58 protein-coding genes, 1 pseudogene and 1 riboswitch (1 of these 60 running past the window's edge) are annotated in these 55220 nt (G+C 72.8%); of the genes and pseudogenes, 19 read left to right on the top strand and 40 right to left on the bottom strand.

What is annotated here, in order from left to right; all coding sequences use genetic code 11:
* Positions 1-1303, top strand: the 3' portion of a protein-coding gene (locus AB0C76_RS21450; RefSeq protein ID WP_359967602.1) for a helicase-associated domain-containing protein. Its footprint begins 1199 nt before the window's first position; 1303 of the gene's 2502 nt are visible here — the last part of the coding sequence; the start codon falls outside the window, past its left edge; it ends in the stop codon at positions 1301-1303.
* A 6-nt stretch (positions 1304-1309) separates the two neighbouring features.
* On the opposite strand, the gene AB0C76_RS21445 is transcribed toward AB0C76_RS21450, so the two are convergent.
* Entirely contained in the window at positions 1310-1561 is a 252-nt protein-coding gene (locus AB0C76_RS21445; protein ID WP_359967599.1) for a hypothetical protein, read from the bottom strand.
* A 107-nt stretch (positions 1562-1668) separates the two neighbouring features.
* On the opposite strand from AB0C76_RS21445, the gene AB0C76_RS21440 reads away from it, so the two are divergent.
* A complete protein-coding gene (locus tag AB0C76_RS21440) occupies positions 1669-2070 on the top strand; it encodes a hypothetical protein (RefSeq protein WP_359967597.1) in 402 nt (133 codons plus the stop codon).
* Positions 2071-2177: 107 nt separating this feature from the next.
* A complete protein-coding gene (locus tag AB0C76_RS21435; RefSeq protein WP_359967594.1) occupies positions 2178-3815 on the top strand; it encodes a DNA repair helicase XPB in 1638 nt (545 codons plus the stop codon).
* A 6-nt stretch (positions 3816-3821) separates the two neighbouring features.
* Here the strand turns inward: AB0C76_RS21435 and AB0C76_RS21430 are convergent, their stop codons facing one another.
* Positions 3822-3977, bottom strand: coding sequence for a hypothetical protein (locus tag AB0C76_RS21430; protein ID WP_359967592.1), 156 nt, complete (start codon positions 3975-3977; stop codon positions 3822-3824).
* 290 nt (positions 3978-4267) lie between these two features.
* Between AB0C76_RS21430 and AB0C76_RS21425 the strand changes: the two genes are divergently transcribed.
* Complete coding sequence (locus tag AB0C76_RS21425) at positions 4268-6319, top strand: AAA family ATPase (RefSeq protein ID WP_359967589.1); 2052 nt, start codon at positions 4268-4270, stop codon at positions 6317-6319.
* A gap of 76 nt (positions 6320-6395) precedes the next feature.
* Here the strand turns inward: AB0C76_RS21425 and AB0C76_RS21420 are convergent, their stop codons facing one another.
* The 3 genes from AB0C76_RS21420 to AB0C76_RS21410 form a co-directional block, all read right to left on the bottom strand.
* Positions 6396-7082, bottom strand: a complete 687-nt coding sequence (locus AB0C76_RS21420; RefSeq protein ID WP_359967586.1) for a copper homeostasis protein CutC — start codon at positions 7080-7082, stop codon at positions 6396-6398.
* A gap of 82 nt (positions 7083-7164) precedes the next feature.
* Positions 7165-8142: a hypothetical protein gene (locus AB0C76_RS21415; protein WP_359967583.1), complete on the bottom strand. Its 978-nt coding sequence runs from the start codon at positions 8140-8142 to the stop codon at positions 7165-7167.
* Positions 8139-8522, bottom strand: a complete 384-nt coding sequence (locus tag AB0C76_RS21410; protein WP_359967580.1) for a PadR family transcriptional regulator — start codon at positions 8520-8522, stop codon at positions 8139-8141. Before AB0C76_RS21410 ends, AB0C76_RS21415 begins: the two co-directional genes overlap by 4 nt.
* Positions 8523-8611: 89 nt before the next feature.
* Here AB0C76_RS21410 and AB0C76_RS21405 point away from each other — a divergent pair, with 89 nt between their 5' ends.
* The gene (locus AB0C76_RS21405) at positions 8612-9247 is read left to right on the top strand and encodes a hypothetical protein (RefSeq protein WP_359967577.1); all 636 of its coding nucleotides are present in this window, start codon (positions 8612-8614) and stop codon (positions 9245-9247) included.
* Here the strand turns inward: AB0C76_RS21405 and AB0C76_RS21400 are convergent.
* The 5 genes from AB0C76_RS21400 to thrC all read right to left on the bottom strand — a co-directional run bounded on the left by AB0C76_RS21400 (position 9244) and on the right by thrC (position 13944).
* Positions 9244-9594: a hypothetical protein gene (locus AB0C76_RS21400; RefSeq protein ID WP_359967574.1), complete on the bottom strand. Its 351-nt coding sequence runs from the start codon at positions 9592-9594 to the stop codon at positions 9244-9246. The genes AB0C76_RS21405 and AB0C76_RS21400 overlap by 4 nt on opposite strands.
* Before the next feature lie 90 nt (positions 9595-9684).
* Positions 9685-11304 carry a chaperonin GroEL gene (gene groL / locus AB0C76_RS21395; RefSeq protein WP_359967572.1) on the bottom strand — a complete coding sequence of 540 codons (1620 nt, stop codon included), beginning with the start codon at positions 11302-11304 and terminating at the stop codon, positions 9685-9687.
* Positions 11305-11614: 310 nt separating this feature from the next.
* Positions 11615-11815, bottom strand: coding sequence for a cold-shock protein (locus AB0C76_RS21390; protein WP_153461112.1), 201 nt, complete (start codon positions 11813-11815; stop codon positions 11615-11617).
* A gap of 545 nt (positions 11816-12360) precedes the next feature.
* Positions 12361-12639 (bottom strand): ubiquitin-like small modifier protein 1, encoded by a 279-nt coding sequence (locus AB0C76_RS21385; RefSeq protein WP_359967568.1) that lies wholly within the window; start codon positions 12637-12639, stop codon positions 12361-12363.
* 24 nt (positions 12640-12663) lie between these two features.
* Positions 12664-13944, bottom strand: a complete 1281-nt coding sequence (thrC, locus tag AB0C76_RS21380) for a threonine synthase (protein ID WP_359967565.1) — start codon at positions 13942-13944, stop codon at positions 12664-12666.
* Between the two features lie 17 nt (positions 13945-13961).
* A riboswitch (SAM riboswitch) is annotated at positions 13962-14095 on the bottom strand.
* 141 nt (positions 14096-14236) lie between these two features.
* Between thrC and AB0C76_RS21375 the strand changes: the two genes are divergently transcribed.
* Complete coding sequence (locus tag AB0C76_RS21375) at positions 14237-15274, top strand: glucosyl-3-phosphoglycerate synthase (protein WP_359967563.1); 1038 nt, start codon at positions 14237-14239, stop codon at positions 15272-15274.
* A 20-nt stretch (positions 15275-15294) separates the two neighbouring features.
* Positions 15295-16749, top strand: coding sequence for a trehalose-6-phosphate synthase (locus AB0C76_RS21370; protein ID WP_359967560.1), 1455 nt, complete (start codon positions 15295-15297; stop codon positions 16747-16749).
* On the opposite strand, the gene otsB is transcribed toward AB0C76_RS21370, so the two are convergent.
* Both otsB and AB0C76_RS21360 read right to left on the bottom strand, forming a co-directional pair.
* Positions 16736-17575, bottom strand: coding sequence for a trehalose-phosphatase (gene otsB / locus AB0C76_RS21365; RefSeq protein WP_359967557.1), 840 nt, complete (start codon positions 17573-17575; stop codon positions 16736-16738). The genes AB0C76_RS21370 and otsB overlap by 14 nt on opposite strands.
* A 74-nt stretch (positions 17576-17649) precedes the next feature.
* Positions 17650-17877 carry a DUF3263 domain-containing protein gene (locus AB0C76_RS21360; RefSeq protein ID WP_359967555.1) on the bottom strand — a complete coding sequence of 76 codons (228 nt, stop codon included), beginning with the start codon at positions 17875-17877 and terminating at the stop codon, positions 17650-17652.
* Positions 17878-17976: 99 nt separating this feature from the next.
* Here AB0C76_RS21360 and AB0C76_RS21355 point away from each other — a divergent pair, with 99 nt between their 5' ends.
* The gene (locus AB0C76_RS21355; protein WP_359967552.1) at positions 17977-18327 is read left to right on the top strand and encodes a cupin domain-containing protein; all 351 of its coding nucleotides are present in this window, start codon (positions 17977-17979) and stop codon (positions 18325-18327) included.
* A gap of 41 nt (positions 18328-18368) precedes the next feature.
* Here the strand turns inward: AB0C76_RS21355 and AB0C76_RS21350 are convergent, their stop codons facing one another.
* The gene (locus AB0C76_RS21350; protein WP_359967550.1) at positions 18369-19649 is read right to left on the bottom strand and encodes an extracellular solute-binding protein; all 1281 of its coding nucleotides are present in this window, start codon (positions 19647-19649) and stop codon (positions 18369-18371) included.
* Between the two features lie 336 nt (positions 19650-19985).
* Between AB0C76_RS21350 and AB0C76_RS21345 the strand changes: the two genes are divergently transcribed.
* A complete protein-coding gene (locus AB0C76_RS21345) occupies positions 19986-20960 on the top strand; it encodes an ROK family protein (protein WP_359967547.1) in 975 nt (324 codons plus the stop codon).
* Between the two features lie 211 nt (positions 20961-21171).
* Positions 21172-22368 (top strand): N-acetylglucosamine-6-phosphate deacetylase, encoded by a 1197-nt coding sequence (gene nagA / locus AB0C76_RS21340; RefSeq protein WP_359967544.1) that lies wholly within the window; start codon positions 21172-21174, stop codon positions 22366-22368.
* A gap of 86 nt (positions 22369-22454) precedes the next feature.
* Here the strand turns inward: nagA and AB0C76_RS21335 are convergent, their stop codons facing one another.
* On the bottom strand, positions 22455-23468 hold the full coding sequence (locus tag AB0C76_RS21335; RefSeq protein ID WP_359967541.1) for a hypothetical protein: 1014 nt from the start codon (positions 23466-23468) through the stop codon (positions 22455-22457).
* A gap of 147 nt (positions 23469-23615) precedes the next feature.
* Positions 23616-25508 (bottom strand): diguanylate cyclase, encoded by a 1893-nt coding sequence (locus AB0C76_RS21330; protein WP_359967538.1) that lies wholly within the window; start codon positions 25506-25508, stop codon positions 23616-23618.
* A gap of 373 nt (positions 25509-25881) precedes the next feature.
* Between AB0C76_RS21330 and AB0C76_RS21325 the strand changes: the two genes are divergently transcribed.
* Positions 25882-26409 (top strand): flavin reductase family protein, encoded by a 528-nt coding sequence (locus AB0C76_RS21325; protein WP_359967535.1) that lies wholly within the window; start codon positions 25882-25884, stop codon positions 26407-26409.
* 50 nt (positions 26410-26459) lie between these two features.
* On the opposite strand, the gene arfB is transcribed toward AB0C76_RS21325, so the two are convergent.
* Complete coding sequence (gene arfB, locus AB0C76_RS21320) at positions 26460-26891, bottom strand: alternative ribosome rescue aminoacyl-tRNA hydrolase ArfB (RefSeq protein WP_329932295.1); 432 nt, start codon at positions 26889-26891, stop codon at positions 26460-26462.
* Positions 26892-26967: 76 nt separating this feature from the next.
* Between arfB and AB0C76_RS21315 the strand changes: the two genes are divergently transcribed.
* Positions 26968-27456: a hypothetical protein gene (locus AB0C76_RS21315; protein WP_359967532.1), complete on the top strand. Its 489-nt coding sequence runs from the start codon at positions 26968-26970 to the stop codon at positions 27454-27456.
* 123 nt (positions 27457-27579) lie between these two features.
* Complete coding sequence (locus tag AB0C76_RS21310) at positions 27580-28155, top strand: TerD family protein (RefSeq protein WP_359967529.1); 576 nt, start codon at positions 27580-27582, stop codon at positions 28153-28155.
* A gap of 85 nt (positions 28156-28240) precedes the next feature.
* Here AB0C76_RS21310 and AB0C76_RS21305 read toward each other — a convergent pair whose 3' ends face one another.
* The 7 genes from AB0C76_RS21305 to AB0C76_RS21275 form a co-directional block, all read right to left on the bottom strand.
* Complete coding sequence (locus tag AB0C76_RS21305; protein WP_359967526.1) at positions 28241-29398, bottom strand: hypothetical protein; 1158 nt, start codon at positions 29396-29398, stop codon at positions 28241-28243.
* Positions 29399-29520: 122 nt separating this feature from the next.
* A complete protein-coding gene (locus AB0C76_RS21300) occupies positions 29521-30009 on the bottom strand; it encodes a DUF3180 domain-containing protein (protein WP_359967523.1) in 489 nt (162 codons plus the stop codon).
* A gap of 171 nt (positions 30010-30180) precedes the next feature.
* Positions 30181-30780, bottom strand: coding sequence for a 2-amino-4-hydroxy-6-hydroxymethyldihydropteridine diphosphokinase (folK, locus tag AB0C76_RS21295; RefSeq protein WP_359967521.1), 600 nt, complete (start codon positions 30778-30780; stop codon positions 30181-30183).
* Positions 30781-30898: 118 nt separating this feature from the next.
* Complete coding sequence (gene folB / locus AB0C76_RS21290; protein WP_329932371.1) at positions 30899-31258, bottom strand: dihydroneopterin aldolase; 360 nt, start codon at positions 31256-31258, stop codon at positions 30899-30901.
* Positions 31259-31506: 248 nt separating this feature from the next.
* Positions 31507-31986: a nuclear transport factor 2 family protein gene (locus tag AB0C76_RS21285; RefSeq protein ID WP_359967518.1), complete on the bottom strand. Its 480-nt coding sequence runs from the start codon at positions 31984-31986 to the stop codon at positions 31507-31509.
* 31 nt (positions 31987-32017) lie between these two features.
* The gene (gene folP / locus AB0C76_RS21280; protein WP_359967515.1) at positions 32018-32890 is read right to left on the bottom strand and encodes a dihydropteroate synthase; all 873 of its coding nucleotides are present in this window, start codon (positions 32888-32890) and stop codon (positions 32018-32020) included.
* 85 nt (positions 32891-32975) lie between these two features.
* The gene (locus AB0C76_RS21275; protein ID WP_359967512.1) at positions 32976-34814 is read right to left on the bottom strand and encodes a phosphatidylglycerol lysyltransferase domain-containing protein; all 1839 of its coding nucleotides are present in this window, start codon (positions 34812-34814) and stop codon (positions 32976-32978) included.
* A 374-nt stretch (positions 34815-35188) separates the two neighbouring features.
* On the opposite strand from AB0C76_RS21275, the gene AB0C76_RS21270 reads away from it, so the two are divergent.
* Positions 35189-36343, top strand: a complete 1155-nt coding sequence (locus AB0C76_RS21270; RefSeq protein ID WP_359967509.1) for an alpha/beta hydrolase-fold protein — start codon at positions 35189-35191, stop codon at positions 36341-36343.
* A 115-nt stretch (positions 36344-36458) separates the two neighbouring features.
* Entirely contained in the window at positions 36459-37253 is a 795-nt protein-coding gene (locus AB0C76_RS21265) for a ferritin-like domain-containing protein (RefSeq protein ID WP_359967506.1), read from the top strand.
* Between the two features lie 24 nt (positions 37254-37277).
* On the opposite strand, the gene folE is transcribed toward AB0C76_RS21265, so the two are convergent.
* From folE to dacB, 6 genes are all read right to left on the bottom strand, one after another.
* Complete coding sequence (gene folE / locus AB0C76_RS21260; RefSeq protein ID WP_359967503.1) at positions 37278-37883, bottom strand: GTP cyclohydrolase I FolE; 606 nt, start codon at positions 37881-37883, stop codon at positions 37278-37280.
* Positions 37884-38001: 118 nt separating this feature from the next.
* Positions 38002-40059, bottom strand: coding sequence for an ATP-dependent zinc metalloprotease FtsH (ftsH, locus tag AB0C76_RS21255; RefSeq protein ID WP_359967500.1), 2058 nt, complete (start codon positions 40057-40059; stop codon positions 38002-38004).
* A gap of 226 nt (positions 40060-40285) precedes the next feature.
* On the bottom strand, positions 40286-40840 hold the full coding sequence (gene hpt / locus AB0C76_RS21250; protein ID WP_030059589.1) for a hypoxanthine phosphoribosyltransferase: 555 nt from the start codon (positions 40838-40840) through the stop codon (positions 40286-40288).
* A 70-nt stretch (positions 40841-40910) separates the two neighbouring features.
* The gene (gene tilS, locus AB0C76_RS21245; protein WP_359967497.1) at positions 40911-42038 is read right to left on the bottom strand and encodes a tRNA lysidine(34) synthetase TilS; all 1128 of its coding nucleotides are present in this window, start codon (positions 42036-42038) and stop codon (positions 40911-40913) included.
* Positions 42039-42312: 274 nt separating this feature from the next.
* Positions 42313-43491, bottom strand: coding sequence for a zinc-dependent metalloprotease (locus AB0C76_RS21240; protein ID WP_359967494.1), 1179 nt, complete (start codon positions 43489-43491; stop codon positions 42313-42315).
* A gap of 262 nt (positions 43492-43753) precedes the next feature.
* Positions 43754-45388 carry a D-alanyl-D-alanine carboxypeptidase/D-alanyl-D-alanine-endopeptidase gene (gene dacB / locus AB0C76_RS21235; RefSeq protein ID WP_359967491.1) on the bottom strand — a complete coding sequence of 545 codons (1635 nt, stop codon included), beginning with the start codon at positions 45386-45388 and terminating at the stop codon, positions 43754-43756.
* A 76-nt stretch (positions 45389-45464) separates the two neighbouring features.
* Between dacB and AB0C76_RS21230 the strand changes: the two genes are divergently transcribed.
* Entirely contained in the window at positions 45465-45956 is a 492-nt protein-coding gene (locus AB0C76_RS21230) for an inorganic diphosphatase (RefSeq protein ID WP_329932372.1), read from the top strand.
* 476 nt (positions 45957-46432) lie between these two features.
* On the opposite strand, the gene AB0C76_RS21225 is transcribed toward AB0C76_RS21230, so the two are convergent.
* The 3 genes from AB0C76_RS21225 to AB0C76_RS21215 form a co-directional block, all read right to left on the bottom strand.
* On the bottom strand, positions 46433-46642 hold the full coding sequence (locus AB0C76_RS21225; protein WP_359967488.1) for a dodecin: 210 nt from the start codon (positions 46640-46642) through the stop codon (positions 46433-46435).
* A 118-nt stretch (positions 46643-46760) separates the two neighbouring features.
* The gene (locus AB0C76_RS21220) at positions 46761-47720 is read right to left on the bottom strand and encodes an asparaginase (protein ID WP_359967485.1); all 960 of its coding nucleotides are present in this window, start codon (positions 47718-47720) and stop codon (positions 46761-46763) included.
* Between the two features lie 71 nt (positions 47721-47791).
* Positions 47792-48373: an ABC transporter substrate-binding protein gene (locus AB0C76_RS21215; RefSeq protein WP_359967482.1), complete on the bottom strand. Its 582-nt coding sequence runs from the start codon at positions 48371-48373 to the stop codon at positions 47792-47794.
* Positions 48374-48854: 481 nt separating this feature from the next.
* Here AB0C76_RS21215 and dtd point away from each other — a divergent pair, with 481 nt between their 5' ends.
* A complete protein-coding gene (dtd, locus tag AB0C76_RS21210) occupies positions 48855-49295 on the top strand; it encodes a D-aminoacyl-tRNA deacylase (protein WP_359967479.1) in 441 nt (146 codons plus the stop codon).
* Positions 49296-49319: 24 nt separating this feature from the next.
* On the opposite strand, the gene AB0C76_RS21205 is transcribed toward dtd, so the two are convergent.
* The 3 genes from AB0C76_RS21205 to AB0C76_RS21195 all read right to left on the bottom strand — a co-directional run bounded on the left by AB0C76_RS21205 (position 49320) and on the right by AB0C76_RS21195 (position 51493).
* Positions 49320-50282: a folate-binding protein gene (locus tag AB0C76_RS21205; RefSeq protein WP_359967721.1), complete on the bottom strand. Its 963-nt coding sequence runs from the start codon at positions 50280-50282 to the stop codon at positions 49320-49322.
* A gap of 19 nt (positions 50283-50301) precedes the next feature.
* On the bottom strand, positions 50302-50766 hold the full coding sequence (locus tag AB0C76_RS21200; protein WP_359967476.1) for a Fur family transcriptional regulator: 465 nt from the start codon (positions 50764-50766) through the stop codon (positions 50302-50304).
* Between the two features lie 124 nt (positions 50767-50890).
* Positions 50891-51493, bottom strand: a complete 603-nt coding sequence (locus AB0C76_RS21195; protein WP_359967473.1) for an FABP family protein — start codon at positions 51491-51493, stop codon at positions 50891-50893.
* Between the two features lie 378 nt (positions 51494-51871).
* Here AB0C76_RS21195 and AB0C76_RS21190 point away from each other — a divergent pair, with 378 nt between their 5' ends.
* On the top strand, positions 51872-52234 hold the full coding sequence (locus AB0C76_RS21190; protein ID WP_329932323.1) for a DsrE family protein: 363 nt from the start codon (positions 51872-51874) through the stop codon (positions 52232-52234).
* Positions 52235-52249: 15 nt separating this feature from the next.
* Here AB0C76_RS21190 and AB0C76_RS21185 read toward each other — a convergent pair whose 3' ends face one another.
* From AB0C76_RS21185 to AB0C76_RS21165, 5 genes are all read right to left on the bottom strand, one after another.
* Positions 52250-52525 carry a DUF3099 domain-containing protein gene (locus AB0C76_RS21185; protein ID WP_359967470.1) on the bottom strand — a complete coding sequence of 92 codons (276 nt, stop codon included), beginning with the start codon at positions 52523-52525 and terminating at the stop codon, positions 52250-52252.
* Positions 52526-52605: 80 nt separating this feature from the next.
* Positions 52606-52896 carry a DUF1416 domain-containing protein gene (locus AB0C76_RS21180; RefSeq protein ID WP_030059605.1) on the bottom strand — a complete coding sequence of 97 codons (291 nt, stop codon included), beginning with the start codon at positions 52894-52896 and terminating at the stop codon, positions 52606-52608.
* Positions 52897-52933: 37 nt separating this feature from the next.
* Complete coding sequence (locus AB0C76_RS21175) at positions 52934-53770, bottom strand: sulfurtransferase (protein WP_359967467.1); 837 nt, start codon at positions 53768-53770, stop codon at positions 52934-52936.
* Between the two features lie 233 nt (positions 53771-54003).
* Complete coding sequence (locus AB0C76_RS21170) at positions 54004-54084, bottom strand: Ms5788A family Cys-rich leader peptide (protein ID WP_350517234.1); 81 nt, start codon at positions 54082-54084, stop codon at positions 54004-54006.
* A gap of 226 nt (positions 54085-54310) precedes the next feature.
* Positions 54311-55036 carry a DUF2993 domain-containing protein gene (locus AB0C76_RS21165; RefSeq protein WP_359967464.1) on the bottom strand — a complete coding sequence of 242 codons (726 nt, stop codon included), beginning with the start codon at positions 55034-55036 and terminating at the stop codon, positions 54311-54313.
* 104 nt (positions 55037-55140) lie between these two features.
* Here AB0C76_RS21165 and AB0C76_RS21160 point away from each other — a divergent pair.
* Positions 55141-55220, top strand: a pseudogene (locus AB0C76_RS21160) (glycosyl transferase); the annotation flags it as partial.

The raw sequence follows: 55220 nt of genomic DNA, 5'->3' as shown, positions 1-55220 counted from the left end.
GCAGGACACCGCCGAACGCTGGTCCGTCCTCGCCACCGCCTGGCTCGCCGCCACCCGCGTGCCCGGCCTCACCGGCACCCCGGACGGCAAGGGCAAGCCGCGCGCCGCCCTCGGCCCCGAACTCGACCGCACGCTCGCCCCGTCCGTCCGCCGCGCCGCCCTCGCCCTGCTCGCCGAACTCCCGCCCGGCACCCCCGCCACCGCCGCCGAACTGCTGCCCACCCTGCGCTGGCAGCGCCCGCTGCGCGGCGGCCCGACCGGCCCGGACGGCCACGAACTGCGCGACGACCTCGCCGGCTGGGCCCTCGCCGAGGCCGAACTCCTGGGCGTCACCGGCCGCGGCGCCCTCGCCGCCCCCGCCCGCGCGCTGCTCACCGCCGAGGCCGACCCGGCCGAGGTGCTGGCCCCGCTGCTGCCCCGGCCGCTCGACCACGTCATCCTGCAGCCCGACCTCACCGCGATCGCCCCGGGCCCGCTGCTCACCCCGCTCGCCCAGGCGCTCGCGCTCTGCGCCGACATCGAGTCCAAGGGCGGCGCCACCGTCTACCGGTTCACTCCGGCGTCCGTCCGCCGCGCCCTCGACGCCGGACGCACCGCCGCCGACCTGCGGGCCTTCCTGGAGCAGCACTCGCGCACGCCCGTCCCGCAGCCGCTGACCTACCTGATCGACGACGTCGCCCGCCGACACGGCGTCCTGCGGGTCGGCGCGGCGTCCTCGTACCTGCGCTGCGACGACACCTCGCTGCTCGGCGAGGTCCTCGCCGACCGCCGCTCCGCCGACCTGCGGCTGCGGCTGCTCGCCCCCACCGTCCTCGCCTCCCAGGCCGCCCCGGACATCCTGCTCGCGACGCTGCGCACGATGGGCTACGCCCCGGCCGCCGAGTCCGCCGAGGGCGACGTGCTGATCACCCGCCCGGACAGCCACCGCACCCCGCCGCGAGCAGCGCCGACACCCGTCCCGGACGGCCCGCCGAGCCCCGACGACACCCTGCTCGCCGCCGCCATCAAGGCCATCCGGGCCGGCGACCGCGCCGCGACCGCCAGCCGCCGCGAGCCGACCCCCGACCCGCGAAAACTGCCGCGCACCGCCGCCGCGGAGACGCTGGCCGCCCTCCAGACCGCCGTCCTGCTCGGCGAGCGGATGTGGATCGGCTACCTCAACGCGGAGGGCATCGCCAGCCAGCGGATCATCGACCCGGTCAAGGTCGAGGGCGGCTTCGTCACCGCCTTCGACCACCACGCCGACGAGCTGCGCACCTTCGCCCTGCACCGCATCACGGGCGTGGCCGAACTGGAGGACTGAACGGGCTCAGTGCCCCTGCGACTCCTTCATCTTCTCCTTGACCGCCTGGTCCGCCAGGGTGCCGATCTGCCCCTGCCCGACCGGCAGTTCGCCCCCGCTGACGGTGTCCGCCAGCAGGAACCCGGGAGCGGCGAGCAGCCCGCCCGGCCCCTCCCCGATGCCCGCGACGGCGTGCGCCGAGCCGGCGGAGGAGGCGGTGGCCGCGAAGGCCGTCCCCATGAGGGCGAGGGCGGTGAGAACACGCTTCGACTTGTTCATGCCCGGCCCAACGAGCGACGGGCAACCTGGTCACCCCACGCGGTTGCGGCCCGGGCGCACCCGGCGTAGTCCGGAGACAGGGGGCACCCGACCAGGAGGCACCCACCATGCTCGGCGATCGAATAGCGGAGTTCACCACCACGGAGAGCGGCCGACGGGTCCTCGCCACGGTCGGCAGCCCCGCGCTGGAAGTCTCTATGACCGGCACCGGCCAGCTCCTCGGCCACCCCGTCCGGGAGTTCGTCACCTACGAGTCCGAGCTGCGCCCCGACGGCTCGCTGTTCGGCGAGGGCCAGGGCATCGGCATGTCCGACAAGGGCGAGGCCTACAGCTGGCACGGCAGCGGCATCGGCCACTTCACCGAGGGCGGCGCCGTCCGCTGGCGCGGCAGCATCTACTTCGACAGCTCCGCGGACGCCTTCCTGCGCCTCAACGACCTGGTCGGCGTGTTCGAGCTCGAGAACGACCCCCAGGGCAACGGCAAGGCCGTCCTGTACGAGTGGAAGTAGCGGTCCCCGCCCACCGCAGGGGTAGCCCGTCCCCGTTCACCGCGGAATGCGCGACACTGGAGGGTCTGCGTCAATCCACCCTGTCAGCCAGTGGAGGGCTCCCCCGCGTGAACGACGGACCGCTCATCGTCCAGAGCGACAAAACTCTTCTCCTGGAGATCGACCACCCCAGGGCCGCCGACTGCCGCCGTGCCATCGCGCCGTTCGCCGAGCTGGAGCGGGCGCCCGAGCACGTGCACACGTACCGGGTGACGCCGCTCGGGCTGTGGAACGCGCGGGCCGCCGGGCACGACGCGGAGCAGGTGGTCGACGCCCTGGTGACGTACTCGCGCTACCCGGTGCCGCACGCGCTGCTGGTGGACGTGGCCGACACCATGGCCCGTTACGGGCGCCTCCAGCTCAACAAGCACCCCGTCCACGGGCTCGTGCTCACCACCACCGACCGGCCGGTGCTGGAGGAGGTGCTGCGCTCCAAGAAGATCGTCCCGTTGGTCGGTGCCCGTGTCGACCCGGACACCGTGGTCGTGCACCCCTCCGAGCGCGGCCAGATCAAGCAGGTGCTGCTCAAACTCGGCTGGCCCGCCGAGGACTTCGCCGGGTACGTGGACGGCGAGGCGCACCCCATCGACCTGGAGCAGGACGGCTGGCAGCTGCGCCCGTACCAGGCCCAGGCCGTCGAGGGCTTCTGGCACGGCGGCTCCGGCGTCGTCGTGCTGCCCTGCGGTGCCGGCAAGACGCTGGTCGGCGCCGCCGCGATGGCGGAGGCGAAGTCGACCACGCTGATCCTGGTCACCAACACCGTCTCGGCCCGGCAGTGGAAGCACGAGCTGGTCAAGCGCACCTCGCTCACCGAGGACGAGATCGGCGAGTACAGCGGCACGAAGAAGGAGATCCGCCCGGTCACCATCGCCACCTACCAGGTGATGACGACCAAGCGGAAGGGCGTCTACGCGCACCTGGAGCTGTTCGACGCCCGCAACTGGGGCCTGGTCGTCTACGACGAGGTCCACCTGCTGCCCGCGCCGGTGTTCAAGTTCACCGCCGACCTCCAGGCCCGCCGGCGCCTCGGACTGACCGCGACGCTCGTGCGCGAGGACGGCCGCGAGGGCGACGTGTTCAGCCTCATCGGCCCCAAGCGCTTCGACGCGCCGTGGAAGGAGATCGAGGCGCAGGGCTACATCGCGCCCGCCGACTGCTGCGAGGTGCGGGTCACCCTGACCGACTCCGAGCGCCTCGCCTACGCGACGGCCGAACCGGAGGAGCGCTACCGCTTCTGCGCCACGACGGCGACCAAACGGCGGGTGGTGGAGGCACTGGTCAGGAAGCACGAGAAGGACCAGACGCTGATCATCGGCCAGTACATCGACCAGCTGGACGAGCTCGGGGAGGCGCTCGACGCGCCGGTGATCAAGGGCGAGACCAGCAACGCGCAGCGCGAGAAGCTGTTCGACGCGTTCCGGAACAAGGAGATCGGCGTCCTCGTGGTCTCCAAGGTCGCGAACTTCTCGATCGACCTGCCCGAGGCCACGGTCGCCATCCAGGTCTCCGGGACCTTCGGCTCCCGCCAGGAGGAGGCCCAGCGCCTCGGCCGCGTCCTGCGCCCGAAGGCGGACGGCCACGCGGCGCACTTCTACTCGGTCGTCGCCCGGGACACCGTGGACCAGGACTTCGCCGCCCACCGGCAGCGCTTCCTGGCCGAGCAGGGCTACGCCTACCGCATCATCGACGCGGACGACGTGCTCTGACGGGGTTCAGTACCGGACACCGTCGCGCCCGAGGAAGATCACGCGCGCGGCGGTGTCCAGGGCGATCCCGACGTTGCGGATGGCGGTGGCGAGCGGGTTGCGGTGGCGGCCCGGGAGGGCGGTGGCACCGGCCGGGGCGGTGATGGGGTTCCGTGTGCTCATGTCTTCAACGGTAGGCACCCGACCGGCCGAAGGCATCACTCCAAAGGCCGCACCCGCCGGGCCGGACCTCGTCCTCCGGGTGTATGCGCACCCCTGAGAGCTGCGGGGCTGGAACCCCGAGACGGACAGGTCTAAGATCGTCCGCCTGCCCCCTCCCGAACCGTGGTACCTGCTGAAGTCCCGCAGGCAGCCGGGGGAGGCGCCGACCGCACGGCAACCGGCCGGCCGTACCCACCGTGAGCTCCATCGATCCGCTGCGCCCGCCACCGGGGCAGCCGGGAAGGTTCGCTGTGCCCGCCACCCCCACCACCGACCCCCTCCAGCGCGAACGCGACCACCTGGCCGCGTCCCGGGCCGCGCTGCGAGCGATGCGCGAGGACGTCCAGTCGCTGGACCTGCGCGACGTGACCGGCACCTGGGTGTCCGCCGCCGTCCTCCAGAACCAGATCGAGGCCAGGATCGCCGCCCTGGCCGACCTCGCCGACACCCCGCTGTTCTTCGGCCGCCTCGACTACCTGCACGCGATCAGCGAGGAGCTGTCCGAGGGCGGCGGAGGGGAGAACTTCTACATCGGCCGCCGCCACGTGCACGACGCCGACGGCGACCCGATGGTGATCGACTGGCGCGCGCCGGTCTCCCAGCCGTTCTACCGGGCCAGCCGCACCGATCCGATGGACGTCGAACGCCGCCGCCGCTTCGGCTACACCGGCGGCGAGCTCACCGCGTACGAGGACGAGCACCTCACCGACCCCGAGGAGACCGAGACCACCTCCGCCCTCCTCGCCGCCGAGATCGAGAAGCCCCGCGTCGGGCCGATGCGCGACATCGTCGCCACCATCCAGCCCGAGCAGGACGAGATCGTCCGCTCCGACGTCACGGGCACCATCTGCGTCCAGGGCGCCCCCGGCACCGGGAAGACCGCCGTCGGCCTGCACCGCGTCGCGTACCTGCTGTACGCGCACCGCGAGCGCCTCGCCCGCACCGGCACGCTGGTGATCGGCCCGAACAACGCGTTCCTCTCCTACATCGAGCAGGTCCTGCCCGCCCTCGGGGAGCTCGACGTCGCGCAGGCCACCGTCCAGCAGCTGGTCGGGCACGTCGAGGTCAGGGGCGAGGACACCCCCGAGTCGGCCCGGCTGAAGGGCGACGCCAGGATGGCCGAGGTGCTGCGCCGGGCCGTCCGCGCGGGCATCGCGCTGCCCACCGAGCCCTGCGTGGTGGTCCGCGGCTCCCGCCGCTGGCGCGTCCCGGTCCACGAACTGACGCAGATCATCGAGGAGTTGAAGGGCCGTGACATCCGCTACGGCGCCGCCGGCGAGGCGCTGCCGCAGCGCATCGCGCACACCGTGCTGCTGAAGATGGAGCAGTCCGGCGAGGCTCCGGACGACCGGGTGCAGGATGCGGTGGCCCGCAACTCCGCGGTCAAGGCCGTCGTCAAGCAGTGCTGGCCGCCGGTCGACCCGGCCAAGCTGGTGCTGCGGCTGCTCTCCGACCCGGAGTTCCTGGCCGCGTGCGCCGAGGGCGTGCTCACCGCCGAGGAGCAGCGGGCGGTGCTGTGGCCCAAGCCCGGCCGCTCGGTGAGGACGGCCCGCTGGACGGCGGCGGACGCCGTCCTGGTCGACGAGGCCGGCGACCTGGTCCAGCGCACGCCCTCGCTCGGGCACGTGGTGCTGGACGAGGCCCAGGACCTCTCCCCGATGCAGTACCGCGCGGTCGGCCGCCGCTGCACCACCGGCTCGGCGACCGTCCTCGGCGACCTCGCCCAGGGCACCACCCCGTGGGCCACGGCGAGCTGGCCGGACGCCCTGCACCACCTGGGCAAGCCGGGCGCCCACGTCGAGGAGCTCACCAAGGGCTTCCGGGTGCCGGAGGAGGTCATCGCGTACGCCTCCCGGCTGCTGCCCGCCATCGCCCCCGGCCTGGCTCCGGCGACCTCGGTGCGCGACACCCCGGGGTCGCTGGCGATCCGCCGGGTCGCGGACGGGGAGCTGACGGAGGCCGTGGTCGAGGCCTGCCGGCGGGCCCTGGAGCACGAGGGCTCGACCGGCCTGATCGCCGCCGACGCGCGCGTCCCGCTGTTCGCCGAGGCGCTGGCCGCGGCCGGCCTGCCGCACCTCGCCCCCGGCACCGAGACCAGCGCCGAGGCCCGGCTGACGCTCGTCCCGGCCTCACTGGCCAAGGGTCTGGAGTACGACTACGTGGTGCTGGACGAACCGGCCGCCGTCATCGCCGGCGAACCGGACGAGCGCACCGGCCTGCGCCGCCTGTACGTGGCGCTCACCCGCGCCGTCTCGGGCCTGACCGTCCTGCACGCGGAGCCCCTGCCCGACCAGCTCGGATAGCGGCGAGGGGCCGGCCCGGACCGGCCCCTCCCGCGCGCGACGGACACCGGTCGACCGGCTGTCGGCGCTTCCACGCTCAGCCGTCGATCAGGGCCCGCCACTCGGCGACCTTCGCCGCGTCGACCGGCGCCTGCCACCCGCCGGCGCGGACCGCGCCGCCGACGTGGAAGGCGTCGAACCCGGCCGCCCGCAGCCCCGGCACGTGCTCGGCCCGCAGGCCGCCGCCGATCAGGATCCGCTGCCCGTACCCGGGTTCGCCCTTCCTGGCCAGTTCCGCGAGGAGCGCCTCGCGCCCGGCGTCCACGCCGCCCGGCGCGCCCGAGGTGAGGAAGGTGTCCAGTCCGGGCAGCGCGCCGACGGCCGCGCGGACGGCGGCCCGGTCGGCGCTGTGGTCGATCGCCCGGTGGAAGGTCCAGCGGCAGCCGGCGACCGCGTCCGCGACCGCCGCGGTGGCGGCGAGGTCGACGGCGCCGTCCGCGTCGAGGAAGCCGAGGACGAACTCCTCGGCCCCCTCGGCGCGGAGCCCGGCGGCCCGGGTGCGCAGTTCGTCCAGGTCGCCCGGCGCGAAGCCGTCCCGGAGGCGGAGCATGACGCGCAGCGGCAGGTCGACGGCGGCCCGGATCCGGGCGAAGTCCTCGACGGACGGGGAGAGTCCGTCGGCGGCCATGTCCGTGACCAGTTCGAGCCGGTCGGCGCCGCCCGACTCGGCGGCCTGGGCGTCCTGGGGCGTCAGCGCGATGACTTCGAAAATTGGTCTAGACATATCCGATAGCCTGCCACATCCGCCCACCCCCGGCGAGCCCGCCACCCGCCTCCGGTCACCGGCCCCGGCAACCGGCTCCGGGTCATGCCGCGGCGCGCTCCTCGTCGGCCTCACCGCCGCCGGGGCCGCCCGTGCCACCCCGCCCGATCTTGCGCATCGCCACCGCGGCGATCACCATCAGCCCGATCGCCGGCAGCGCGAGCGGCAGCAGCCGGGAGATCCCGTGCGCCTCGCGCCAGATGTTGAACAGGCTCGCGAACGTCGTCAGCGACAGCACCGCGACGCCGACGGCGGCCGGCAGCTCCTTGCCGCGCAGCGCGGTGAAGGTCAGCAGCACCGGCACGAGCAGCAGCAGCGCGAACCACTGGACGTCCAGCGGGAAGGTGGTGTCGTCCCAGCGCTGGAGCCACACCAGCCCGGCGCCGCCGACCACCGAGGCCAGCACCGTCCCGCGGTTGCGCCAGCCCGGCTTCGGCAGCAGTTCCGCCGGAGCCGCGAGCAGCAGGACAGCGGCCAGCGTGGCGGGCATGGTCGCCATGCCGACGTACCCGAGCCACCACAGGTCGAGGAACACCGGCCCGGTGAACGCCTGCGCCAGGACGGCCAGTCCGAGCACCGCCTGGATCGAGGCGATGACGCGCACGGCCGTCCACCGGCCGAGCAGCGCCCCCACCGCGAGCAGCAGCGCGGTCACCGGCGGCGCGAGGACCGTGGCCCACGTGGTGTACGAGTGGTCCCAGGTGAGCTTGTAGGAGGCCCCGTCCGGGTCGGTGACCCACGGGACCAGCCCCGAGCCGGCCAGCGCGCCGGCCACCATCGGCGCGGCGAGCGCGAGCACCCGCCCGAGCTTCCCGGAACCGGTCAGCCCGAGCCGCACCCGCAGCCCGTACGCGGCCAGGTCGAAGACCTCCCGGGCGACGGCCGAGCGGTCGGCCTCGGCCGTGGCGTCGGAGAAGACCGCGGCGATCTCCTCGCCGCGCTCACGGCGGTACCGGGACGGGTACAGCTGGAGAGCGGCCCGCAGCGCGCCCGAGGGCGCTCCGATCGTGGGTGTGGTCATGCGAAACTCCCCCTCATCAAGGTCCGCAGCGCGGTCCCGGGCTTCCCCTTCAGCGCCGACCGGACGGTGGCCAGCCGGCGCTCCGCCTCGGCCGCGACCGTCCGCAGCCGCTCCGCCTCGGTGGCGAGCGCCGTCCGGCCGGAGCCGGTCAGCGCGTACGTGCGGCGGGCCCGGCCGTCCACGATCTCCTCGGCGGCGACCTCGATCAGGCCCTGCTGGAGCAGGCGGTCGAGGGCGCCGTAGAGGGTGCCGGTTCGCATCTTGACCCGGCCGTCGGAGATCTCGGAGATCTCCTGGATCAGCGCGTAACCGTGCCTGGGCGCGTCGGCCAGTGCGGTGAGCAGCAGCAGCGTCGGCTCCTGCATCGAGCGTTCTGTCATGCGTCTACATATATCGTTAACCGGCATATAGGTCCAGCGCCGGGCCCCAACGGAGACGCGTCTGTTGCACGACCAGCACAATGGCGCCCATGCCGAACACCGAGGACCTGCTCGCCGACTGGACCGCCCTGCTGCACCGCTGCGGCACCACCGCCGATCCCGAGCCGTACGGGCGGGAGCTGCTCCGGCGCTGGGCCGAGCCGCAGCGCCGCTACCACACCGCCGACCACCTGCGCGCGGTCCTGCGGCACGTCGACGGCCTCGCCGCGCACGCCGCCGACCCGGACGCCGTCCGCCTCGCCGCCTGGTTCCACGACGCCGTCTACCGGCCCGACCGCTCCGAGAACGAGGAGCGCAGCGCCGCGCTCGCGGTCCGGGCCCTGACCGCCGCCGGCCTGCCCGCCGCGCGGACGGCCGAGGTCGAGCGCCTCGTCCTGCTCACCGTCAGCCACGACCCCGCCCCGGGCGACCGCGACGGCGAGGTGCTGTGCGACGCGGACCTCGCCGTGCTCGGCGGCACCCCCGAGGCGTACGCGGCCTACGCGGCCGCCGTCCGCGAGGAGTACGGCTTCGTGCCCGAGCCGGACTTCCGGGCGGGCCGCGCGGCCGTCCTGCGCCGGCTCCTCGCCCTGCCGGCCCTCTACCGCACCCCGGCCGCCCACGAACGCTTCACCGCGCCCGCGCGGGCCAACCTGGCGGCCGAACTCGAACTACTGCAGAACTAGGGCAACTTGCCGACCGGCGCGACGACGGCGCCCTGCTTGCCGCACACCCACTGCGGGTCCGGCCCCAGCTCCGGCTCCACGCTCAGCGCGTGCGGGTCCCCGTCGGCCGCGCAGGCGGTGCACAGCGGCCAGCGCCCGTACGCCTCCAGCAGCGCGTCCTGGACGTCCTGGGCGACCAGCCCGAGCACGTACTCGGTGCCGTCCGGCCACTGCTCCAGCCACCACCGCCGGTGCGTGACGGCCTGCTCCACGAGCGAGACGACGGCGGCGTCCGCCACGTCCCGCGCGGTGAGGTCGGCCAGGATCTGCGCACGGGCCTCGTGCAGGGCGGTCTCGATGTCAGCCATCCGTCGATTCTCCCAAACAACGCCGCGTGGGCGGCCCCCGAAGGGAACCGCCCACGCGATCGGAACACCGATCCGGTCGAACGACCTGGATCAGAAGTCCATGTCACCGCCCGGCATGCCGCCGGCCGGGGCCGCGGCCTTCTCCGGCTTGTCGGCGATGACGGCCTCGGTGGTGAGGAACAGGGCCGCGATCGAGGCGGCGTTCTGCAGCGCCGAGCGGGTCACCTTGGCCGGGTCGATGATGCCCGCGGCGATCAGGTCGACGTACTCGTTGGTGGCGGCGTTCAGGCCGTGACCGGCGGGGAGGTTGCGCACCTTCTCCACCACGACGCCGCCCTCGAGGCCGGCGTTGGTCGCGATCTGCTTGATCGGGGCCTCCAGCGCCACGCGGACGATGTTGGCACCGGTGGCCTCGTCGCCCTCGAGCTCCAGCTTGTCGAACGCGACACCGGCCTGCAGCAGGGCGACGCCACCACCGGCGACGATGCCCTCCTCGACGGCGGCCTTGGCGTTGCGGACGGCGTCCTCGATGCGGTGCTTGCGCTCCTTGAGCTCCACCTCGGTGGCCGCGCCGGCCTTGATGACGGCCACGCCGCCGGCCAGCTTGGCGAGGCGCTCCTGGAGCTTCTCGCGGTCGTAGTCCGAGTCGCTGTTCTCGATCTCGGCGCGGATCTGGTTCACGCGGCCCGCGACCATCTCGCTCTCGCCGGCACCGTCGACGATCGTGGTCTCGTCCTTGGTGATGACGACCTTGCGGGCGCCGCCCAGGAGGTCCAGACCGGCGTTCTCCAGCTTCAGGCCGACCTCCTCGGAGATCACGGTGCCGCCGGTGAGGGTGGCGATGTCCTGGAGCATGGCCTTGCGGCGGTCACCGAAGCCCGGGGCCTTGACGGCGACGGACTTGAAGACGCCCTTGATCTTGTTGACGATCAGGGTCGAGAGGGCCTCGCCCTCGACGTCCTCGGCGATGATGACGAGCGGCTTGCCGCTCTGCATGACCTTCTCCAGCAGCGGGAGCAGGTCCTTGATTCCGCCGATCTTGGAGTTGGCGATGAGGATGTACGGGTCCTCGAAGGTCGCCTCCATGCGCTCCAGGTCGGTGGCGAAGTAGGCGGAGATGTAGCCCTTGTCGAAGCGCATGCCCTCGGTGAGCTCGAGCTCCAGACCGAAGGTGTTGCTCTCCTCGACGGTGATGACGCCTTCCTTGCCGACCTTGTCCATGGCCTCGGCGATGAGCTCGCCGATCTGGGTGTCGGCGGCCGAGATGGAGGCGGTGGAGGCGATCTGCTCCTTGGTCTCCACGTCGGTGGCCTGGGCCAGGAGCTGGTCCGAGACGGCGGCGACGGCCTTCTCGATGCCGCGCTTCAGGGCCATCGGGTTGGCGCCGGCGGCGACGTTGCGCAGACCCTCGCGAACCAGGGCCTGGGCGAGCACGGTGGCGGTGGTGGTGCCGTCACCCGCGACGTCGTCCGTCTTCTTGGCGACCTCCTTGACGAGCTCCGCGCCGATCTTCTCGTACGGGTCCTCGAGCTCGATCTCCTTGGCGATGGAGACACCGTCGTTGGTGATCGTGGGGGCGCCCCACTTCTTCTCCAGCACGACGTTGCGACCCTTGGGGCCGAGCGTGACCTTCACTGCGTCGGCGAGCTGGTTCATGCCACGCTCAAGGCCGCGGCGAGCTTCCTCATCAAAGGCGATGATCTTGGCCATCTGAAGTGGTCCTCCGGGACACGGTCGACTGCTCGGACCAAGGGGTGCCCGCGACGGACGGCCAAGGTGTGCGGGGGTCTATTCCCCTACCGCTCCCAGGGCCTCACCGACCCGGTCCGCTGTCACTCTCAAGCTTTGAGTGCTAACGCCAATGATTAGCACTCCGGGTGGTCGAGTGCAAGCCCAATCGCCAAGCCGGGAGCCGCCGCGGGAACGCCGACGGGCCCGCACGACGCGTGTCGTGCGGGCCCGTCGAGAAGCGAGTGGTCACCAGCCGTGGGCCGCGCCGAGCTCCTGGAGCCGGAAGGGGTCAGACCGCGCGGACCATGTCCGCCTGCGGGCCCTTCTGTCCCTGGGAGATCTCGAACTCGACCCGCTGGCCCTCCTCGAGGGTGCGGTAGCCGTCCATCTGGATCGCGCTGTAGTGGACGAAGACGTCCGCACCACCGTCGACCGCGATGAAGCCGTAGCCCTTCTCCGCGTTGAACCACTTGACGGTGCCCTGAGCCATTCCGAACTCCCCTAGTGCTGTGCTGGCCCTTCACGGTCCCGCAGGTCGCGGGCCCGGGTTGGTTTTGAAGGCCGGCCCGGGGAACCCCCCCTGGGCGCAGCCGTGCACGCCGCGATCAACCGCCTCGAACGACATCCGGTGAGCGGGTGATTGCGTCGACCGCGGCTGAATGTATCCGGATCGACGCCCTCTGCAACAGGGTCCTCCGCGGTGAATTCCGGGTCCGCGTCAAGGGACAGGACGGGCCGAATCGGAAGGAACTCCGCAATTCACGCCGGACATAGCGGACGGATTGCGCAAATCCCCTGGAGAATTCTGACATCCGCGTGACATGTTTCCCGGACCCGGTCCCCGGGCGGTCTCAACGGACGGACGGCGGAGCGGCGGTTCGCACGGGGAGGGTGAGGGGGACCCCTGTTCCCGGCCGAGCGACACTCTACTCCCACTCGACCGGGAAATATTCCCGCCGAAATGCGAGCGGCCGCCCCCGCGCACGGAATGCGGAATTCCGTGCGCGCGGGCGGCCGGTCGGAGCGGGGTGCGGCTCAGCAGCCGCCGGCCACCGCCGGAATGATCGAGACGCTGGCACCGTCCTTGATCTCGGTGGCCAGTCCGTCGGCGAATCGCACGTCGTCGTCGTTCACGTACACGTTCACGAAACGGCGCAGCTTGCCGGTGTCGTCCAGGATGCGCGCGGAGATGCCCGCGTGGTTCTTCTCCAGGTCGGCGATGACATCACCCAGGGTCCCGCCGTCGGCGGTGACCTCGGCGGACCCGCCGGTGTAGGTGCGCAGGATGGTGGGGATGCGGACGGTGGCGCTCATGGGTGGCTCTCCTCGTGGGGGGAATCAGGCGGACGCGAGGCCGGCGGTGCGGAAGGACTCCAGCGTCGGGCGGATGACCGCGGTCATCCCGGCATCGGCGACGGCGTCCAGGGTCTTGAGGCCGTCACCGGTGTTGATCGCGACGGTCTCCTTGGCCGGATCCAGCTGCCCGGTCTCGACCAGCTTCTTGAGCACGCCGACGGTCACCCCGCCCGCGGTCTCGGCGAAGATGCCCTCGGTGCGGGCCAGCAGCCGGATGGCGGCCACCACCTCGGCGTCGGTGACGTCCTCGACCGCTCCGCCGGTGCGCCGCGCGATGTCCAGCACGTACGGGCCGTCCGCCGGATTGCCGATCGCCAGCGACTTGGCGATGGTGTCCGGCTTGACCGGCCTGATCACGTCCCGGCCGGCCTTGAACGCCGCGGAGACCGGCGAGCAGCCCTCGGCCTGGGCGCCGAAGATCCGGTACGGCCGGTCCTCGACCAGCCCGAGCTTGATCAGCTCCTGCAGGCCCTTGTCGATCTTCGTGAGCTGCGAGCCCGAGGCGATCGGGATGACGATCTGCTCCGGCAGCCGCCAGCCGAGCTGCTCGCAGATCTCGTACGCGAGCGTCTTGGAGCCCTCGCCGTAGTAGGGGCGGAGGTTGACGTTGACGAAGCCCCAGCCCTCGCCGGCCGGGTCGCCGATCAGCTCCGAGCAGAAGCGGTTCACGTCGTCGTAGTTGCCCTCGATGCCGACCAGCTCGCCGCCGTACACGCCGGCCATGACGACCTTGCCCTGCTCCAGGTCGTGCGGGATGAACACGCACGAGCGGAACCCGGCCCGGGCCGCCGCCGCGCCCACCGCGCCGGCCAGGTTGCCGGTCGACGAGCAGGACAGCGTGGTGTAGCCGAAGGCGCGCGCGGCCTCGATCGCGCAGGCCACCACGCGGTCCTTGAACGAGTGCGTCGGGTTCCCCGAGTCGTCCTTCACGTACAGGTCCGCGGTGAACCCGAGCTCGCGACCGAGGTTGTCCGCCTTGACCAGCGGGGTCCAGCCGGGATTCAGGTTCGGCTTCGAAGCGACGTCCGCGGGCACCGGCAGCAGCGGCGCGTAGCGCCAGATCGACGCGGGCCCGGCCTCGATGCGCTTGCGCAGCTCCTCGGCGGCCTCGCTCCCGAACTCGTACGCGATCTCCAGCGGGCCGAAGCACTCCAGACAGGCGAAGCTCGGACCGAGCGGGAAGCGGGTGCCGCACTCCCGACAGGACAGGGCGGTGGCGGGGCCGAGATCCACGGATGCGGGTGCGACTGTGTCGATAGCCATGATGGCGGAGGCCTCTCTCCTCATCTTCCCCGCGGTGCGGGCGCACCACGGGCCGGAATTGGCACCTGTCCCGCCGGGGCCTGGTGATCAGCCGCGCGAGAAGGTTGCCGGGACGTCAACGGGCCGTTCCCTCAGTCCCTCTGGATGAGCATGTGAAGTTGTCGTCAGCGGCGACCCCGGCGTGCGAAGGTCCGACCGCTGTACGAAGACTGTATCCGAAGGCGCCGAGCCCGAAAGGGACCGTCCGCCACGCGAGATGGCCCGTTCCACCCGATCCGCCGAGGAGAGTCCCGTGCCCGCCGAACCGACCCCCGCACTCCTCCCGCAGGCGGCCTCCTGGCTGGGCCGCCGCTCGTGGAGCGCGGCCGACCGGCCGGTCGACACCCTCCTCGCGGCCAAGCGCCGCACCGGTCACACCGTCAGCGTCGTCCTGCCCGCCCTCGACGAGGCGGCCACCGTCGGCGACATCGTCCGCACGATCCGGCGCGAGCTGATGGAGCGCCTCCCCCTCGTCGACGAGCTCGTCGTCGTCGACTCCGGCTCCGCCGACGGCACCGCCGGGGTGGCCGCCGCGGCCGGCGCCCGGGTCGTGCCGCGCGACGAGATCCTGCCCCGGCTGCCCGCCGTACCCGGCAAGGGCGAGGTGTTGTGGCGCTCGCTGCTGGTCACCCGCGGCGACATCGTCTGCTTCGTCGACGCCGACCTGCGCGAGTTCGACCCCGCCTTCGTCTCCGGCACCGTCGGCCCGCTGCTCACCGAGCCGGACATCCAGCTGGTCAAGGCCATGTACGACCGCCCGCTCGAAGTCAGCGGCTCGGCCGGGGACCCCGACGCCGTCTTCCCGGCCGGCGGGGGCCGGGTGACCGAACTCGTCGCCCGCCCCCTCCTCAACCTGCACTGGCCGGAACTCGCCGGTTTCGTCCAGCCGCTCGGCGGCGAGTACGCGGCCCGCCGCGGACTGCTCGAACGGCTCCCCTTCCCCACCGGCTACGGCGTCGAACTCGGCCTCCTGGTCGACGCGTTGGAGCTCGTCGGCCTCGACGCCCTGGCCCAGGTCGACGTCGGCGTCCGCCACCACCGCCACCAGGACGGCCAGGCCCTCGGCCGGATGGCCGCCACCATCTACCGCACCGCGCTGGAACGCCTGGACCGCGCCCACCGCCTCAAGGCCTCGGCCGACCTCGTCCACCCGCTGCTCACCCAGTTCGCCCGCGACCCGGAGACCCGCGCGTTCACCGCCCACACGCACCCCGTGACGGCCGTGGAACGCCCCCCGATGCACACCGTTCCCGAGTACGCGACCCGGCACGGGGAAGTTTGGCGACCCTAACCCGAGGCAACATGCCAAACATGGGTGATCTCACGACCGAACGTTCGAGCGCGACCGTGCTGGTGGCGTCCAATCGCGGGCCGGTCTCCTTCAGCACCGCGGACGACGGCACGCTGACCCTCAAACGCGGCGGCGGAGGCCTGGTCTCCGGCCTCTCCGCGATCGACGACCCGAACGCCGTCTGGGTGTGCGCCGCCCTGGGCGACGCGGACCGCCGGGCCGCCCGGGAAGCCCCGCACGGCCGCCTCGACCTGGCCGGCCACGACGTCGGCGGACAAGCCGTCCGGATGCTGGACATCGACCCGGAGACCTTCGCCCGCGCCTACAACGGCGTCGCCAACTCGACCCTCTGGTTCGTCAGCCACCTGCTCTACGCCACGCCCACCGCCCCCGCCTTCGACGCCGGCTTCCGCACCGAGTGGGCCGCCTACGAGACGTACAACCGGGCCTTCTCGGACGCCCTCGCGGCCGAGGCCGCCCCGAACGCCGCCGTCCTGGTCCAGGACTACCACCTGTCCCTCACCCCGGCCCTGCTCCGCGCTGCCCGCCCCGACCTGCGCATCGGCCACTTCTCCCACACCCCGTGGGCCCCGCCCGAGTACTTCCGGCTCCTCCCGGACGACGTGGCCAGGTCCGTCCTCACCGGCATCCTCGGCGCCGACCGGGCCGGCTTCCTCACCGAACGCTGGGCGAGGGCCTTCGCCGCGTGCTGCGAAGACCTCCTGGGAGCCACCTTCGACCGGACGGACCTCACCGTCACCCACGACGGCCGCACGACCCGCCTCGGCGTGCACGCCCTGGGCGCCGACGCCGACTTCCTGCGCGAGCGCGCCCACCGCCCCGACGTCGACGAGCGCCTCGCCGCCCTGCGCGAGGCCGTCGGCGACCGGCGCACGATCGTCCGGGTCGACCGCACCGAACTGAGCAAGAACATCGTCCGGGGCCTGCTCGCCTACCGCCACCTCCTGCGCACGCGACCGGAGTGGCACGACCGCGTCGTGCACATCGCCTTCGCCTACCCGTCCCGCACCGACCTGGCCGAGTACCGCGACTACACGGCCCGGGTCCAGGACCTCGCCCGGGCCATCAACACCGAATTCGCCACCCCCACCTGGCAGCCGCTGATCCTGCACGTCAACGACGACTTCCCGCGCTCCCTCGCCGCCTACCGGCTGGCCGACGTCGCCCTGGTGAACCCCATCCGGGACGGCATGAACCTGGTGGCCAAGGAAGTCCCGGTGGTCTCCGACCACGGCTGCGCGCTCGTCCTGTCCCGCGAGGCCGGTGCCCACAGCGAACTGGCCGGCGACGCGATCGTCGTGAACCCGTACGACGTCGTCGAGACGGCCGACGCCCTCCACGCGGGCCTCACCATGCCCGACGAGGAACGCGCCGACCGCACCAAGCGCCTGGCCGCGGCGGCCACCGCGCTCCCGCCGCAGCAGTGGTTCCTGGACCAGCTCAACGCGCTCTGACCGCCTCGCCCAGATCCGCCAGCAGCTCCACCACGCCCGCCGGCCCGGGCACCACCAGGTCAGCCCGGTCGGCGAGCTCCCGCACCGGCGCGTCCCCCACCGCGCCGCTGCACACCAGAAGACCGGCGAGCCCCTCGCCGCGCAGCTTCTCGACGGCGGCGAAAGCCGCGACATCCCCCAGGTCGTCCCCCGCGTAGAGCACGGCCCGAGCCCCGCGCTCCCGCAAGAAGCCCGTCAGCGCGGCTCCCTTGTCCACCCCCGGAGGCCGGAGCTCGAGAACCAGCCGTCCGGGCTCCACCACCAGCCCGTGCTCCGCCGCCAGATCGGAGACCGGCCCCCGCAGCAGCTCCAGCGCATCCTCCGGCACCTCCGTGCGCCGCGTGTGCACGGCCAGCGAGCGCCCCTTGTCCTCGACCCACGTCCCCTCGGGCGCCCCCGCGGAGGCCAGCACCCCGGGCAGGGCCCCCCGCGCAGCGGCCACCCCCGGATGCACGTCGGGCGCCGAGAGCTCACCGGCCTCCCAGCGCTCGGCGCCGTAGTGCCCGAGCACCACGACCCCGGGAAGACCGGCCAGTCCCCCGTACTCGACCGCGAGAGCAGCCGGCCGCCCGGTGATGACGACCACCGCCCCCACCCTCGCCGCCAGAACCGCCAGCGCACCCCGCACCCCCGGATGCGCCCGAGCCTGCGAGGGATCCGCGACGATCGGCGCGAGCGTCCCGTCGAAATCCAAAGCAACCACGGCATCACCGGGCGAAGCGAGGATCTCCCGAACCCCGTCCCTCCCGGCCTCGGTCACCGGCACCCACGTCTCAACAAAGCCCATGCGGTGCCCATACCCCGAGCCCGAGCTCTCTATGGCCCGCCCCCGCGCCCAAGCCCCGCGCGGCGGCACCCGCGTCACCGGGCCGCGCGCCGCGCTTCCCTCACCCGGCGCAACCGGTTCACCAGCACCGGCGCGTGCGCCAGAGCCTCCGGCCGGTCCAGCAACGCGTTCAACACCTGGTAGTACCGGGTGCTGGAGATCCCCAGCTCCTCCCGGATGGCCCGCTCCTTGGCCCCCGCCGTACGCCACTGGCGCCCTTCGAGCTCCAGCACCGCCCGGTCCCGCTCACTCAGCTCACCCACGAGAACACCTCCCACGACCTACGAAGTGTCATTCTCGGACGTCCCCGGGACACACTCTGCGCCCTCCCCCGGCCGAGCGCCCCGGCTAACGTCACGGTCATGATCGAGTCGAGCTTCACCGTCCACGTCCCCGACGCCGACCTGACCCCCGAGCCCCTGGACCCCGCGCAGATCGTCGAGGGCACCCCCGAGGTCACCGGAAAGGTCCTGCACGAGTCCGCCGACGGCCGGCAGCTGCGCGGCATCTGGCAGATCACCCCCGGAGTGGTCACCGACACCGAGGCCGACGAGATGTTCGTGGTGCTGAGCGGCCGGGCCACCATCGAGATCGACGGCGGCCCGACGCTGCACGTGGGCCCGGGCGACTGCGCCGTCCTGCGGGAGGGCGACCGGACGACGTGGACCGTCCACGAGACCCTGAGGAAGGCCTACGCCGTCACGCTCCCCTGAACGACCGAACGCCCCCGCACCACCTCCGCCCCGGCCCGGCCTCACTTCCGAAGCCGGGCCGCCTCCTTGACCGCGGCGTCCTGCAGCCCGGTGAGGACCTGCTTCGGGTCCCCGGTGACGGCCTCGCCGATCCCGGCCTTGATCCGGTTGCTCACGTCCGCCCAGGCCGGGTCGCCGAACGGGTAGAAGCTGGCGTTGGTCAGACCCGTGGCGAACTGCTTGAGGTCGGCGTGCTTCGGGTCCGAGGACATCTGGGTGAAGGCGTCCTGGGTCACCGGCAGGAGGTTGTACCGCTCGTCGAACTTGAGCTGGTTCTCCCGCATGAACACGAAGGACAGGAACTTCTTGATCTGGTCCTTGTGCCCGTTGGCCTTGAAGGCCATCATCCAGTCCGCGACGCCGAGGCTGCCGGTCTTGCCGAGCCCGTCCTTCTTGGGGATCGGGGCCGTCCCGAAGTCGATGTTCCCTGCGGTGGCCATCCGCAGCAGCGTCGGGTGCCCGTTCAGCATCGCGACCTTCCCGGACGCGAAGTCCTGGAACACCGGGGTGCGGTTCATCTTGCCGGGGTCGGGATAGGTCAGCCCGGTGCTCACCAGGTTGCTCTTGAGCCAGTTGAAGGTGGCCTGGTTCTGGGCGCTGTCGATCGTGTAGTTGCCGACGTCGTCGGAGAGCAGGCCGCCGCCGCTCAGCGTCCACAGCATGGACTCGGCCGGTGCCTCCTCGGGCCCCAGCGGGAGGCCGTACGGGGTGACGCCCGGCGCCTTGGCCTTGATCTTCTCGGCGTCCTGCCGCAGCTCGCTCCAGGTGGCCGGCGGCTGGCTGATTCCCGCCTGCTTGAAGAGCGTCTTGTTGTAGAAGAGCACGCGGGAGGAAGAGACGAAGGGAATCCCGTACTGCGTGCCGAGCACCTGCCCGGCATGGGCGAAGGAGTCCATGAACTTGGCCTGGGTGTCCAGCGAGAGCACGTCCGCCGCCGGGTACAGCCGGTCCGCCGCGACCTGGTCGGCGAAGCCGCCGGTCTGCAGGAGGTCGGGCGACTTGCCGGCCGCGATCAGGTCGTCGACCTTCTTGCCGATGTCGGTCCAGCTCTCGACGTCGACGTCGACCTTGATGCCGGGGTTCTGCGCCTCGAAGCCGCGCACGACCTCGTCCCAGTACAGCCTGGAGCTGGTGTCGGCGTTCTCGCCGTAGTCCGCGGCGACCAGCCTGATGGTGACGGGCCCGTCGCCCTGTCCGCTGCAGGCGCTGACCGCGGAGAGCACCAGCGCGCCGGCCAGCGCGGTGCCGAGCACACGGGTGGGAACGTGGGCGCGCCTGTTCAACGCGGGTACCGCCTTCGGGGGGAGAAATGCGACCGGAGGGGTGATTCCGGCAGGGGGGAGGCGCAACACTGCCAAACCGACCCCACAGTGGTCCATACCTCTGCCCCGTGTCCGGCAAGTAGTTATCGAAGTGCGGACGTCATTGCACGATGCGCAACAGAACGCCGTCGGCGCCCACCCGAACCACCGCCCCGCCCCCTCCCGGCCCCCCGGAACCCCGTACCCCCAAAGCCCCGCACACCGACCGCTTCTGCGACAAAGCTCACCTCGCATGGACCAGACCAATCCGACAACTGGACTAGACCTCTTCGACCCGGCCAAGGGAAACTGTCCCCCGTGAAGCACGTCATCGCACTCGATGTAGGCGGCACCGGCATGAAGGCCGCGCTGCTCGCCCAGGACGGCTCCGTGCTGTTCGAGGCACGCCGACCGACCGGGCGGGAGCACGGCACGGACGCCGTCGTCGCCGCCATCCTCGACTTCGCCGCCGACCTGGCGACCGAGGGCCGCGACCGCTTCGGCGTCGCTCCGCTCGCGGCCGGCGTGGCCGTGCCGGGCACGATCGACGAGAGGAACGGCATCGCGGTCTACTCCGCCAACCTCGGCTGGCGCGACCTGCCGCTGCGCAAGCTCCTCGGCGAGCGCCTCGCGGCCCTCGCCCCCACGAAGGGGGGCGGCAGCAGCGCCCCGATCCCCGTCGCCCTCGGCCACGACGTGCGCTCCGGCGGCCTCGCCGAGGGCCGGATCGGCGCCGGCCGGGGCGTCGGCCGCTTCCTGTTCATCGCGCTCGGCACCGGCATCGCCGGCGCCATCGGCATCGATGGGCGGATCGAGGCCGGGGCCCACGGCTACGGCGGCGAGATCGGCCACGTCGTGGTGCGCCCGGGCGGCCCGGAGTGCGGCTGCGGCGCCCGCGGCTGCCTGGAGACGCTGGCCTCGGCCTCCGCCGTCTCCCGTTCCTGGGCCGCGGCCAGCGGCGACCCCGACGCCGACGCGGCATCCTGCGCCGCCGCGGTGGACGCCGGGGACGACCGCGCACGCGCGGTCTGGCAGGGCGCCGTCGACGCGCTGGCGGACGGCATCGTGCTCGCCCAGAGCCTGCTCGACCCGTCCACGGTGATCGTCGGCGGCGGGCTGGCCGAGGCCGGCGACACGCTCTTCACCCCGCTGCGGACGGCCATCACCGAGCGCCTGACCTTTCAGATGCCCCCGAAGGTCGTACCGGCGACGCTGAAGGACACCGCGGCGTCGCTGGGAGCCGGCCTCCTCGCCTGGGACCTGCTCGCCGAAACCCACCCCCCGCGGCCGTGAGGGGGCTCCCCACCCGGCCTCCGAGGCCTCATGCTCGGCACCCGGGACCGCACGAGCCGACCCGGACACCCCGGCCGGCCCGGCCCCCGCACCCCCGTGGCACCCGGACGCCGACCGCCGCCCGGGGCCAGGTCACCGACCACAGCGGCCTGACAGCGCCCAGCGCATTCGAGAACCCGGGACGCCCGTCCCGACAGATGGAGGTGACCGCGTGACTGCCGCGGAGCGTGACCGTACCGCACTGGCCGGCGCCCGGCTGGTCCTGCCCGGCGGGGTCGTCGAGGGCGACCGGATCGCCGTCGAGGGCACGAGGATCGCCGCCATCACGAGCGGGGCGAATGGCGGCGGGGCCGAGCCGGGTGACCTCGACCTGACCGGCCACACCGTCGTCCCCGGCTTCGTCGACCTGCACGTCCACGGCGGCGGCGGCGCGTCCTACGCCTCCGGCGTCGCCGAGGAGGCGCTGCGGGCCGCCCGGACCCACCTCGAACACGGCACCACGACCACGATCGCCTCGACCGTCACCGGCGAGATCGACGAGGTCGCCCGCCAGGCCGCCGTGCTGTCCGAGCTGGTCGAGGACGGCGTGCTGGCCGGCATCCACTTCGAGGGCCCGTTCATCTCCCGCAACCGCTGCGGCGCCCACCGCCCCGACCTGCTGCGCGACCCGGACCCGGCGCTGGTGCGCAAGCTCGTCGACGCGGCCCGCGGCCACGCGAAGATGGTCACCCTCGCCCCCGAGCTCCCCGGCGGCCTCGACTCCGTCCGGATGCTCGCCGACCTCGGCGTCATCGCGGCCGTCGGCCACACCGACTCCGACTACGCGACGACGCTGGAGGCCGTCGACGCGGGCGCGAGCGTGGCGACCCACCTGTTCAACGCGATGCCGGCGATCGCCCACCGGGCCCCCGGCCCGATCGTGGCGCTGCTGGAGGACGAGCGGGTCACCGTCGAGCTGATCAACGACGGCGTGCACCTGCACCCGTCCGTCCTCGACCTCGCCTACGGCACAGCGGGCGCCGAGCGCGTCGCCCTGATCACCGACGCCATGGGCGCCGCCGGCATGGGCGACGGCCTCTACCCGCTCGGCCCGCTCCAGGTCGAGGTCAAGGACGGCGTGGCCCGGCTGGTCGAGGGCGGCTCGATCGCCGGCTCGACGCTCACCCTGGACGTCGCGTTCAAGCGCTCGGTCACCGTCAACGGCCTGACTCTCGACCAGGCCGTCCGGTCGCTCAGCACGACCCCGGCCCGGTTGCTCGGCCTGAGCGACTCGATCGGCACCCTGGAAACCGGCAAGTACGCCGACCTGGTCGTGCTCGACTCCGCCACCCACGACCTCGTCGCCGTCATGCGCCGCGGCGCGTGGGTCGTCGGCGGCGACCGCTTCACCACCGTCAAGCCGGCCTGAACGGAGCCGCCTGACGGAACGCCGACGGCCGCGCTCCCCGTCACCGGGGAGCGCGGCCGTCGGCGTATCGCAACGTCGTCAGCCCGTCAGCTGCTCGGCTCCACCGTGATCTGGTCGACCAGGATCGGCCCGCCGGACGGCACGGTCATCGTGATGGTGTTCGAACCTGCCTGGAGCTGCGGCAGTATCCAGGTGGAGTACCACGAGGACGCCGGGTCCTTGCCGGGCGAGTAGTTCTTGAACGCCAGACCGCTCGGCCAGTCCTTGCCGTTGATCGACGCCGCACCCCGTACGTCGCCGCCGGCGTTGTTGAAGTGCACGGTCAGCTTGTAGGTGCCGGCCGTGGCCACCTCACCGGTCCAGCTCACCGAACCGCCCGGCTGGAGCGTCAGGTAGCTGCCGTCCGCGGACTTGGCGCCCTTGACGGTGTTTCCGGAGGGCGCGTTCTGGCCCTGGAGCTGGCCGGCGTCCGCCGTCACCGGCCCGCCGGAGGCGGAGGCGCTCGGCGAGGCCGAGGCGGAGGAGGTCCCGGAGGGGGTGCCGGAGCCGGTCGTGCTGGGCGCCGCCGTGGAGGTGGTCTGCTGGCCGCCCTTGGCGGTCTTCTTGTCGTCGCCCGGGTCGCCGGTGGACAGCGCGATCCCGGCGCCGATCGCGATCGCCGCGACGACCGCGACCGCTCCGATCACCGCGCCCTTGCTCCGGCCGCTGCTGCCCTGGCGGTCGTCACCCGGCTGCGGGCGGGAGTGCTCGGCGTAGCGGGTCTGCTGCGTGGGGACGCTGCCGTAGTCGGGCTGCTGCTGGCCGTACTGCTGCGGGTACGGCTGGCCGGGGCCCTGCTGCTGGGCCCCCCCTTGCTGGAAGTACTGCGGCTGCTGCTGCGCGCGCGGAGGGTAGGACTGCTGCTGGCCGTACTGGGCACGGCCGACCTCCATCGGGCGGCTGTACGGCGTACGCGGCACACCCTGCTGCGGCTCGGCCGACTGCCCGGAAGAACCGTCGGCCGGGCGGTAGAGGTAACCGAAGGGGTCGTCTTCCTGCGGGGCACCGCCCCCCGGGCCCTCGGGCGCTCCGTTGTTGCCGGCGGTCGTCACGGTGGTCAACTCCCCCATCGTTCGCGCCGCCGGGCCGGCGGCCCCAGGCGCAGGTCATGGACGCTCTCGTTACCGGGGAACCCTACCTGCCCGACCCGGCCGCCCGGAACGAGGGCTTGACAACCCGCCGGTAACCTGGGCCACCCGGGCCCGGGTTCAGCCCGCCCGGCGGTGCGAGCGCTCGCCCCTGGCCCCGCGCACGGCGCCGCCCCTGGCCCGCTTCTCGTCGTACATCCGCTCGTCCGCCGTGTGCAGGACCTCCTCGATGCTCATCCCGCAGCCGGCCCAGCCGATCCCGAGGCTCACGCCCACCCGCATCGCCCGTCCGTCGATCCGCATCGGCGGGATGATGGCGTTGCGCAGCCGGTGGGCGAGGTCCTTGGCCTCCTCGCGGCCGATGCCGTCGGCCAGCACCACGAACTCGTCACCGCCGAGCCGGGCCACCGTGTCGCCGTCCCGGACGGCCTGGCTGAGCCGGCGGGCGACCTCGACCAGGACGGAGTCGCCCGCGTTGTGGCCGAAGCGGTCGTTGATGGACTTGAAGCCGTCGAGGTCGCAGAAGAGCACCGCGAGCCCCTTCTCCACGACCGCGCCGCCGCCCGCGCCGGGGCGGAACGCGCCGGACCACGCCTCGCCGCCCGGGCCGTACTCGGCCGGGACGACCGCGTGCACGTGCTCCGGGTAGCCCGGACCGAACCCGGCGGCCCCGTAGGCCGCCACCTCGTAGCCCGTGGCCTCGTACCCCGTGGCCTCGCAGCCGGCCGGAAGACCGCCGTCCGCCGCCCCGAGCCCGGCCGGCAGGCTCCCGTCCGGCGCGCCGTACGTGTGCACCGCCCCCGCGTACGGCTCCGCCCCCTCCAGGCCGCCGTGCGCGGCGTGCGCGCTGTACGAGTCGGCCGGGTAGCCGCCGTACGGCTGCGGGAAGGCCGCCTCCGCGGGGCCCGCGACCGCACCGACGGTCTGCGGCTCGGCGCAGAGCCGGCGGGCCAGCCGGGCCTTCAGCTCGGCGCCGTTGGGCAGGCCGGTGAGCGCGTCGTGGCTGGCCCGGTGGGCGAGCTGGAGCTCGTGGCGCTTGCGGTCCTCGATGTCCTCGACGTGGGTCAGCAGGAAGCTGGGACCCTCGGCGGCGTCCGCCACGACGGAGTTGCGCAGGCACACCCACTGGTAGCCGCCGTCCCGCCGGGAGAGCCGGAGCTCGGCCCGCCCGCTCTCCGCGCTGGTGCGCTCCAGCAGGGCGCGGTCGTCGGGGTGGACGAGGTCGACGAAGCTCTGCTGGCGCAGCACCGCGCGTGGTCGCCCGAGCAGGCGGCAGAGCGCGTCGTTGACCCTGGTCAGCTGGCCGCGCCCGGGGCCGCACAGCTCCGTGATGGCCATGCCGCTGGGCGCGTACTCGAAGGCCTGGCGGAAGCTCTCCTCGCTCGCCCGCAGCGCCTGCTGCTCCTTCTCCAGGCGGGCCAGGGCCCGCTGCATCTCGGCCCGCAGGCGGGCGTTGCCGATCGCGATGGAGGCCTGGAGCGAGAACATCTCGAGCGCCTCGCGGGTCCAGGCGCCGGGCCGCTTGCCGCTGCGCGGGCGGTCCACCGACAGGACGCCGAGCAGGTCCCCGCCGGCGCTGTACATGGGGGCGAGCAGCCCGTCGGCGGGGTGCCAGTCGTTGGCGTAGACCGGCATCGGGCCGTCCCCGATCCAGCGCGGGATGTCGCTGGCGACGGCCCAGCCCCGGTCGTACGGCAGGAAGCGCAGGGTGCCCCAGTGGTCGCTGACGCCGAGCAGCCGGTCCCAGGACTCACGGGAGCCGACCTGGCCGAGCAGCACGGAGGGGCCGCCCATGGCGCTCTCCTCCAGCTCCCAGACGGCCGCCACCACGAGGTCGCCGTCGGGCCGCACCAGGCTCACCGCGGCGGCGTCGAATCCGAGCCCGTGGACCGCACCCTCGACGACGGCCTGCAGCGTGCCCGCCAGGCTGCGGGCAGCGTTGAGGTCCGCCACGACCCGGTGCAAGGTGCGGAGGGTCGCGAGACGGACGTACGGCTCCGACTCGGCTTCCATGCGGGGGCTCCCCGGCTGCTTCGGATAGTTCTTGATTGGTTATCGTCCGATTGCCAGAAGAACTGAATCACAGGGAGCACAGCGTTCGGCACGCTCGGTCAGCAATAGGCCACCACTTGTGACTTAAATCACACGACACTAATGCGCCCTTAATCAGCTCATCCGTCCCATAGCGGGACATAAAGCGCTATCGGAACATTTCTCCTGGTCGACCGCATTGCCCGGGCACTGAAGCCGCCTGTCGCCCGGCAGGCCCCCTGCTTCACCCCTGGGGGTGAGCGAGGGCACCGTTCCCGGGCCTCACCCCTGCGCCGCTGGTCCTACGACCACGGCCCGATGTCGCGACCCGCGACCGCCAGCTACCGTGCGGTACGTGTACCCGTCCCCGCAGCCCGAAGCTGCCGCCCACGCCACGCCCGACGAGTTCCGGGCCGCACTCTCCCAGCTCGCCGCCGGCGTGAGCCTGGTGACCGTCCACGACCCCGAGGACGGCGAGGACATCGGCATGACCGCCACGTCCTTCCTCTCCGTGTCGCTGGAGCCGCCGCTGGTGCTGATCTCGGTCCGCGAGGACTCCCGGATGGACGAGGTGCTCGCCCGCGTGGACACCTGGGCGGTCTCGGTGCTCACCGAGGGCCAGAAGACGACCGGCTCCCGCTTCGCCATGAAGGGCCGGCTGAGCGACCGGCTGCTGTTCGCCGACACCCCGCACCACCGCGGCCCGGCCACCGGCGCCCCGCTGATCGAGGGCGCGCTGGCAACCGTCGAGTGCCGCACCGAGCAGCGGATACCCGCGGGCGACCACACACTGCTGCTCGGCCGCGTCCTGGAGGCCGTCGTCCCGGACCCCGGTGGCCGGCCCCTGCTCTACTTCCGCGGCGGCTACCGCACGCTCGGCTGAGCCACCGCAGCGGAACACGGCACGCCAGGCCGAGCCACCGCGCCGACGGGCTACTCCGAGCGCGGCGAGCGCCGCCCCTCCTTCAGCTCGGAGCGGTGCCGCTTGCTGTACAGCCGCCGCTCGACCATCCCGCGGCTCGGCCTCGTCGCCCGGCGGGTCTTCGGCGGCGGCGCGCAGGCCTCGGTCAGCACCGCGGCCAGCCGGGCCGCGGCCGCCTCGCGGTTGCGCCACTGCGAGCGGAACTCCGAGGCCTGGACCACCAGCACCCGGCCGTCCACCAGCCGGCCCGCCAGCCGCTCCAGGGCGCGCTCGCGCCACACCTCGGGCAGCGCCTTCGAGGCGGCCACGTCGTAGCGCAGCTCGACCTTGCTGTCGGAGGTGTTGACGTGCTGGCCACCGGGGCCGGAGGAACGGGAGAAGCGCCAGACGAGCTCGGCGTCGGGGACGACCACCGACCCCCGTACGCGGATGGGCTCGGGCATGCGCCCATCATCCCGCGCCCGGCCCGCCCGGTCACCCGGTTATCCGGCACGCGCCCCGAGCCCCGACAATGGCGGTGTGATCGAGCTCGGCTACTCCCTCTCCAACCGCTTCCCCGACCCCCCGCAGACCGACTACCGCACCGCCTCCGTGCACGCCCTGCGGTACGACCTCTTCTGCGGCGACGTGTACCTGGACGCCGAGGGCGCGGAGCTCTCCACCGCCTGGGGCTGGGTCCCGGTGCTCGACTTCGCGTGGGCGCTGTGCGACATCGCCGAGGAACTGGACCGCGACCCGGCCGGCAGCCGGGCCGCCCGGGTCCAGACCGCCGACCTCGACTTCACCCAGAACACCGAGCTGCTGCGTTTCGCCCGCCGCTTCAACTGGGTCGAGGTCAGCGCCACCTGGCTGCCCGACGAACCGCCCGCGGTGGTGCGCCACGGCGAACTGCGCCGAGAAGCGCGGGACTTCCTCCAGGACACCCTCGCCGACCTGTTCGACATGCACCCCGATCTGGCCGACAACCCCAACATCTGGTCGCTCCAGGGCAGGTTCCGCCGGATATGACCCCGGCATTGCCCGTGCTTTGCCAGAAGTTGACACGTGTACGGAAGGAAGGATCCCCGGTGGAACCAATCCACCGGACGCTTGCGTTGTCCCGGGAAAGCGAACGAAGGGACAGCAATCACCATGCCAGTGAGCCTCTCCAAGGGCGGAAACGTCTCGCTGACCAAGGAGGCCCCGGGACTGTCCGCGGTCTCGGTCGGCCTGGGCTGGGACGTCCGCACCACGACCGGCGCCGAATTCGACCTCGACGCCAGCGCCATCGTCCTGAACGCGGACGGCAAGGTGCTGTCCAACGGCCACTTCGTGTTCTTCAACAACACCAGCACGCCGGACAACTCCGTCGTGCACACCGGTGACAACCGCACCGGCGAGGGCGTGGGCGACGACGAGTCGATCAACGTCAACCTGGCCGCCCTGCCCGCCGAGGCCGCCCGGATCACCTTCCCGGTCACCATCTACGACGGCGTCGCCCGCGGCCAGAGCTTCGGCCAGGTCCGCAACGCCTACATCCGCGTGGTGAACGCCGCCGGCGGCGCCGAGCTCGCCCGGTACGACCTCTCCGAGGACGCCGCGACCGAGACCGCGATGATCTTCGGCGAGCTCTACCGCAACAACGGCGAGTGGAAGTTCCGCGCCGTCGGTCAGGGCTACGCCTCGGGCCTGGCCGGCATCGCCCAGGACTTCGGCGTCCAGATCTGACGCCCGGGCCCCTGGGCCCGAAACGCCGCGGCGCGGAACATCGGTCGGTCCGACGTTCCGCGCCGCGGTCGCGTTTCCGGGGGCGTCAGCGCGAGGCGCGCAGCTCCGGGAGCTGGATCAGCTCCGTCTCCTCCTCCGGCGTCAGGTCGACGACGGTCGGCTCGCCCTGCTCCGGCGCAGCACCTCCGGCGTCCCGGGCCCCACGGGCCTCCTGCGCCTCCTGCGCCTCCTGCGCCTCGGCCAGCGCCTTCTCGGCCACCGCCTCGTCGCCCACCACGTCCGCCAGGTCCGTCCGCTCGTTCAGCTCGGCGACACTGCCGACCGCCGGCGCCGGGGCGGCCGCCCGCACCGCGGCACCCGGACTGCGGCCGAAGAAGCTGAAGCCCTGCCCGCGCGCCTGCCCGGACTGCCCCGGGCGCGGACGCTGCCGCTCGGCCGGTACCGCGGGCGCGGCCGGCGCGCCGCCCAGCTGGCCCACCGTGGCGGTCAGCACCGGCCGCACCGGAGCCGCCTTCACCGGGGTCGGCGCCGGAGCCTGCTGCGGAGCCGACTCCGGGGTCGGGACGGACGGGGCCACCGGGGCCGGCACCGCGGAAACGGGCCTGGCGGGCGCCGGAGCCTGCGCGGCCCGCGCCGGCGCGACGGGAGCCGTCCGCGCCCGCAGCGCGACCTCCGCGCCCGCCGTCCGCTCGCGCTGCTCCTCCTGGGCCCGCGCGCGCCGCTCCAGCAGCCGCAGCGCGGCACCGGCACGGACGAACGCGGCCGGGCTGGCCGGGTACTTCGGACGGCTCGCTGCCAGCGCCCGCTGCGCCGCCTCGGCCTCCTTGAGCGCCTGCTCGGCGACCAGCACGGCCCGCTCGCGCAGCAGGCGGGCGATCTCGGTCTCGGCCTTCGCGAGGCGCGACTTCTCCGCGGTCAGCCGCCGCCCGAACCGGGTGGCCCGTTCCTCGGCGACCTCCGCCGCGTACTCGGCCTCGGCGAGCTGCTCCTCGAAGCGCTCCTCGGCCCGCAGCCGCTGCGCGACGGACGTCTCGGCCGCGGCCCGGGCCGCCTTGTCGCGCTGCTTCAGCAGGACCGCGAAGCCGAGCGTCGCGGACACCGCCGCGACACCCACCGAGCGGACCAGGATGGTGTCCTGACTGAAAAGCAGAGCGGCCAGAGCGGCGACGAGGAGCACGCCGGCTGCGGTGGGGGGAAAGACCCGGCCGAGGACGGAGGAATGACGGTGGCGTCCGCGAGACATGCCAAGAAACTAGCGTGCGAATTGGGGCCGTGTCAGCCCAGGGTCGGCTTTGACCCTTGACACTGTGCAAGATTTACCGCACGTGCCCGGCACTTCACTCAAGATCACGACAAGTGCGCAGCTCAGCGGTGCGAGGCCGCCGGGCCGCCCGGATCGTCGTGGTTCTCCGGCAGCTTGCACACGTGCTGCAGCCAGAGCGCCGTCGCGATCACCGCGGCGCCCGCGAGCACCGCGAGGCCGGCCGTCACGGCCTGGTCCTTGCGCGCCGGCACGTCCAGCTCGCCGAGCAGGTAGATGCCCGCCCCCGCGTAGATGCCGGTGACCACCGCCGAGACGAGCGCGCTGGCCTGCCCGAGCACCACGGCCCGGGCCGCGAGCAGCGGATCGACCCGCTTCGCGCCGGGCTGCCGCTCCCGCACCGCCTTCAGCCGGCCCCGCAGCGAGATCGTGGTCGCCAGGAGGATCACCGCCACCGCGGCCAGCACCACCGGCGCCGCCGCCGGCACGGCCGGCAGGGTGTCCAGGGAGGCCCACAGCTTGGCACCGGCCCAGGACAGCGCCGTCGTGGCGGCGGTGATGCCGATCAGCAGGCGGAGGCGAAGCAGCTTCACGCGGAGGAGGTCCTTCCCGGGGTACCAGAGACGGCCGCCCCGGGAGCCCGGAGCGGCGGCGCCAGGCCACCGTACCGGGCCCGGCCGGGCGGACACCCGCACGGACGGCGGACACCTACTCGGACGGCCGGGCCCCCACCCGAGTTCCCCGGCCGGCGGGCCGCCGAACCGCTACTCCGGCAGCGTCAGACGGATGTCGTCCCGCCGGCGCACGCCCTGCGCGTCCGGGCCGCCGAGCTTCTCCAGCAGTACGGAGACCTGCCCGTACCCGGGCACCTCGGCCTCCGGCTGGGCGTCCAGCCACGGTGCCAGCACGAAGGCCCGCTCGTGCGAGCGCGGGTGCGGCAGCAGCAGCTGCGGGTCGTCGCTGACGACGCCCTCGTACGCCAGGATGTCGACGTCCAGGGTGCGCGGGCCCCAGCGGACGGTGCGCACCCGCCCGAAGGCGTCCTCGATCGCGTTGCCGCGCTCCAGCAGGTCGCGCGGCGGCAGCGAGGTCCGCAGCACGACGACCGCGTTGTAGTAGTTGGGCTGCTCGTCCGGCCCGCCGACGGCCTCGGTCTCGTAGACCGCGGAGACGGCCTTGATCCGCAGCCCGGGGGTGTCGGCGAGGGCGTCCACGGCACCCTGCAGGGTGTCCAGGCGGTTGCCCAGGTTGCTGCCGAGGGCGACCACCGCGCAGCGCTGGCTGTGCAGGGTCGTGTCGGCGGAGTCCACCCGGCTCTCCAGGTCGAACGTGCTCGGCGAGGCGGTCGGGTCGCTGGTGCTCATGCGCCCGCCTCGCTTCGCTCGGCAGGAGCACTCGCCCACGCGCGCCTTTCCATGATTCGCTCGCTCCGCTCGCTCATGTGAACTTCCTCTGCATGGGATACCGGGCGCACGGCTGCGGTCATGCGCGCGTCCGGTGGATGGTCACGGTCACGTCGTCGAACGGCACGGTGATCGGGGCGTCCGGCTTGTGGACGGTCACCTCGACCTCCTCGACCGCGTCGTGCTTGAGGCACTGGTCGGCGATGCGCTGCGCCAGGGTCTCGATCAGGTCGACCGGCTCCCCGGCGATGATCGCGGTGACCTCCTCGGCCACGATCCCGTAGTGCGCCGTGCGGGTCAGGTCGTCACCGGACGCGGCGGGGCGGGTGTCCAGGTACAGGACGAGGTCGACCACGAAGGTCTGGCCCTCGACGCGCTCGCGCTCGAAGACGCCGTGGTGGCCCCGGGCTCGCAGACCCCGCAGGGTGACGCGGTCCAGCAAACGAATCACTGCTCCCAGTCGGACGGGCCCCGCCCGAGGAAAAGGCACGGACGAGCAGGGCGAAGGCGGGCGGCCGGCCCGCCACTCCGTTTCGAATCTACCTGCGGGCACAGACAACGTCTGACCGTCCTACCCGGCACGAACCGTCCTCACGCACGCCGATCCGGCGATTGACGTGAACGTTCGGTGACCACGTCGAAATTCCCGGGCGACACTTCGGGGGCGGTTTTCCCCGGCTCGTCCGGTCAGTCCTCGTCGTCCTCGTCTCCGCTGGTCAGGACGGGTGAACCGTGGTGCGACCAGAGCTTCCACCCGGCCGGTGTGCGCCGGAAGAGATTCGTCGAGACGACCTTTCCGCCGACCAGCGGACCGAGTTCCCCCTCCTCCTCGGCCTCCCCGCCGGAGAGGATGTTCTCGGTGCACGTGACAAGGGCCACATCGCCGTGCACCTCGGCCTCGACATCGGTCAGGAAGAACTGGATGTACTCGGTGTTCATCATGATCAGCATGTACGACCGGGTCACCTGGGCCCGGCCGCGCAGCACCGGCCAGCCCGGGTGCACGCACACCACGCCGCCCTTGTCGTCGGCGTCCGCGGCGCCCAGCCAGGCGTCCTCGACCGCCTCCAGGTCCCCGCGCTCCAGCGCCTCGTAGAGCGCCTGGTTCGCCGCGAGCACGGCCTCCACGTCCGCCTCGCGCGCCCGTCCCGCCGCGGCCCCGCTCAACCTGCCGTCACCTGCCACAGACCCTCCCGTCCTACCCCAACCGGGCCGCGCGCTGCCAGGCCGCGACCACCCGGACGGCATCCGCCGTGCCGGACACGTCGTGCACCCGCACCGCCCAGGCCCCGGCCCGGGCCGAGAGCACCGACACCGCAGCGGTCGCGTCGTCGCGCTCCCTGGCCGGGCGCAGCTCCCCGGTTTCCGGGTCGGCGAGCAGCGTACCCAGGAACCGCTTGCGCGATGCGGCGACGAGGACGGGACGGCCGAGCGCGGTGAGCGCGTCCAGCCGCCCGAGCAGCGCCCAGTTGTGCTCGGGGGTCTTGGCGAAGCCCAGCCCCGGGTCGAGGATCAGCTGCTCCTCCTTGACGCCGGCCGCCACCAGCGCGTCCACCCGCGCGGTCAGCTCGGCGACGACGTCCCCGACCACGTCGCCGTACACGGCCAGCCGGTCCATGTCCGCGGACTGCCCGCGCCAGTGCATCACCACGAACGGCACGCCGGTCTCGGCGACGACGTGCGCCATGGCCGGGTCGGCCAGCCCGCCGGAGACGTCGTTGACGATCGCGGCGCCGGCCGCCACGGCCCGCTCGGCGACGGAGGCGCGCATGGTGTCGATGGATACCACCACCCCGGCGTCGGCCAGCTCGCTCACGACGGGCAGCACCCGGGCGAGCTCCTCCTCCTCGGTCACCCGCTGGGAGCCGGGCCGGGTGGACTCACCGCCGACGTCCACCAGGTCCGCGCCGCGGGCCCGGAGCGCGAGCCCGTGCGCGATCGCGCGGGCCGGGTCGTGCCACAGCCCGCCGTCCGAGAAGGAGTCGGGCGTGACGTTGACCACGCCCATCACGGCGCAGCGGCCGAGCCGCGGCAGTCCGGCCGGAACGGAGGAGGACGGCGAATCGTTCATGCCCTCATTATCGAACGGGGCCCCCGCCGAGGATTCTCGGCGGGGGCCCACTGGGTCCTGCGGTGCCACGATCGGGCCCGGTGCCTCAGGCGGCCTCGGTGACCTCGCGGGCGACGGAGTCCGGCATCAGGCCCTCGCGCTGGCGCTTGCGGCCGAAGCGCGGCATGCCGAGGGTGATGAAGGCCTCGGCCTGCATCGCGGCGAAGCCGATCCGCGGCAGGTCCCGGGTGCTCGGGAACACCAGGAAGCGCGGCTCCCACTCGGGCTGGAACTTGGCGTTGAACTTGTACAGCGACTCGATCTGGAACCAGCGCGACAGGAAGACCAGCAGGCCGCGCCAGGCCCGCAGCACCGGTCCGGCGCCGATCCGCTCGCCGCGGGCCAGCGCCGAGCGGAACATCGCGAAGTTCAGCGAAACCCGGCGCACGCCCAGGTCGGGCACCGCCTGCAGGGCGGCGACGATCAGCAGTTCGTTCAGGCCGGGGTCGGCCGCGCGGTCGCGGCGCATCAGCTCCAGCGAGATGCCGTCCGGGCCCCAGGGCACGAAGTGCAGCACGGCCTTGAGGTCGTCGCCGGCCTCGCCCTCCTCGGGCGCCTTGTGGGCGGTGACCACGACGCAGTCGTCGTCGAGCGGGTCGCCGAAGCGGCCGAGGGCCATGGAGAACCCGCGCTCGGTGTCGGTGCCGCGCCAGCGGGCGGCGGCGTCGGCGATCCGGTACTTCTCGTCGAGGGTGAGGTCGCGGACGCGGCGCACCTTGCAGGAGTAGCCGTTGCGCTCGATCCGCTTGACCATCTGGCGGACGTTGCGCATGGCGCGGCCGGAGAGCGAGAACGCGGCGGTGTCGACGATCGCCTCGTCGCCCAGCTCCAGCGCGTCCAGGCCCGCCTCGCGGGTCCAGACCTCGCCGCCGACCTCGCTGCAGCCCATGACGGCCGGCACCCAGGCGTGCTCGCGGGCCTCGGCCATGAAGACCTTGATCGCGCCGGGCCAGGCCTCGACGTCGCCGACCGGGTCGCCGGAGGCGAGCATCACGCCGGAGACGACCCGGTAGGAGATGGCGGCCTTGCCGGTGGGCGAGAACAGCACGCTCTTGTCACGGCGCAGCGCGAAGTAGCCGAGCGAGTCGCGCTCGCCGTGCCGGTCGAGCAGACCGCGGACCTTCTCCTCGTCCTCCGGGGTGAGCTCGGGCTTCGGCTTGCCCGGCCGCAGCGCCAGGTAGGCGGTGGTGAAGGCGGTCAGCAGGCCGAGCCCGCCGAGCAGGTAGGCGACCAGGTCGGACATCCGCTCGTTGTTGTAGCGGATCGGGCCCTCGAAGCCGAAGAGACCGTAGGCGACGTGCTCCAGCCGCTCGTAGAGGCCGGGGTGGCCGAGCTCGTAGCGGGTCCGGACGCTGACGATCATGAGACCGAGCAGGACGCTGACGCTGCCCATGACGATCAGGTTGACCAGCGCGCGCCAGCGGGTGCGCGGGTCCGCCTTGGCGTAGAACTCGCGGCGGTGCACGAGCATCACGGCGAAGACGACCAGGGAGACGACGGCCGGGCCGATCTGGTGCCAGCGAACGATGTGCAGCGCGGCACCGACCGGCAGCAGGACGCAGACCGCGCGCCAGGCCCGGCGCTTGCGCCGGCGCAGCGCGTGCGCGAGCAGCACCAGCAGGAGACCGATCATCAGCGTGCCGACCGCGGCCAGGGAGGTGGTCCCACCCGGCAGCTGTCCGGCGACGGTGTGCATCTTGGTGTGCCGGAGCTTGGGGAACACCGCACTGGCGATGTCCACCAGTCCGATCAGCAGACAGGCGTAGCCGACCGCACCGGGCAGCCAGGCCCTCGGGACGGCAGCGGCCTGGTTGCGCAGCGTCTGCAGACCGCGGCGGCGGCGCGGCTGCTCGGGGCTCGGCTCATCGGACACGGGAACACTCATGGGAGCTCAGCGTAGAGGCTGCGTGGGGCTGTCCTGTCACTCCGGGGGAGCACGTGTGATGGACCTTCATGCCTTTTCCTTCATCAAGCCATACGCGCACAAAGGAACCGGAAACGGACGGTAAACCGGTACCGAGGCGCGCTGCGATCGAGCCGGGGGCGGGGACCGGGGCCGCCGTCGCGCGGTGCGACGAGGACCTCCGGGACGCGTTACGTACGGTGGACGCCGCATTCTAGGGCGCCGGTTGCCCCCCGCTCGCCCCCGGCCTCCCGGAGGGCCGCGGCGTCCGGACAGCCTAGTCGCGGTGGCCGCAGCTGACGGATCGCCAGACGATGAAGCGTGCACCGACAGGGTCCCATCGGAAGGCCGACGGCATGGAACTGACCAGCGACGCGCTGGTGGACTCGCTGCTCGCACTCGGCGCTGCGGCTCTCCTCACCACACTCTGGATCTGGCCCCGGCTCGCCCGGCAGCGCCCGCTGCCGGTCCTCGGCCGGATCGGCCTGCTGACGGTCACCCAGGCGTCGGTGCTGGCCGTGCTGGCGCTGTCGGTGAACAACTCCTTCGGGTTCTACACGTCCTGGGACGACCTGCTCAGCCCCGGCGGCGCCAAGCTCGTCCTGACCAGCAACGAGAACCACAAGGGCGGCACCCCGGTCTCGGACGCGCTGGTCCAGCCCACCAACGAGGGCGGCCTGGAATCGGTCCCGAACCTGCCCAAGGGCGCCCCCGAGGAGGTCGGCAGGATCGAGTCGGTCCGCGTCAGCGGCAAGGAGACGGGCTACTCCGACCAGATGTTCGTCTACCTGCCCCCCGAGTACTTCGACCCGAAGTTCGCGCTGATCCGCTTCCCGGTCATGGTGGGCATCGCCGGCTTCCCCGGCACCACGCTGAACATGCTGAAGGAGCTGCCGGTCGCCCAGACCGCGGCGGACCTCCAGAAGAACGGCAAGATGCCGCCGACCATCGTCGTCCTGGCCCGCCCGACGGTCGCCCCGCCGCGCGACACCGAGTGCGTGGACGTCCCCGGCGGCCCGCGCACCGAGACCTGGTTCGTCAAGGACGTCCCGGAGGCGCTGGGCTCCACCTACCGGATCGGCCGCTCGGCCGGCTCCTGGGGCGTCTTCGGCTACTCGACCGGCGGCAGCTGCGCGATGCGGCTGGCGATGCGCTTCCCGAACGTCTACGGCAACGCGGTCGGCCTGCACGGGGACTTCACCGTGCGCGAGGACCAGTTCACCGGCGGCAACCTCTTCAACGGCGACAAGAGCCTCACCCAGCAGAGTGACCTCGGCTGGCGGCTGCAGAACCTCCCGGCCCCGCCCCTCAACCTCCTGGTGGTCTCCACCCGCAAGGAGGCCGACTACCCGCAGACCGCCCAGTTCGTCGAACAGGCCCAGCAGACCGCCGCGAGCAACCCGCGGTTCAAGGTCGAGTCGCTGTACCTGGACGACGGAGGCCACAACTGGGACAGCTGGACCCGCGAACTGCCGGCCTCGCTGGAGTGGATGGGCTCGCACCTCGGCTGACGCGTGCGGGTGATTACCCGCCGGTCGGGCCACCCGGTCCGCGACCCGGGGGAACGTATCGCGACCGCCCGTCCGGCCCCCGGAGGGCGCCGTCCGGATCCGCGCAGGAGGCGCCGTGCTGAGCACCCGCTCGCTCTTCACCGAGATCTACCGCAACGACGAGGCCTACCAGCTGTTCTGCAGCATCGCGGCCGGAGGCGAGGACCAGGGCGGCTGGGAGAACGAGCGGATCACCGCGCTCACACGGGACCCGGTCCTCGCCCCGAAGGTCGCCCGGCACGGCGCCGACGAGCGCAAGCACGGCCGGATCTTCACCCAGCTGCTGAGCAAGCGCGGCCTGCCCAAGGTCGCCGTCCCCGCCGACGCCGACTACTGCATGCTGCTGGAGGCCAAGGGCGTCGGCTTGTCCCACGAACGGCTGAACAGCGACCTCCCGCTGTCCGACCGCGAGATCATCACCTACCTCGCGCACAGCCGGGTCACCGAGCAGCGCGCGGCCGAGCAGATGCGCCAGCTGGTCAAGGTGTACGGGGACAACCCCGACCTCGGCCGCGCGATGCGGATGATCTCCGCCGACGAGGACAACCACCTCGCGTACTGCCACGAGGAGCTGCTGCGGCTGCGGGCCGAGGGGTACGGCCCGTACATCCGGCACGTCCTGGAGAGCTGCGCCCACGGCGAGATCCGCACCCACCGGGACGTCGGCCTCGCCGTGACCGCCCGGATGGCCCGGATCCTGCGCTGGCCGCGCTGGCAGCTGGCGGTCGTCACCCTCGGGGTGCACGCCCTCTACCTGTACGACCGCGCGATCGGCTGGCGGCGGATGGTGCGGCTGCGGATGCCCGAGCGCCGCAACGCCCTGGGCACCCCCGCGCCCCCGCACGCCGAGCACGAGGCCGGGGCGCTCTGAGCGCCCCGGGGGCCCTGGCGGCCCCTAGCGCCCGATGATCAGGCTCATCGCCTCGGCCCGGGTGGCCGGGTCGCGCAGCTGCCCGCGGACGCAGGACGTGATGGTCTTGGCGCCCGGCTTGCGGATGCCGCGCATCGACATGCACATGTGCTCGCACTCGACGACGACGATGGCGCCCCGGGGCTCCAGGATCCGCATCAGTGCGTCGGCGACCTGGCTGGTCAGCCGCTCCTGCACCTGCGGACGGCGGGCGTAGACGTCGACCAGCCGGGCCAGCTTGGACAGGCCGGTGATCTTGCCGCTGGTGGACGGGATGTACCCGACGTGCGCCACCCCGCGGAACGGCACCAGGTGGTGCTCGCAGACGGACGTCAGCTCGATGTCCTTCACGAGCACCATCTCGTCGTGGCCGAGGTCGAAGGTCGTCGTCAGGACCTCCTCGGGCTCCTGCCACAGGCCCGCGAATATCTCCTTGTACGCGCGCGCGACGCGGGCCGGCGTCTCCAGCAGGCCCTCGCGGTCCGGGTCCTCCCCCACGGCGAGCAGCAGCTCGCGCACGGCGTTCTCGGCCCGCTTCTGGTCGAAGGTCCCGACGGTGGACGGACCGTCGAGAGTCACCGGGTCGATCATGCGGGCCTCGCTTACTAGGGGGAACGTCGGGGCGAACAGCACGGATGCCGCGCCTCCAGAGTACAAACCCTGGTGACGCGGCATCCATTCCGTCCTGGGCTCCGCCGGGAGCGCCGGATCAGCCCTCCGCGGGCGGCTCGGCGGTCGGCAGCGGCGGGAGCTTCACGATGTCGACCGGAGCGGTGTCGGCCGTGGCGGCGGCGCCGTTGGTGAGCGCCAGCTCCTTGGGCGACTGCACCGGCGGCCGGGTGGACGGCGTGCGGCGGGAGGAACCCGTCCAGGCCGGCCGGGCCGGGCGCTTGACGATCGGGGCGAAGATCTCGGCGATCTGCTCCTTGTTCAGGGTCTCCTTCTCCAGGAGCTCCAGAACCAGGTTGTCGAGCACGTCACGGTTCTCGACCAGGATCTCCCAGGCCTCGTTGTGCGCGGCCTCGATGAGCTTCTTGACCTCTTCGTCGACCAGCCCGGCGACCTCTTCCGAGTAGTCGCGCTGGTGGCCCATCTCGCGGCCCAGGAAGGGCTCCGAGTTGTCGCTGCCGAACTTGATCGCGCCGAGGCGCTCGGTCATGCCGTACTGGGTGACCATGGCCCGGGCCGTCGCGGTGGCCTTCTCGATGTCGTTCGAGGCACCGGTGGTCGGGTCGTGGAAGACCAGCTCCTCCGCCGCGCGGCCGCCCAGCATGTAGGCCAGCTGGTCGAGCATCTCGTTGCGGGTGGTGGAGTACTTGTCCTCGTCCGGCAGCACCATCGTGTAGCCGAGGGCCCGGCCGCGGGACAGGATGGTGATCTTGTGGACCGGGTCGCTGTACTGGCAGGCCGCCGCGACCAGGGCGTGGCCGCCCTCGTGGTACGCGGTGATCTTCTTCTCCTTGTCGGACATGATCCGCGTGCGCTTCTGCGGACCGGCCACGACGCGGTCGATCGCCTCGTCCAGGATGCCGTTGTCGATCAGCTTCTTGTCCGAGCGGGCGGTCAGCAGAGCGGCCTCGTTGAGGACGTTCGACAGGTCCGCGCCGGTGAAGCCGGGAGTGCGCTTGGCGACGGCCGACAGGTCGACGTCGGGCGCGATCGGCTTGCCCTTCTGGTGCACCTTGAGGATGTCCAGGCGGCCCTGGAGGTCGGGGCGCTCCACCGCGATCTGGCGGTCGAAGCGGCCCGGGCGCAGCAGCGCCGGGTCCAGGATGTCGGGGCGGTTGGTCGCGGCGATCAGGATCACGCCGCCCTTGACGTCGAAGCCGTCCATCTCGACCAGCAGCTGGTTGAGGGTCTGCTCGCGCTCGTCGTGACCGCCGCCGAGGCCCGCACCGCGGTGCCGGCCGACGGCGTCGATCTCGTCGACGAAGACGATCGCCGGGGCGTTCGCCTTGGCCTGCTCGAAGAGGTCGCGGACGCGGCTGGCGCCGACGCCGACGAACATCTCGACGAAGTCCGAACCGGAGATGGAGTAGAACGGCACCCCGGCCTCGCCCGCGACGGCGCGCGCCAGCAGGGTCTTGCCGGTGCCGGGCGGGCCGTAGAGCAGCACGCCCTTGGGGATCTTGGCGCCGACGGCCTGGAACTTGGCCGGCTCCTGCAGGAACTCCTTGATCTCGTGGAGCTCCTCGACCGCCTCGTCCGTGCCGGCGACGTCGGCGAAGGTGGTCTTGGGGGTGTCCTTGGTGAGCAGCTTGGCCTTGGACTTGCCGAACTGCATGACCCGGGAGCCGCCGCCCTGCATCTGGTTCATCAGGAACAGGAAGACCAGGACGATGATCACGATCGGCAGCATCGACAGCAGGAGGCTGACGAAGGTGCTCTGCTTCTCCGGGCTGATGGTGTAGCCCTCGGCGAGCGTGTTCGGGTCGTTGTCGTTGATCTGGGCCTGGAGCTTGTCGGCGATCGCGACACCCTGGTCGCCGATGTACGAGGCCTGGAACTTGCTGCCGGACGGGGTCTTGCCCGTACCGGCGTTGGACAGCGTGGCGCCGTCCTTCAGCTGGATCTTGATCGTGTTCGAGTCACCGGTGGTGATCTGCGCCGACTTGACCTGCTTCGCGTCGATCGCCGCGACGACCTGACCGGTGTCCACCGTCTTGTAGCCGTTCGAGTCCGAAACGACCTGCATCAAAACGATGACGGCGAGGACGGCCAGCACGATCCACATGATCGGCGCACGGAAGTATCGCTTGACGTCCATCCATGCGGGGCGTTGCCGCCCCGTCCCTCCTGCCACTCAGCGGCGCCGGGGGGCTGTGGGCCGCGGCGCATCCGGAATCGGTGCTCATGTGAAGAGCGGTTTATTGGACCGTACCGCAGTCGGACCCGCCCGTGGCGGGAGCACGGCGACACGGTTGTGGTTCTTTGTCCCCCCGGTCAACGGGCGGGAACAACGTACTGTTCCCGCCCGTAACCCGAACGGGCCCTCAGCCGCCGTAGACGTGCGGGGCGAGGGTGCCGATGAACGGCAGGTTGCGCAGCTTCTCCGCGTAGTCCAGGCCGTAGCCGACCACGAACTCGTTGGGGATGTCGAACCCGACGTACTTGACGTCGATCTCGACCTTGGCCGCATCCGGCTTGCGCAGCAGCGTGCAGACCTCCAGCGAGGCCGGGCCGCGCGAGCCCAGGTTGCCCAGCAGCCAGGACAGCGTCAGACCGGAGTCGATGATGTCCTCGACGATCAGGACGTCCCGGCCGGCGATGTCGGTGTCGAGGTCCTTGAGGATCCGCACCACGCCGGAGGACTTGGTGCCCATGCCGTAGGACGACACGGCCATCCAGTCCATGGTGACCTGCGAGTGCAGGGCCCGGGCGAGGTCGGCCATGACCATCACGGCCCCCTTGAGGACGCCGACGATCAGCAGGTCCTTGCCTGCGTAGTCCCGGTCGATGCGCTCCGCCAGCTCAAGGAGCTTGGCGTCGATCTCGTCCTTGCTGATGAGCACCTTCGCGAGGTCAGCGCCCATGTCGTTCTGGTCCACCGGGGATACGTCCTCAAACGTTCGGGGTCTGTGTGGCCGGCGGCCGGCTCCCCCGGGGCATGCCCGCCCGTCAGTCGCCCTGCCGCCGAAAGACCAGCGTGCCACACCTGCGGATGGCCTCGACGCCCCCGGGTAGGTGCAGCGGCCCCTGACCCCGCCATCCGGTGACCAGCAGGTCGACGGTTTCCAGGTGACGGGCGAACAGGTCGCCGGCCGGACAGCCCGCCCGGAGCGCCGCCCGGCGCAGCACCCGGCGGCGGACGGCGGGCGGCAGCTCGGCCAGTTTCGCGGCGTCCAGGGTGCCTTCGCCCGTCCGGAGATCCCGCTCGGCCAGGGCGGCCCACTGGTCGAGCGCGTCGGCGTCGTCGCGGAACAGCCGGGCGGTGCGGGCCAGGGCCTCGACCACGCCGCCGCCCAGGTGCTTCTCCAGCACCGGCAGCACCTCGTGGCGCACCCGGGAGCGGGTGTAGGCGGGGTCGCAGTTGTGCGGGTCGTCCCACACCGGGATCGCCTGGGCGGAGCAGGCCTGCCGCGTGGCGGCCCGGTCGAGCTCCAGCAGCGGGCGGCGGTAGCGGCCCTTCTGGGCGGGCATCCCGGCCAGCGAACGGGCCCCGGAGCCGCGGGCCAGGCCCAGCAGGACCGTCTCGGCCTGGTCGTCGCGGGTGTGGCCGAGCAGCACCGCGATCGCGCCGTGGCGCTCGGCGGCCTCGTCCAGGGCGGCGTAGCGGGCGTCCCGGGCGGCCGCCTCCGGGCCGCCGCCGCGGCCCACCCGGACCGGGATCGCCTCGACCGGGTCCAGGCCCAGCGAGCGCAGCCGCTCGGCCACCTGGGCGGCGCGCTCGTCGGAGCCCTCCTGGAGGCCGTGGTCGACGGTGACGGCGCCGACCCGCAGGCCGATCTTGGGGGCCTCGAAGGCGGCGGCGATGGCCAGCGCCATGGAGTCCGCGCCGCCGCTGACGGCGACCAGGACGAGCGGCGAGCCGGGGGCGGCCGGGGTGCGGGGCAGCCCGGACGGGTGGCGGGCGGCGTTGCCGATCAGCGTGGTGCCGACGGCGGCACCGACCAGCGGCGCGTCGGCCGCGCGCTCGCGGGCCGCGCGGGCGGGTGCGGTGAACGTGGAACCGGCCTCGGCGGCGAGGTCGGTGAGCGTGCGGCGGACGGCCAGGCGTATCGCGGCGACGGCGGGGTGTGGGCCCACGGCGGACGACTCCTCGACGGAGGGGGGACAGGACGGCGGTGGGCGCGGCGGGGACCGCGCACAGTGCGAGCACCCTGTTACCGGGCGCTCACAGATGGTGGCAGAAAGGAGCGACCCGCTACGCCACCCGCGCCACCGGTACGACCACCGTCCCACGTTCGGGTGAATGGAGAAACGTATCTTCTCCCTCGGTCTGCCCGATTGGACCACTCGTACGAACGGGTTTGAAACCCGGCTGACCGCCACCGACCGGCGGCGGTCCGCTGCTGCCCCGTCAGCGGGCGACGCGGGCGACCCAGGCGGCCGGGTCGTGGATCTCGTCCTTGGTCGGGAGGGTGTTCGGGGACGTCCAGACCCGGTTGAACCCCTCCATCCCGACCTGCTCCACGACGCCCCGCACGAACACCGCGCCGTCCTGGTACTGGCGCAGCTTGGCGTCCATCCCGAGCACCCGGCGCAGGAGCAGGTCCAGCCGGTTCGCGCCGCGGTCCCGGCGCTGCTGGAACTTCTCCCGGATCTCCGCGACCGTCGGCACCACCGACGGGCCGACCCCGTCCATCACCACGTCCGCGTGGCCCTCCAGCAGCGACATGACCGCCGTCAGCCGGCCCAGGATCTCGCGCTGCGCGGGCGTCTGCACGACCTCCAGCAGCCCGGTGGGCGCCCCGGCGGGCTCGCGGCCGCCGACACCCGCCAGGCCGCCGCCCAGCGCGCCGGCCGCGTCGCGCAGGCGGTCCAGCAGAGCGCCCGGGTCGACGTCCGTCTCGGTCAGGAAGGACTGCACCTCGGACTGGATGTGGTCGCGCAGCCAGGGCACCGCCGTGAACTGCGTGCGGTGGGTCTCCTCGTGCAGGCACACCCAGAGCCGGAAGTCGGACGGATCGACGTCCAGTTCCCGCTCGACGTGCACGATGTTCGGCGCGACCAGCAGCAGCCGGCCCGGGCCGGGCCCGTCCGGGCCGAGGCGCGGCTTGTCGAACAGGGCGGCCGGACTGTCCGGCGCCTCCAGCGAGGGCTCCGCGGGGGCGAAGGTCTCGTACTGGCCGAGCACCCTGGTCGCCAGGAACGCCAGCAGCGCGCCGACCTCGATGCCGGTGGCCTTCTCCCCGACCGAGCCGAACACGCCCGCGGCCTGGCCGTTCGCCCGCCGGGCCTGGAGCTTCTCCACCAGCGGCTGGACGACCGTCCGGAACCCCGCCACGTTGGCCCGGACCCACCCGGGGCGGTCCACCACGAGCACGGGCGTCGCGACGGCGTCCGCCAGGCTCGTCGAACGCATCCCGGTGAACGCCCGCACGTGCTCCTCGGCCGCCAGGGCGTGCCGGCGCAGCTCGGCCACCACGGCCGCCGCCTCCGCCCGGCTCACCTCCGGCCCCGGCCGCACCAGCCGGGTCGCGGTAGCGACCGCGAGATTCCAGTCGACCATGTCAGAACCGCCACTCGCGCTCGTCATGCCCTCACCGTACGTGCTCCGCCTCGCCCGGGGCAGCCACCGGCCCCACCCACGCCCTGCCCCGTCCCGTCACCCCCCAACCACATCCGCCCCGGCCCCTCCGGAGCCGACCGGACGGCGTGCCGCGCACCGGTCGGAGGGCGGGGACGGGGCCCGGGTGCCGGAAGGCGGCGGGGCCCCACGCCGGTCGGGCCGGGGCGGTGCGGGCTCGCCGGCGGCCGGGGTGATCGGACGGGTCGCAGGGCCCGCGTCCGTGGGACGGTCAGTGGCAGCCGCAGGAGGCGAGGCGCGCCGCGACGCGGTCGAGGGCGGCCCGGGCGGCGTCGGCGTCGGCGTCGGTGTGGGCCATGACGGCGAAGGCGAGGAGGCGGCCGTCGGCGTCGACGACCGTCCCGGCGAGGGTGTTGACGCCGCTCAGGGTCCCGGTCTTGGCGTGGATCAGGCCGGCCGCGTCGGCGGCGCCCGAGCCGGAGCCGTAGCGCTTGCCGAGGGTGCCGGTGAAGCCGGCGATCGGGAGGCCGGTGAGGACCGGGCGCAGGGTGGGGTGCTGGTCGGAGGCGGCCAGGGTGAGGAGCTGGACCAGGACGGCCGGCGGGATCGCGTTGCCGCGGTGCAGGCCGCTGCCGTCGTTGAGGGTCACGTTCGTCATCGTCACGCCGAGCCGGCCGAGCTCCTGCTTCACCGCGGCCGCGGCGCCCTCGAAGCTGGCGGGCTGGTGGGCGGCGATGGCCACCTGGCGGGCGATCGCCTCGGCGATGGTGTTGTCCGAGGTGGTCAGCAGCCGCTCGACCAGCCGGGCGATCGTCGGCGAGTCGACCCGGCCGAGGACGGGGGCGGTGGCTGCGGCCGGGGCGGCGGCGGGCTTGGCCTTGCCGTCGACGGTGATGCCCTGGGCCTTGAGCAGGGCCGCGAAGGCGTCGGCGGCCGCGGAGGCCGGATCGGCGACGCGCGCCGGCGCGTCCTCGCGGCTCTTCGGGTCGGCCTTGCCCTCGTCGACCATCAGCGGGACGACGAGCGGGATGTTCTCCGCGTCGTAGTTCTCGTGCCGCGGGCTGCCCGTGTACATCGACAGGTCGTAGTCCAGCCGGACCGTCGTCGTCCCGGTCTCCTTCAGGGCGGCGGCGGTCTGCCGGGCGAGCGCGTCGAGCGAGGCGGGGGCGGTGTCGGCGTCCGCGGGTCGGCCGGCGATCTGCACCTGGTCGGCGGGCAGCACGGTGAGCGTCGGGTCGCCGCCGCCCACGAGGGTGATCGCGCCGGGCTCGGCCCCCTTGACCACCCGGGTGGTGAGCCGGGTGTCGCCGGGGATCAGCGAGAGGGCCGCGACCGTGGTGGCGAGCTTGGTGGTGGAGGCCGGCGTCGCCGCCGTGTTCTCGCCGGAGCCGTACAGGAGTCTGCCGTCGGCGGCGTCCCCGACGGCGACGGTGACCGTGCCGAGGCTGCGGTCGCCGAGGGCGGCGGCGAGCGCCTGCTGGAGACCCTGGGCGGTGGGCTGGGCGGTCCCGCCCAGGCGGGCCTCGACGGCGGCCAGGACGGCGCCCGGCGCCGGGGCCGGGCGGGCGAGCGGGGACGCGCTGCCGCCCGGGGCGGGGGTGCCGCCCTTGGTGGCCGGGTCGGCCGTGCCCTGGTTGCCCGGGTCACCGGAGCGCTTTCCCTTGCCGTGGCCGTTCTTGCCCTGGTCGTCCTGTCCCTGGTCGCCCTGGTCCCCCCGACCGCCCTGGTCGCCCTGGCCGCGGCCGCCGTCCCCGTGCCCGGTGCTGTGCCCGCCCGGCGCCGGGGACGGTTGCGCGTACGCACCGCCGCCCGCGGCCAGCACCGTCCCGGTGACCAGCAGCGCCACCCCGAACAGTCCCGCAGCCGTCCCCCTGCGGCGGCGCCCCGCCCCGACCCCTGCTCCCACCGACCGGCCCCTTTCCCGAGCACTCGCTCCCGTAGGAGACACTTGGATTCTGTCAGTCCCTACCTTGGAGGAACCGTTGGAGTTCGACGTCCTTATCGAAATCCCGAAGGGCTCTCGTAACAAGTACGAGGTCGACCACGAGACCGGCCGTCTGCGGCTCGACCGGATGCTCTTCACCTCGACGCGCTACCCGGCCGACTACGGCTACGTCGAGGGCACGCTCGGCGAGGACGGCGACCCGCTGGACGCGCTGGTGATCCTGGACGAGCCGACCTTCCCCGGCTGCCTGATCAAGTGCCGCGCGATCGGCATGTTCCAGATGACCGACGAGGCCGGCGGCGACGACAAGCTGCTGTGCGTCCCGGCGACCGACCCGCGCTGGGAGCACCTGCGGGACATCCACCACGTGTCGGAGTTCGACCGCCTGGAGATCCAGCACTTCTTCGAGGTCTACAAGGACCTGGAGCCCGGCAAGTCCGTCGAGGGCGCCAACTGGGTCGGCCGCGCCGAGGCCGAGGCCGAGGTCACCGCTTCGATCAAGCGCCTGGCGGACCAGGGCGGCCACTGAGCCGTCGTTCCGATCTCGATCGAGACCGGTTCGAGGTAGTTCGAGATAGGTCGAGGTAGGTCGGGACAGCCCGGGGCCGGGGTTCGCGGAGGGTCTTCCGCGAACCCCGGCCCTTGCCGTGTCCGGGGCTCTGACGCATCGCGGTCCGCCGACGGACCGTCGGCACGATGTCGGCTCCGGTCGGGCCGACCGAAACCGCCCTCCGGCTGACCGTCGGCCGGCGCGAGCTGCTGTCCAAGCGCGTCGGTCCGGGTGGCCGCCGGCAGGTCCACGCCGCTGTCCGTCCTCGTCCGCGAGGGACGGCGGCCGCCGCCGAGGACGGACAGTGGCCGCCCGGGCCGTGGCGGCCACCGCCCCATCCGGGGGCCGGGTGCTCGCCCAGCGCGCCGCTGCTCAGCGAGGTGTACGGGCCTCCCGTGGATGTTCCGGCGCACCCGCGCACGGGTGAGCCGCTGGTCCTGCCCGAGCGGTAGCGGTCAGTCCTCCAGGCGGAAGCCGATCTTCATCCCGACCTGGAAGTGCTTGATCCGCCCGTCCTCCAGGTGCCCCCGGACCTGCGTCACCTCGAACCAGTCGAGGTTGCGCAGCGTCCGGGAGGCCCGCTCCACGCCGTTGCGGATGGCGGCGTCGACGCTCTCGGTCGAGGATCCGACGATCTCGGTCACCCGGTACACGTGTTCGGTCATGGCTCGGCTCCCTCAGCTGTGCGACGGCCCCCGGTCCACCGTGCACCGCCCCCGCCCCGCTCGCACGCCGACCGCCGCCACGAGCGTCGGAACCGTTCCGCCGGAGCGCCCGGAACGCCTAGAACGCCGCCCGCACCTGCCCGACGGGCACGCCGCCGCCGAGCAGCGGGGCCGCGCCGATGCGCTCGACCGCCTCGTCCGCGCCCGTCACCCCGAGTCGGCGCAGCGCCGCCGCCAGGACCGGCCCGCGGGCCCGCTCGGCACCGTCGTCGATCTTGAAGGCGAGGGCCCGTCCGTCCGGCAGCGCCACCACCTGGACGGCCTCGGCGCCCATCTTGGACAGCGCGCCCGGGACGGCCCGCATCAGCCAGGTGTCGGCCCGGCGGGTGCCGGCCACGTACTCGGGGTGGGCACGCATCGCGTCGGCGACGCGGCGCTGCGCGGTGCCCTCGGCGGCGAGCACGAACGCCCGGTAGCCGCGGGCCAGGCCGGTCAGCGAGACGGCCAGCAGGGGCGCCCCGCAGCCGTCCACGCCGGCGTGCGTGACGCCCTCGCCGGTGGCCTCCTCCAGGGCCTCGCGGGCCAGCAGCTGGATGGGGTGGGCCGGGGCGAGGTAGCCCTCGGTGTCCCAGCCGTTGGCGACGCAGGCGGCCAGCCAGCCGGCGTGCTTGCCAGAACAGTCCATCAGGATCGGGGCGCGCTCGCCGCCGGAGCGCAGCAGCAGCTCGGCCTCGGTCTCGTCGAGCGGCAGGTCGGCCGGGGTGCGCAGGGCGGACTCGTCCAGTCCGGCGGAGGCCAGGATCGTCCGGACACCAGCACGGTGAAACGTTTCTCCGGAGTGGCTGGAGGCGGCCAGCGCCAGCAGTTCGCCCTCGATCTCCAGCCCGGCCCGTACCGTGGCCACCGCCTGGAACGGCTTGGCGGTCGACCGGGGGAACACCGGCGCGCCGGGATCGCCGAGCGCGAACTCGACCGAGCCGTCGGCGGCGAGCAGCACCAGCGAGCCGTGGTGCCGCCCCTCGGTGAAGCCCGAGCGTATGACCTCGGCGAGAACGGTCGGGGTGGCGGACTGGGGCATGGCGGAGCCTTCCGGGGCAGGGGTGGACCGGGGGCGAGCCGGGCCCCACCCGCCCATGGTGCCTCACCCGGTCAGAGAGGGCCGCCCGCGAGCAGGTCGTCGACCCGTGCTTCCCCATCACGGTACCTGCGGGTGATCTCGGCGTTGCAACCGTCCGCGGTGCGCAGCAGCCGCTGCCGCCGCCCGGAGACCTCCTGCTCGTGCGCCCGCAGCCGGTCCAGCGCGGCGAGCAGTTCCCCGGCCGGGTGCGCGGCGAGGTCGGCGAGCTGGACGTCACCCATCAGCGCGTCCGCCTCCAGCTGCGACTCGTGGCCCCGCGGCGGCCCCAGCGTGACGTGCCGGGCCGAGCGCCGCACGGTGGAGGGCGCGTCGGTGAGGATGGCCGGCAGCCGGTCCAGCAGGTCGCCGGACGGCCCCTCGGCGCCGCCGCCCGCCCCCGCCGCGCGCGGCCGGCCGCCGGGGCGGCGGTCCAGCTCGGCGCGCAGGATGTCCATCCGACCGTGCAGCAGCCGCCGCAGGTAGGAGAGGTCGGCCTCCTGCTCCAGGGTCTCCCGGCGCAGGATCCGCAGCTGGTCCAGGCCCAGCCGCTCCAGGTCGGGCTCGTCGTCCCCGGTCACCCGCCCGGACCGGTCCTGCGCGCTGCTCGCGTCCATCACCCAACCACCTGCCGTCGTCCGTTCCCGCCCGCTCGCGGCACCCCGTCCCTGCCGCCGTCCGGCCCGTCCCCCGACGGACCGTGCGCGTCACGTCCGTTGGCACGCCCGGACACCCCCGAAAGGTTCCGGTCCCCGGCGGACACCACCCGCCGGGGCGACACCGCCAGAACGCCTGACCTACCGGCTCGACCGCCCGGCCGAACCCGGGCCCGGGGCGGCGGACCTCCTGGCGCCCCGGGCCGTATGTACGGTGCCCCAGCGTGCCACCCCGCCCGGCGCGGGCGCACCGCCCGTGCACCCGAACGGCCCCCTGGCGAACGGGGGTGGCTGATATGACGAGGCCTTTCCCCAGGAAGAACGGCGCCCGACCCAGCGCAGGCGTGCGCAACCCGGCGCGCACAACCCACGTGCGCGCCTCCCTCCGGTCCGTACGGATCCCCTCCTGGGTGACCCCGTTCGGCTCCGGCACAATGGCCGCATGCGAGCAGTGGTGCAACGGGTGAGCGAAGCCAGGGTGACGGTGATGGGCGAGACCGTCGGCGCGATCGAGGGGCCCGGGCTCTGCGTCCTGGTCGGCGTCACCCACGACGACACACCCGCCAAGGCCGCCCAGCTGGCCCGCAAGCTGTGGACGCTGCGCCTGCTGCCGGCCGACGGGGACGGCGTCGAGCAGTCCTGCTCCGACCTCGCCGCCCCGCTCCTGGTGATCAGCCAGTTCACCCTCTACGGCGACGCCCGCAAGGGCCGCCGCCCCACCTGGAACGCCGCCGCCCCCGGCCCGGTCGCCGAGCCGCTGGTGGACGAGGTCGTCGCCCAGCTGCGCGCGCTCGGCGCCAAGGTGGAGACGGGCCGGTTCGGTGCCGACATGCAGGTGGCGTTGGTGAACGACGGCCCGTTCACCGTCATCGTCGAGGTCTGATCCCGGCCGCGGGGACCCGGAAGGCTACTGCGGGACGATCACGTCCTGGGTGCCCGGTACCGTCCCGGCCAGCAGCACCGCGTCCACCGGCACGTTCCGCTTGACGATCGCCAGCGCGATCGGCCCCAGCTCGTGGTGGCGCGCCGAGGACGTGACGAAGCCGAGCGCCCGCCCGTCCGGGTCGGACGCGAGCCGCACCTCGGTGCCGTGCGCAGGCAGCGTCTCCTCGGTGCCGTCCAGGTGCAGGAAGACCAGCCGGCGCGGCGGGCGGCCCAGGTTGTGTACCCGGGCGACGGTCTCCTGCCCGCGGTAGCAGCCCTTCTGCAGGTGGACGGCGGTGCGCAGCCAGTCCACCTCGTGCGGGATGGTCCGGTGGTCGGTCTCGAAGCCGAGCCGCGGCCGGTGACCCTCGATCCGCAGCGCCTCGTACGCCCACACGCCGGCCGCGGGGCCGTACCCGGCTGCGAGCTTCTCCAGCTCGGCGCGCGGCACGAACAGATCGCGCCCGTACGGGAGTTCGCGCACAGCAGCGGCTCCCTCGACGGAGCTGCCCGAGCCCGCCGGCAGGTGCACGAGCGCGTAGTCGGCGGTCGCGTCGGCGACCTCGACCCGGTAGAAGAACTTCATGCTCTCCAGGTAGGCGACCAAGTCGCCCTGGGTGCCCGGCTCGACGTGCGCCCAGGTGGTGGTGCCGTCGTCGACGAGGTAGAGCGCGTGCTCGACGTGCCCGTTCGGGGAGAGCACCAGCGCCTCGGTGGCCTCCTGCGGCGGCAGCGCGCTGACGTGCTGGGTGAGCAGCAGGTGCAGCCAGGACAGCCGGTCGGCGCCGGTGACGGTGACCACGCCGCGGTGCGAGAGGTCCACGAAGCCGTCGCCCTGCGCGAGGTGGCGTTGCTCCCGGAAGATGTCGCCGTAGTGGGCGGCGACGCCCTCGTCGGCCCCCTCGGCGGGGACGGCTCCGGGCAGGGCAAGCAGCGGGCTCTTCACACCGGTCATACCGGTCAGCTTACGACTGGCCGTCCGCGAGCTTGGCGGTGCAGTCGGCGCAGCGCCCGAAGATGGCGAAGTGCTTGAGGTCGGTGTCGAACCCGTGGCGCGCGCGCAGGCTCTCGATGAGCGGCTCGGCGATCTCGGTGTCCGTCTCGATGACCTTGTCGCAGTCCCGGCAGACCAGGTGCAGGTGGTGGTGGCGCCCGGCCAGGTGGTACGTCGGGGCGCCGTGGCCCAGGTGCGCGTGCGAGACCAGGCCGAGCTCCTCCAGCAGCTCCAGCGTCCGGTAGATGGTGGAGATGTTGATGCCGCTCGCGGTCCGCCGCACGTGGCTGAGGATCTCGTCCGGGGTGGCGTGGTCGAGCGAGTCGACGGCCTCCAGGACGAGCTGGCGCTGGGGCGTCAGCCGGTAGCCGCGTTCCCGCAGGTCGGCCTTCCAGTCTCCGGAGAGCTGCCAGTCGGTGGTGCCGGTGTCCGCCACAATGCTGTCCCTGCCACGGTCGGGGGTCCTTGGAACAAGTGTAGGGACCGGCCGCGGGCCGGTCCCTACGTCGTGCGCGGGTGGTGACCACCCGCGCGGTGCCTTCCGGAGACCTGCTGGAGGTCTACTTGAAGAAGGCGATGCCGTCGTCCGGCAGGTCGTTGATGTCCTTGATCAGCTGCGCCGGGCTGAGCACCTTCTTGAGCTGCGCGGACATGTACGGCCGCAGCGGCACGCTCGGGGCGGCCTTCTCGCCGACCCAGAGCAGCTCACCGTTGACGAAGCCGTAGAGCCGCTTGCCGCCCGAGTACTCCGGGGAGCCCTCGATCCGGGCGACCGCGTCGGTCGAGACGTCCACCTGCGGCTTGCCGTCGGCCAGCTCGCCGTACCAGATCTCGACGGTGCCGTCGTCGCGGACGGAGGAGATCTCGATCCCGCGCGCACCGGAGGTGCCGTGGTGGTTGCTGGTGATGCGCCAGAACGCGTGCTCGTTCTCCAGCGGGCGGACCTTCTCGCCCTCCTCGTTCAGCACCCAGGTGCGGGAGCGGAACTCCAGGAAGGGGCGGCCGTCGTGCCGGATCACGATCTCCTGGCCGAAGTTGCACTTCTCCGCGCCCGGGCCCCCTTCACCCGGCAGAGGGGCGTAGACGCCCGCGCCCTCCCAGGTGCCGAGGAGGAAGGCGAGCGGGACGACGTCCTTGTGGAGGTCAGAGGGGATCTCGATCATGTTCCTGGTCGCTGTCGTCGGTGTGGGGCTGCTTCAACCGTACGGCAGGCTCAGCGCTGGCCCTGGTACAGCTTCATCACCGAGAAGATGGCGAACCAGGTGATCAGCACGGCCATGAGGGCCAGCAGACCGTCGAAGAACATTTCCAGACCGGACACGGGGGGCTCCCAGGCGGCGACAGTGTGGTGGATTTTGCTGGCGCTCACTCTATCCGCCGGGCATCGGCCGGTCGCGGTGAGCCCCACCACGTCGCGACTTCCGCGCGCCGACGCCGCGCCGGCGCCCTCGGCGCGACGCCTTCCGCGCGCCGCCGAAGGTTTCCCCGCGCGATCCGGGGATTCCGGGAACCCGACGTTCCGGGCGCTCTAAGGTGGCGCCATGTCGAAGAAGCTCGTCATCAAGGTCACTGCCGGCTCCGACGCCCCGGAGCGGTGCTCGCAGGCGTTCACGGTGGCGGCCGTGGCCGTCGCCAGCGGCATCGAGGTCTCGCTCTGGCTGACCGGGGAGTCCTCCTGGTTCGCCCTGCCGGGGCGGGCGGCGGAGTTCGAGCTGCCGCACTCGGCCCCGCTGCCCGACCTGCTGGAGTCGATCATGGCGGGCGGCACGGTGACGCTGTGCACCCAGTGCGCGGTGCGCCGCGGGATCGAGCAGAAGGACACCGTCGACGGCGTCCGGATCGCGGGCGCGCAGGTCTTCGTCAGCGAGATCATGAGCGACGGCGTCCAGGCGCTCGTGTACTAGAGCGGTGCCGCGGGGCTAGGGGTCCCGCCGCTCGTGGTCGGGGTGGTCCCGGTCGTGGCCGGGCTCGTCCCACTTCGGGTCGTCCCAGCGGGGGTCGTTCCACCAGTCGTCGTCGGGGTCGCGCTTGTTGGCGAACACCGCCGCGGCCGGCGGGATGACCATCGCGACCACGCACAGCGCGATCGCGGCGGGCACCGAGAAGAACCGGACCACGCCCCAGGCCAGGACGAACATGCCGAGGCACCCGCCCATCATGGCGAAGTAGTAGCGGCGCCGCCGGCTTGCCTGCACGTCTCCACGGTACGACCGAGGGCCCCGCCGTGGCAGGGCCCTCGTCGTTTCGCCTTCCGCCGCCTTCCGCGGAGCGGGGGTCAGACCGCGATCGCGACCTCGACGGCGGTGCCCTGGGAGGCCACCACCTGACGGTCCACGGTCTGCCCCGGCACCAGCGCGCGCAGGGTCCACTTGCCCGGGCGGGCGAAGAACCGGAACTGGCCGGTCGCCGAGGTGGGCACCTCGGCCGTGAACTCTCCGCCCTCGTCCAGCAGCCGGACGTAGCCGTTGACCGGCTCACCGTCGCGGGTCACCGAACCCTGGATGATCGTCTCGTTCGCCACGTCAACTCCTGCCAGGTCCGGGCCGCCGGCCTTCGCACCGCACATGTCTGTCTCCTTCTGACTTACGGGTCGAGCCGGGGGCTCAGTTGCTGCCGAGCTCGATCGGCACGCCGACGAGGCTGCCGTACTCGGTCCACGAGCCGTCGTAGTTCTTCACGTTCTCCTGGCCGAGCAGCTCGTGCAGGACGAACCAGGTGAGCGCGGAGCGCTCGCCGATGCGGCAGTAGGCGATGGTGTCCTTCGCCAGGTCGATGCCCTCGGCCTCGTACAGGGCCTTGAGCTCGTCGTCGCTCTTGAAGGTGCCGTCGTCGTTGGCGTTCTTGGCCCACGGGATGTTGCGGGCGCTCGGCACGTGGCCGGGGCGCTGCGACTGCTCCTGCGGGAGGTGGGCCGGGGCGAGCAGCTTGCCGGAGAACTCGTCGGGCGAGCGCACGTCGACCAGGTTGAGGGTGCCGATGGCGGCGATCACGTCGTCACGGAAGGCACGGATCGACGAGTCGGCGGCCTGCGCCTTGTACTCGGTCGCGGCGCGGGCCGGCACCTCGGAGACGAGGTCGCGGGAGTCCAGCTCCCACTTCTTGCGGCCGCCGTCCAGCAGGCGGACGTCGCCGTGGCCGTACAGCTTGAAGTACCAGTAGGCGTACGAGGCGAACCAGTTGTTGTTGCCGCCGTACAGGACGACGGTGTCGTCGTTGGCGATGCCCTTGGCGCTGAGCAGCGCCTCGAAGCCGGCCTGGTCGATGAAGTCGCGGCGGACCGGGTCCTGGAGGTCCTGCTTCCAGTCGATCCGGACGGCGTTGCGGATGTGGTTCTTGTCGTACGCGGAGGTGTCCTCGTCGACCTCGACGATGACGACCTTCGGGTCGTCCAGGTGGGCCTGGACCCAGTCGGCGTCGACCAGGACGTCGCTGCGGCTCATGGTGGTGTTCTCCATCCGGGGGCGGTTGGCGGAAGGTGCTGCTCAGCGGGGTGCTGCGGGGACGCTCGACCTGCTCCGGTCCGAAAGTCCGTCCGAATGATGGGACGGAGGAGGGTGTCCGGGACGGCCGGGCGGTGAATCGCGGTGTGCGTCGGCGGAGGTCGGCCGGGGCGGCCGGACGGAATCGCCGGAGGATCGGCGGCGGGCAGCAACTGCCCTGCCGGGATGCCGAGTTAGCGCATTCGACACAGACAGGCGGCCACGCGGCACAGGTCGACCGCCCGCCGCTTCGTGAGATCCGTCTGTCGCTTCATGTCGACGATGCTAGGGACACCGACGGCCCGCTGTCATCAGCGTATCGAATATCGAGACCCGATCGACCGAATGTCGAGATTTGACCTTCCGGGGCCCGCCGGGCGGCGGCCCGGGGCGCCGCGGCGGCCGTCCGGGGCCGGAAACGGCACCGCTCCGCGGTCGGCGCTGGACAGCGCGTCTCGCGGAGCGGAACAGGCCGATCGGGTCAGCCGAGTGGACGAGTGGTCAGCCGAGGAGCTTGACGCCCCTGCCGTCGAAGTTCAGCTGCAGGCCGTCCTCGGTCGGCGTCACCCCGTCCTTGTCGGCCAGCTTCAGCCCGGCCGGCAGCGAGTCGAGGGTGAAGCTCACCGGGTCGATCTTCTGGCCGGTCACCCCGGCGAACATCCCGGCCAGCCCGCTGAGCTGGAAGCCGTCCGCGGTGACGGTGTTCCCCTCGCTGTGCACCGAGCCGGCACCCACCGGCAGCGGACCCAGCGACGCCTTGACCTTGCCGGGACCGCCGTAGGACAGGCTCAGCCGGGTGTTCGAGCCCACCGGGAGCTTGCCGCCGCCCGGCACCAGCTGCGCGGCCGGCGGCAGCAGTTGGGCGAGGTCCGCGTAGGTGATCAGACCGCTGCCGGTGCCGCTGTCCACGGTCGCGGAGTTCAGGCTGTCACTGACCCGGACGCCCGACAGCCGGGCCTTGAACCCGTGCAGCGCCACCTGGTGGCCGCCGTCGTTGATCATCAGGTTGTCGGCCGAGATGCTTACGTCGTCCAGCTTCTTGGACAGCACCTGGGTGAGGAACGGGAAGCCCCCGATCGAGACGTCCGGGCGCTGGCTCATCCGGCCGCTGCTCACCATCCGGTCGGCGGCCTCGTCCTCGGCCACCCCGACCGCGATCCGGTCGGCGCCCAGCAGCAGCCCGGAGAGCACCACCAGGCCTATCGTCGCCTTCAGCCATCCGCGCATCGCACTCCCCCGTCGTCGCCGGTCGCCGTCGTTCGCCGCCTCACGGCGGCGGCCCGCAACGGGGCCTCCGCACGACCGTACGACGTCCGGCCCCGGAACCTGGTTCCGGGGCCGCCACCGGCTCCCAGAACGCCGCGAGCTACCAGCTCGCCACCGGCAAGCCGGTCATGGCCCTCGGCGGCTT

Source organism: Kitasatospora sp. NPDC048722, from assembly GCF_040650235.1.
Taxonomy (GTDB): Bacteria; Actinomycetota; Actinomycetes; order Streptomycetales; family Streptomycetaceae; genus Kitasatospora.
Note: the sequence above shows the minus strand (reverse complement) of the source record. Positions and strands in the feature narration are given on the sequence as shown.

Coding starts and splice junctions, on each gene's coding strand:
- AB0C76_RS21445 (WP_359967599.1), bottom strand. CDS start 1,561: ATGAACAAGTCGAAGCGTGTTCTCACCGCCCTCGCCCTCATGGGGACG.
- AB0C76_RS21440 (WP_359967597.1), top strand. CDS start 1,669: ATGCTCGGCGATCGAATAGCGGAGTTCACCACCACGGAGAGCGGCCGA.
- AB0C76_RS21430 (WP_359967592.1), bottom strand. CDS start 3,977: ATGAGCACACGGAACCCCATCACCGCCCCGGCCGGTGCCACCGCCCTC.
- AB0C76_RS21420 (WP_359967586.1), bottom strand. CDS start 7,082: ATGTCTAGACCAATTTTCGAAGTCATCGCGCTGACGCCCCAGGACGCC.
- AB0C76_RS21415 (WP_359967583.1), bottom strand. CDS start 8,142: ATGACCACACCCACGATCGGAGCGCCCTCGGGCGCGCTGCGGGCCGCT.
- AB0C76_RS21410 (WP_359967580.1), bottom strand. CDS start 8,522: ATGACAGAACGCTCGATGCAGGAGCCGACGCTGCTGCTGCTCACCGCA.
- AB0C76_RS21405 (WP_359967577.1), top strand. CDS start 8,612: ATGCCGAACACCGAGGACCTGCTCGCCGACTGGACCGCCCTGCTGCAC.
- AB0C76_RS21400 (WP_359967574.1), bottom strand. CDS start 9,594: ATGGCTGACATCGAGACCGCCCTGCACGAGGCCCGTGCGCAGATCCTG.
- groL (WP_359967572.1), bottom strand. CDS start 11,304: ATGGCCAAGATCATCGCCTTTGATGAGGAAGCTCGCCGCGGCCTTGAG.
- AB0C76_RS21390 (WP_153461112.1), bottom strand. CDS start 11,815: ATGGCTCAGGGCACCGTCAAGTGGTTCAACGCGGAGAAGGGCTACGGC.
- AB0C76_RS21385 (WP_359967568.1), bottom strand. CDS start 12,639: ATGAGCGCCACCGTCCGCATCCCCACCATCCTGCGCACCTACACCGGC.
- thrC (WP_359967565.1), bottom strand. CDS start 13,944: ATGGCTATCGACACAGTCGCACCCGCATCCGTGGATCTCGGCCCCGCC.
- AB0C76_RS21370 (WP_359967560.1), top strand. CDS start 15,295: ATGGGTGATCTCACGACCGAACGTTCGAGCGCGACCGTGCTGGTGGCG.
- otsB (WP_359967557.1), bottom strand. CDS start 17,575: ATGGGCTTTGTTGAGACGTGGGTGCCGGTGACCGAGGCCGGGAGGGAC.
- AB0C76_RS21355 (WP_359967552.1), top strand. CDS start 17,977: ATGATCGAGTCGAGCTTCACCGTCCACGTCCCCGACGCCGACCTGACC.
- AB0C76_RS21330 (WP_359967538.1), bottom strand. CDS start 25,508: ATGGAAGCCGAGTCGGAGCCGTACGTCCGTCTCGCGACCCTCCGCACC.
- arfB (WP_329932295.1), bottom strand. CDS start 26,891: ATGCCCGAGCCCATCCGCGTACGGGGGTCGGTGGTCGTCCCCGACGCC.
- AB0C76_RS21310 (WP_359967529.1), top strand. CDS start 27,580: ATGCCAGTGAGCCTCTCCAAGGGCGGAAACGTCTCGCTGACCAAGGAG.
- AB0C76_RS21305 (WP_359967526.1), bottom strand. CDS start 29,398: ATGTCTCGCGGACGCCACCGTCATTCCTCCGTCCTCGGCCGGGTCTTT.
- folK (WP_359967521.1), bottom strand. CDS start 30,780: ATGAGCACCAGCGACCCGACCGCCTCGCCGAGCACGTTCGACCTGGAG.
- folP (WP_359967515.1), bottom strand. CDS start 32,890: ATGAACGATTCGCCGTCCTCCTCCGTTCCGGCCGGACTGCCGCGGCTC.
- AB0C76_RS21275 (WP_359967512.1), bottom strand. CDS start 34,814: ATGAGTGTTCCCGTGTCCGATGAGCCGAGCCCCGAGCAGCCGCGCCGC.
- AB0C76_RS21270 (WP_359967509.1), top strand. CDS start 35,189: ATGGAACTGACCAGCGACGCGCTGGTGGACTCGCTGCTCGCACTCGGC.
- folE (WP_359967503.1), bottom strand. CDS start 37,883: ATGATCGACCCGGTGACTCTCGACGGTCCGTCCACCGTCGGGACCTTC.
- ftsH (WP_359967500.1), bottom strand. CDS start 40,059: ATGGACGTCAAGCGATACTTCCGTGCGCCGATCATGTGGATCGTGCTG.
- AB0C76_RS21240 (WP_359967494.1), bottom strand. CDS start 43,491: ATGACGAGCGCGAGTGGCGGTTCTGACATGGTCGACTGGAATCTCGCG.
- AB0C76_RS21225 (WP_359967488.1), bottom strand. CDS start 46,642: ATGACCGAACACGTGTACCGGGTGACCGAGATCGTCGGATCCTCGACC.
- AB0C76_RS21220 (WP_359967485.1), bottom strand. CDS start 47,720: ATGCCCCAGTCCGCCACCCCGACCGTTCTCGCCGAGGTCATACGCTCG.
- AB0C76_RS21215 (WP_359967482.1), bottom strand. CDS start 48,373: ATGGACGCGAGCAGCGCGCAGGACCGGTCCGGGCGGGTGACCGGGGAC.
- dtd (WP_359967479.1), top strand. CDS start 48,855: ATGCGAGCAGTGGTGCAACGGGTGAGCGAAGCCAGGGTGACGGTGATG.
- AB0C76_RS21195 (WP_359967473.1), bottom strand. CDS start 51,493: ATGATCGAGATCCCCTCTGACCTCCACAAGGACGTCGTCCCGCTCGCC.
- AB0C76_RS21190 (WP_329932323.1), top strand. CDS start 51,872: ATGTCGAAGAAGCTCGTCATCAAGGTCACTGCCGGCTCCGACGCCCCG.
- AB0C76_RS21180 (WP_030059605.1), bottom strand. CDS start 52,896: ATGTGCGGTGCGAAGGCCGGCGGCCCGGACCTGGCAGGAGTTGACGTG.
- AB0C76_RS21175 (WP_359967467.1), bottom strand. CDS start 53,770: ATGAGCCGCAGCGACGTCCTGGTCGACGCCGACTGGGTCCAGGCCCAC.
- AB0C76_RS21170 (WP_350517234.1), bottom strand. CDS start 54,084: ATGAAGCGACAGACGGATCTCACGAAGCGGCGGGCGGTCGACCTGTGC.
- AB0C76_RS21165 (WP_359967464.1), bottom strand. CDS start 55,036: ATGCGCGGATGGCTGAAGGCGACGATAGGCCTGGTGGTGCTCTCCGGG.